This window comes from Chitinophaga horti (genome assembly GCF_022867795.2).
Classification (GTDB): Bacteria; Bacteroidota; Bacteroidia; order Chitinophagales; family Chitinophagaceae; genus Chitinophaga; species Chitinophaga horti.
In genome coordinates, this window is sequence record NZ_CP107006.1 from 4,324,560 (window position 1) to 4,382,230 (window position 57,671).

The 57,671-nt window shown below is 50.9% G+C and carries 40 protein-coding genes and 1 pseudogene (2 of these 41 cut by a window edge); 15 read left to right on the plus strand and 26 right to left on the minus strand.

Features of this window, described 5'->3' with window-relative positions; genetic code table 11:
• A protein-coding gene (locus MKQ68_RS17400) for an amidohydrolase family protein (protein WP_264280227.1) crosses the window boundary here: on the minus strand, positions 1–405 show its 5' portion. It extends 900 nt beyond the left edge of the window; only the first 405 of its 1,305 coding nucleotides appear in the window; the start codon lies at positions 403–405; its stop codon lies beyond the left edge, outside the window.
• Positions 406–423: 18 nt separating this feature from the next.
• The gene (locus MKQ68_RS17405) at positions 424–3,489 is read right to left on the minus strand and encodes an amidohydrolase family protein (RefSeq protein ID WP_264280228.1); all 3,066 of its coding nucleotides are present in this window, start codon (positions 3,487–3,489) and stop codon (positions 424–426) included.
• Between the two features lie 148 nt (positions 3,490–3,637).
• Here MKQ68_RS17405 and MKQ68_RS17410 point away from each other — a divergent pair, with 148 nt between their 5' ends.
• The 5 genes from MKQ68_RS17410 (at position 3,638) to uxuA (ending at position 11,469) form a co-directional block, all read left to right on the plus strand.
• Entirely contained in the window at positions 3,638–4,060 is a 423-nt protein-coding gene (locus tag MKQ68_RS17410; protein ID WP_264280229.1) for a DUF4890 domain-containing protein, read from the plus strand.
• 157 nt (positions 4,061–4,217) lie between these two features.
• Complete coding sequence (locus tag MKQ68_RS17415) at positions 4,218–5,486, plus strand: Gfo/Idh/MocA family oxidoreductase (protein WP_264280230.1); 1,269 nt, start codon at positions 4,218–4,220, stop codon at positions 5,484–5,486.
• Positions 5,487–5,519: 33 nt separating this feature from the next.
• Positions 5,520–8,858: a 3-keto-alpha-glucoside-1,2-lyase-like domain-containing protein gene (locus tag MKQ68_RS17420; protein WP_264280231.1), complete on the plus strand. Its 3,339-nt coding sequence runs from the start codon at positions 5,520–5,522 to the stop codon at positions 8,856–8,858.
• Between the two features lie 97 nt (positions 8,859–8,955).
• Complete coding sequence (locus MKQ68_RS17425; protein ID WP_264280232.1) at positions 8,956–10,197, plus strand: glycerate kinase type-2 family protein; 1,242 nt, start codon at positions 8,956–8,958, stop codon at positions 10,195–10,197.
• Positions 10,198–10,296: 99 nt separating this feature from the next.
• Positions 10,297–11,469 carry a mannonate dehydratase gene (gene uxuA, locus MKQ68_RS17430; protein WP_264280233.1) on the plus strand — a complete coding sequence of 391 codons (1,173 nt, stop codon included), beginning with the start codon at positions 10,297–10,299 and terminating at the stop codon, positions 11,467–11,469.
• Positions 11,470–11,583: 114 nt separating this feature from the next.
• Here the strand turns inward: uxuA and MKQ68_RS17435 are convergent, their stop codons facing one another.
• From MKQ68_RS17435 to MKQ68_RS17445, 3 genes are read right to left on the minus strand one after another with little or no spacing between them, the layout of a single operon-like run.
• Positions 11,584–12,873, minus strand: a complete 1,290-nt coding sequence (locus tag MKQ68_RS17435) for a TolC family protein (RefSeq protein ID WP_264280234.1) — start codon at positions 12,871–12,873, stop codon at positions 11,584–11,586.
• A gap of 37 nt (positions 12,874–12,910) precedes the next feature.
• Positions 12,911–14,491: a DHA2 family efflux MFS transporter permease subunit gene (locus MKQ68_RS17440; RefSeq protein ID WP_264280235.1), complete on the minus strand. Its 1,581-nt coding sequence runs from the start codon at positions 14,489–14,491 to the stop codon at positions 12,911–12,913.
• A gap of 4 nt (positions 14,492–14,495) precedes the next feature.
• Positions 14,496–15,536 carry an HlyD family secretion protein gene (locus MKQ68_RS17445; RefSeq protein ID WP_264280236.1) on the minus strand — a complete coding sequence of 347 codons (1,041 nt, stop codon included), beginning with the start codon at positions 15,534–15,536 and terminating at the stop codon, positions 14,496–14,498.
• Positions 15,537–15,703: 167 nt separating this feature from the next.
• Here MKQ68_RS17445 and MKQ68_RS17450 point away from each other — a divergent pair, with 167 nt between their 5' ends.
• Positions 15,704–16,174, plus strand: coding sequence for a MarR family winged helix-turn-helix transcriptional regulator (locus tag MKQ68_RS17450; protein WP_264280237.1), 471 nt, complete (start codon positions 15,704–15,706; stop codon positions 16,172–16,174).
• A gap of 6 nt (positions 16,175–16,180) precedes the next feature.
• Here the strand turns inward: MKQ68_RS17450 and MKQ68_RS17455 are convergent, their stop codons facing one another.
• Together MKQ68_RS17455 and MKQ68_RS17460 are read right to left on the minus strand one after the other, a co-directional pair.
• Positions 16,181–18,817: a CHAT domain-containing protein gene (locus tag MKQ68_RS17455; protein ID WP_264280238.1), complete on the minus strand. Its 2,637-nt coding sequence runs from the start codon at positions 18,815–18,817 to the stop codon at positions 16,181–16,183.
• A 74-nt stretch (positions 18,818–18,891) separates the two neighbouring features.
• Positions 18,892–20,883, minus strand: a complete 1,992-nt coding sequence (locus MKQ68_RS17460) for a PKD domain-containing protein (RefSeq protein WP_244842852.1) — start codon at positions 20,881–20,883, stop codon at positions 18,892–18,894.
• 299 nt (positions 20,884–21,182) lie between these two features.
• Here MKQ68_RS17460 and MKQ68_RS17465 point away from each other — a divergent pair, with 299 nt between their 5' ends.
• Together MKQ68_RS17465 and MKQ68_RS17470 are read left to right on the plus strand one after the other, a co-directional pair.
• Positions 21,183–21,764, plus strand: coding sequence for an RNA polymerase sigma factor (locus MKQ68_RS17465; RefSeq protein ID WP_264280239.1), 582 nt, complete (start codon positions 21,183–21,185; stop codon positions 21,762–21,764).
• Positions 21,761–22,489 (plus strand): tetratricopeptide repeat protein, encoded by a 729-nt coding sequence (locus MKQ68_RS17470; RefSeq protein WP_244842850.1) that lies wholly within the window; start codon positions 21,761–21,763, stop codon positions 22,487–22,489. Before MKQ68_RS17465 ends, MKQ68_RS17470 begins: the two co-directional genes overlap by 4 nt.
• On the opposite strand, the gene MKQ68_RS17475 is transcribed toward MKQ68_RS17470, so the two are convergent.
• The 5 genes from MKQ68_RS17475 to MKQ68_RS17495 form a co-directional block, all read right to left on the minus strand.
• Complete coding sequence (locus MKQ68_RS17475) at positions 22,476–23,777, minus strand: glucoamylase family protein (protein WP_264280240.1); 1,302 nt, start codon at positions 23,775–23,777, stop codon at positions 22,476–22,478. The two genes, MKQ68_RS17470 and MKQ68_RS17475, sit on opposite strands and share 14 nt — an antisense overlap.
• 60 nt (positions 23,778–23,837) lie before the next feature.
• Positions 23,838–25,343 (minus strand): RagB/SusD family nutrient uptake outer membrane protein, encoded by a 1,506-nt coding sequence (locus MKQ68_RS17480; RefSeq protein ID WP_264280241.1) that lies wholly within the window; start codon positions 25,341–25,343, stop codon positions 23,838–23,840.
• An 11-nt stretch (positions 25,344–25,354) separates the two neighbouring features.
• Positions 25,355–28,381 (minus strand): SusC/RagA family TonB-linked outer membrane protein, encoded by a 3,027-nt coding sequence (locus tag MKQ68_RS17485; protein WP_264280242.1) that lies wholly within the window; start codon positions 28,379–28,381, stop codon positions 25,355–25,357.
• Positions 28,382–28,706: 325 nt separating this feature from the next.
• Entirely contained in the window at positions 28,707–30,977 is a 2,271-nt protein-coding gene (locus MKQ68_RS17490; RefSeq protein ID WP_264280243.1) for a family 20 glycosylhydrolase, read from the minus strand.
• A gap of 267 nt (positions 30,978–31,244) precedes the next feature.
• On the minus strand, positions 31,245–34,205 hold the full coding sequence (locus tag MKQ68_RS17495; RefSeq protein ID WP_264280244.1) for a glycosyl hydrolase 2 galactose-binding domain-containing protein: 2,961 nt from the start codon (positions 34,203–34,205) through the stop codon (positions 31,245–31,247).
• Positions 34,206–34,709: 504 nt separating this feature from the next.
• Between MKQ68_RS17495 and MKQ68_RS17500 the strand changes: the two genes are divergently transcribed.
• The 4 genes from MKQ68_RS17500 (at position 34,710) to MKQ68_RS17515 (ending at position 38,248) form a co-directional block, all read left to right on the plus strand.
• Entirely contained in the window at positions 34,710–35,726 is a 1,017-nt protein-coding gene (locus MKQ68_RS17500) for a LacI family DNA-binding transcriptional regulator (protein ID WP_264280245.1), read from the plus strand.
• A gap of 616 nt (positions 35,727–36,342) precedes the next feature.
• Positions 36,343–36,702: a GIY-YIG nuclease family protein gene (locus tag MKQ68_RS17505; protein ID WP_244842827.1), complete on the plus strand. Its 360-nt coding sequence runs from the start codon at positions 36,343–36,345 to the stop codon at positions 36,700–36,702.
• A 662-nt stretch (positions 36,703–37,364) separates the two neighbouring features.
• On the plus strand, positions 37,365–37,619 hold the full coding sequence (locus MKQ68_RS17510; RefSeq protein WP_244842825.1) for an HTH domain-containing protein: 255 nt from the start codon (positions 37,365–37,367) through the stop codon (positions 37,617–37,619).
• Positions 37,620–38,023: 404 nt separating this feature from the next.
• Positions 38,024–38,248 carry a hypothetical protein gene (locus MKQ68_RS17515; protein ID WP_244842823.1) on the plus strand — a complete coding sequence of 75 codons (225 nt, stop codon included), beginning with the start codon at positions 38,024–38,026 and terminating at the stop codon, positions 38,246–38,248.
• 51 nt (positions 38,249–38,299) lie between these two features.
• Here the strand turns inward: MKQ68_RS17515 and MKQ68_RS17520 are convergent, their stop codons facing one another.
• The 5 genes from MKQ68_RS17520 to MKQ68_RS17540 form a co-directional block, all read right to left on the minus strand.
• Positions 38,300–38,533, minus strand: a complete 234-nt coding sequence (locus MKQ68_RS17520) for a hypothetical protein (RefSeq protein ID WP_264280246.1) — start codon at positions 38,531–38,533, stop codon at positions 38,300–38,302.
• 184 nt (positions 38,534–38,717) lie between these two features.
• Entirely contained in the window at positions 38,718–39,254 is a 537-nt protein-coding gene (locus MKQ68_RS17525; RefSeq protein ID WP_264280247.1) for a c-type cytochrome, read from the minus strand.
• Positions 39,244–39,846, minus strand: a complete 603-nt coding sequence (locus tag MKQ68_RS17530; RefSeq protein ID WP_264280248.1) for an SCO family protein — start codon at positions 39,844–39,846, stop codon at positions 39,244–39,246. The genes MKQ68_RS17525 and MKQ68_RS17530 overlap by 11 nt, the downstream gene beginning before the upstream one ends.
• Before the next feature lie 23 nt (positions 39,847–39,869).
• Positions 39,870–41,540 (minus strand): cbb3-type cytochrome c oxidase subunit I, encoded by a 1,671-nt coding sequence (locus tag MKQ68_RS17535; protein WP_264280249.1) that lies wholly within the window; start codon positions 41,538–41,540, stop codon positions 39,870–39,872.
• 4 nt (positions 41,541–41,544) lie between these two features.
• The gene (locus MKQ68_RS17540; protein WP_264280250.1) at positions 41,545–41,997 is read right to left on the minus strand and encodes a cupredoxin domain-containing protein; all 453 of its coding nucleotides are present in this window, start codon (positions 41,995–41,997) and stop codon (positions 41,545–41,547) included.
• 313 nt (positions 41,998–42,310) lie between these two features.
• On the opposite strand from MKQ68_RS17540, the gene MKQ68_RS17545 reads away from it, so the two are divergent.
• Both MKQ68_RS17545 and MKQ68_RS17550 read left to right on the plus strand, forming a co-directional pair.
• Positions 42,311–43,840, plus strand: coding sequence for a sensor histidine kinase (locus MKQ68_RS17545; RefSeq protein ID WP_264280251.1), 1,530 nt, complete (start codon positions 42,311–42,313; stop codon positions 43,838–43,840).
• 5 nt (positions 43,841–43,845) lie between these two features.
• Positions 43,846–44,907 (plus strand): response regulator, encoded by a 1,062-nt coding sequence (locus tag MKQ68_RS17550; protein ID WP_264280252.1) that lies wholly within the window; start codon positions 43,846–43,848, stop codon positions 44,905–44,907.
• Between the two features lie 46 nt (positions 44,908–44,953).
• Here the strand turns inward: MKQ68_RS17550 and MKQ68_RS17555 are convergent, their stop codons facing one another.
• From MKQ68_RS17555 to MKQ68_RS17580, 6 genes and pseudogenes are all read right to left on the minus strand, one after another.
• Positions 44,954–46,417, minus strand: coding sequence for a SusD/RagB family nutrient-binding outer membrane lipoprotein (locus tag MKQ68_RS17555; RefSeq protein ID WP_264280253.1), 1,464 nt, complete (start codon positions 46,415–46,417; stop codon positions 44,954–44,956).
• Between the two features lie 2 nt (positions 46,418–46,419).
• A complete protein-coding gene (locus tag MKQ68_RS17560) occupies positions 46,420–49,695 on the minus strand; it encodes a SusC/RagA family TonB-linked outer membrane protein (protein ID WP_264280254.1) in 3,276 nt (1,091 codons plus the stop codon).
• A 99-nt stretch (positions 49,696–49,794) separates the two neighbouring features.
• Positions 49,795–50,769: a FecR family protein gene (locus MKQ68_RS17565; protein ID WP_244842799.1), complete on the minus strand. Its 975-nt coding sequence runs from the start codon at positions 50,767–50,769 to the stop codon at positions 49,795–49,797.
• Positions 50,770–50,796: 27 nt separating this feature from the next.
• Positions 50,797–51,426, minus strand: a complete 630-nt coding sequence (locus MKQ68_RS17570; protein ID WP_264280255.1) for an RNA polymerase sigma factor — start codon at positions 51,424–51,426, stop codon at positions 50,797–50,799.
• A gap of 326 nt (positions 51,427–51,752) precedes the next feature.
• On the minus strand, positions 51,753–52,910 hold the full coding sequence (locus MKQ68_RS17575) for a glycoside hydrolase family 3 C-terminal domain-containing protein (protein ID WP_349773825.1): 1,158 nt from the start codon (positions 52,908–52,910) through the stop codon (positions 51,753–51,755).
• A gap of 132 nt (positions 52,911–53,042) precedes the next feature.
• Positions 53,043–54,040, minus strand: a pseudogene (locus MKQ68_RS17580) (glycoside hydrolase family 3 N-terminal domain-containing protein); the annotation flags it as partial.
• A gap of 107 nt (positions 54,041–54,147) precedes the next feature.
• Here MKQ68_RS17580 and MKQ68_RS17585 point away from each other — a divergent pair.
• Positions 54,148–55,050 (plus strand): bestrophin family protein, encoded by a 903-nt coding sequence (locus MKQ68_RS17585; protein WP_244842794.1) that lies wholly within the window; start codon positions 54,148–54,150, stop codon positions 55,048–55,050.
• 5 nt (positions 55,051–55,055) lie between these two features.
• Here the strand turns inward: MKQ68_RS17585 and MKQ68_RS17590 are convergent, their stop codons facing one another.
• From MKQ68_RS17590 to MKQ68_RS17600, 3 genes are all read right to left on the minus strand, one after another.
• Positions 55,056–56,450 (minus strand): sialate O-acetylesterase, encoded by a 1,395-nt coding sequence (locus MKQ68_RS17590; protein ID WP_264280256.1) that lies wholly within the window; start codon positions 56,448–56,450, stop codon positions 55,056–55,058.
• Positions 56,451–56,653: 203 nt separating this feature from the next.
• On the minus strand, positions 56,654–57,511 hold the full coding sequence (locus MKQ68_RS17595) for an alpha/beta hydrolase (protein WP_264280257.1): 858 nt from the start codon (positions 57,509–57,511) through the stop codon (positions 56,654–56,656).
• Positions 57,512–57,609: 98 nt separating this feature from the next.
• Positions 57,610–57,671, minus strand: partial view of a n-acyl-d-glucosamine 2-epimerase gene (locus MKQ68_RS17600; protein ID WP_264280258.1) — the end only. The gene runs 1,123 nt beyond the window's last position; 62 of the gene's 1,185 nt are visible here — the last part of the coding sequence; its start codon lies off the right edge, out of view; it ends in the stop codon at positions 57,610–57,612.

The window sequence follows — 57,671 nt, forward strand, 5'->3', positions numbered from 1 at the left end:
CGTATTGATCACTTTGGAGTCGGTGTTGTAAGATATCAGCGAACGGATCGAAGGATTGATCACGCCTACCTCGTCGTAGTCGTTGGTAGAACGAACTGCTTCCACCTCGGTAAGTCCCAGGTTACTGTCTGGCACGATCACGCCGGGAAAAATGTGCTGACCTTTAACGTCGAACACCTTTACATCTCCTTGCGGGATAGGCACATTCGCGCCCACGGCAATGATTTTCCCGTTTTCAAAAGCGATGGTGCCATCCTGTACTACCTGGCCGTTGCCCACGTGAATGGTGGCATGCGTAAGGTAGATGCGGCCTTTCTGGGCCGGGGCTGGGTATACCGTTTCCTGCGCTTTCAGTTGGCCGGCAGCAAGGGTAAGCCCCATGATATATATAAATACTTTTTTCATTGGTCTTGTTTTTTGCGTTTACAATTCGGCGTGACTATCGCTCAGGATGTGGTGTACGTGGCCGGCCTGGAGGTCTTCGCAATGATAGATCTCTTCGCGGGTAGGCACCGGGCGCGTAGTGGGCGCACCTTTCTTTTTATCGCCGAGCATTTTACCGATCAGGCGGGCGCGCTCTTCCGCAATACGTTTGCGGAGTTCCAGGTCTTGCTCGCGATCGAAGTATACAATACCGTCCACAATGGTTTTCTCTGCCTTCGCGTACACGCTCAGCGGATGCTCATTCCAAAGTACAAGGTCTGCATCTTTACCTGCTTTAATGCTACCAGTTTTGTCGGCCACATGCAGCAGTTTAGCCGGATTGAGCGTTACCATTTTCAGCGCGTCCTGCTCGTCCATATCGCCGTAAGTAATACTTTTTGCAGCTTCGTGGTTCAGGCGGCGGGCCATTTCGGCATCGTCGGAGTTGATGGCAGTAAGTACGCCTACACGCTGCATGATGTTCGCATTGTAAGGGATCGCATCCTGCACTTCCATTTTATACGCCCACCAATCGGCGAACGTAGAACCACCGGCACCATGCTCCTTCATTTTGTCGGCTACCTTATAACCTTCGAGAATGTGGGTAAAAGTATTCACTTTAAAACCGAAGCGGTCCGCTGTTTTGAGCAGCATGTTTATTTCACTCTGTACGTAAGAGTGACAGGTGATGAAACGTTTTTTATTGAGGATTTCCACCAGCGCATCCAGCTCCAGGTCGCGACGTTTGCCTGCGCCCTCTTTCTCATAATCTTTCGCACGGGTAAACGCATCTGCCAATACCTGCTCCACGCCCATACGGGTTTGCGGGAAACGGGTACGTTGGTTCTCGCCCCAGTTGGCTTGCTTTACGTTCTCACCTAAAGCAAATTTGATGAACTGATCCGATCCTGCGAATTTGAGGTCTTCTGCATTGGCACCCCAGCGCAGTTTGATCAGCTGTGACTGTCCGCCGATGGTATTGGCAGAACCGTGCAACAGGTGGGACGATGTTACGCCACCGCTCAGCTGCCTGTAAATATTCACATCATCCGGGTTCACCACATCGGCTATACGTACTTCCGCCGTAACAGATTGCGTGCCCTCATTCACCCCGCGGGAAATCGCGATATGCGAGTGTTCGTCGATGATGCCGGCAGTCAGGTGTTTGCCCGTACCGTCGATCACCCTCGCGCCTGCGGCGCTCAGGCCTTTACCCACTTGTGCAATCTTACCGCCGCGTACCAGCACGTCCGCATTTTCCAGTTTACCCTCTTTCTCGTTCGTCCAAACAGTGGCGTTTTTGATCAGGATCACTTCCTGCTTAGGTGCGGTTTCCCAACCATACCCCACAAACGGGTAATATACATTACCCAGTTGCGGCGCATCTTTCTTCTTCACCGAATCGCTTTTCACCTCGAATGGTTTGGAAAGAGCGGCCGTCCAGGTGATAGCGTTGCTGTTCGTATCCAGACCGGTACCGCTCCAGCCAGACTGACCGACGATACCACTCAGGCGCAGTTGCTGTGAGTCGCCTTTCTTCAGCGGCAACGTCAGTTTTACCAGCTGACCGGTTACACTAATTTTTCCGCTGAGCGTATCTTTCTGTAATACAGACACCGCAGGAGCAGTAGCTGTTCCTTTGATGTCGATGTTCAGGCGCTGACCATTGGTGAGCGTGAGGGCGTAAGTACCGCGGATGTCGGCCCAGCCTTCCGCTTTCACTTCATATTTAGCGCCTTGTACCCAGTTCTGATAAATCACCGTATTCTCTGCGAAGATCGGACCCGAGGTTACCAGGAAGTTCGCGAGCTTGCCAGCTTCTAAGCTGCCCACTTTATCACCGATCTTCAACAGGGAAGCAGGTGTTTGCGTGAGTGCTTCCAGGGCGCGCTTTTCGGACAGGCCATACTCTATCGCCTTACGAACGCTGCTGAGGAACGTTTTCACATCCCGCAGGTCAGCTGCCGTTAACGCAAAAGTGATATTGGCTTTTTCGAATGCCGCCGGTTCGGTCGGCGCCAGCTCCCAATGTTTCATATCCGCCAATGCTACAAAACGCGCGTCGTTCGGATCTTCCATGTCCATAGCAGCCGGGTAGTTCAGCGACAGGATGAAGGCAGCTTTGGTGGCAGCGATTTCTTTCATACGCTGGTATTCGTTGTTGCCGGATTTAATGATGTACTGCACCCCAAATTCATCGCCTATCTTGTCGGCGCGCAACACGTTCCATTTATCGTTGGCTTCAAATATCTGCGGATACTGCTGGTTGTCGTTCCAGGCTTTCAGGCTCAGGTTAAGGCCTTCTTTCGCAGGGGCTGATTTATACCATTGTCCGTCCAGGTAAGACTGGCGCAGCAATGATATGACGCCCATCAGGGAAGATGGATAATCCTGTGTAGAGGAGCCTTTATCAAAAGAAAAGTGGTTAGAAGCTTTTTCGCGGATGATCACTTTGTTTTCGCGATCGTTTGCCAGTGTTGCTATTACGCCTGTTCCGCGGGCAATGCCGTCGGCCTGGTGACTCAACACCGTACCGAAGCCTTGTTCACGCAGGCCTTTCGCCTTTTCTTCGTTCACCGTAAATAAGGCAACCGCGTCTACTTCACTTTTGATCGCCTGGTTCCAGCCGAAAGCACCTTTCGTGTTGGTTACGAACTGCGGTCCGCCATCACGGCCACGGAAACCACCTGTGCGGGCGGGCGTGCTCAAACCGTAATCGCTGTACATATCGATAAAAGACGGGTAGATGAATTTACCTTTACAGTCGATTACCACTGCATCTTTCGGGATGGCAGCGCCGGCGCCGGCAGCTACGATCTTGCCATCACGGATCACGAGGGTGGCGTTTTTCAGGGTCGTTTGTGCGTCTTTAACCAGGGTCGCTTGCGTAAACGCGTAACAGCCTTCGCGTGGTTCCGATATCCCGTTAATAGGATACGTTACCTGCGCCCGGGCAGACACAGCCGCTAACAGGCCGCATAGCCCCAGGGCCAGCCTGGCAAGAGAACGCTGCCCACCTGTCACTGTCAGGCGGCTCTTCTCATAAAATAAAGGTCCAGATTTCATGCAGTTATGATTGTTTATTTAGATTTTGATGGATAAGTCGGCGGCAAACAGGATAAAGTCTTAAATTTAGTAAAACATTAAGCGTATCACACAACGTTTAAGTATAAATTTTACGAATGGTATTAAAGTTGGACCTAATCCTGGTTTTATGAAAAGAACAAGCTATCCCGGACTCCTTGCCACTTTGTTGTTACTGTTATCCTTTGCTGCCACCCATGCACAGGACACCGCCCGATCCGATGGCCGCTGGAATGCCAGTGCCAAGGCCGACAAGCTGAGTGATAAGATCGACAAGGAATTGAATCTTACTAAAGAACAAGCCGCGCAAATTCACACGATCAATACAGACATCAGTCACCGCCGCGATGCGATCAAACGCGATACCACCATCGCAAAAAAACAGCAGTTGCTGCAGGTAAGAGCGCTGGATGCCGAGCGCAGCCAACGTTTCAAGACCGTGCTTACCCCCGTCCAGTATAAAAAGTGGAACGATTGGGAGATGAAGAAGAAAGAGCGGCTGGAAGCTAAAATGGACAAAAAGCAGGATAAAAAGCTGGCCAAACAGCATTAAATAGATGAACGCCGCCTTAACGGGCGGCGTTTTCGTTCCCAGGTAAAAATCAATGATAAAGGGCTAACAGCCGCTGAAAGATAGTTGTATCTTGTCGGCCAGGGTAACCATTCCCGCTATTGTGTAATCTATTTCCTTATTCATTTCCCAAGAAAAAATGGAAACTAAAACCAATTATTCCAGGAGGTCCTTCCTGAGAAACTCGCTGGGAACAGTCGCGGCATTCACCATTGTGCCCAGGCATGTGTTAGGACGCGGCTTTATTGCACCCAGCGACCAGCTAACAAAAGGCATCATCGGCACCGGCTCGATGGGCCGCGGTCACATTAAGTATGCAGGCACCCGCGTGGTGGCGCTCTGCGACGTAGACAAAGGGCACCTGAAAACCGCGGTAGGCATGGTGGAGAAAGGCGTTAAAACCTTTTCCGACTATCGCGAACTGATCCAGCTGCCGGAAGTCGACATCGTACACATCGCCACACCACCGCACTGGCACGGCATTATGGCTGCGGATGCGGCACGGGCAGGCAAAGACATCTGGTGCGAAAAACCGATGACCCGCACGATCGGCGAAGGCAAACGTGTGATGGAAGCAGTGCAGCAACACGGCCGCATCTTCCGCCTCAACACCTGGTTCCGCTTCGAAGACCGTTTTTACGGGATGGGCACCACGGTAAAGCCTATCCGCAAACTGGTAGAAAGCGGCCTGTTAGGCTGGCCCCTGAAAGTAACGGTAGGCAAACACACCGGCTTCGACTGGAAATTTTACTGGGTAGGTAAAACCAATCTGCCGACACAAAGTGTGCCCGCCGACCTGGATTACGAAATGTGGTTAGGCCCTGCTCCTTTCCGCCCTTACACCTCTCACCGCGTGCACCAAACCTTCCGCGGCTATTGGGATTACGATGGCGGCGGCCTGGGCGATATGGGACAACACTACCTCGATCCCGTGCAGTACATTTTAGGCAAGGATAACGAAAGTCCTGTTTCCGTAGAAGTAGATGCGCCGCAGCAACACACCGACGCTGTAGGCACCTGGCGGAGAATAACGTACACATATGCAGACGGCTGCCAGATCATTCTCGACGGCGAGGGTAAAGACGAAAAAGCCGCTTACATTGCAGGTCCGAATGGCAACCTGTATCCCGGCTTTAAATCCAACATTCCAGACCTGGAAAAGAAGCTGTCCGCCTTTCCTGATCCCCAGCCGCAATTGACAGACTTCGTAGCCGCCGTAAAAGATCGCCGCAAGTTTGCGTTGAATGAAGAAAACGGGCATCGTTCGGCCACGATCGTGAACATGGGTAAGATCGCCCTGCAGCTTAACCGTTCCCTCAAATTCGATCCTGTTAAGCAGGAGTTTATCAACGACGAAGGCGCCAATCGCCTGATCGACCAGCCTATGCGCGGTCCATGGAGTATTTAACAAACAGCATCTACGTACATAGCACTCATCTACATGAAGAAGATATTTAACTATATCATTGCCGCCTGTCTCATCACCAGTAGCCTGCACGCCCAGGCACCGGCCGACCAGCGCGCGCTTACCACGCGTATTGCGGACCTGTTGCAGCAAATGCCTGCAACCGGCAGCAATAAGCAAAACAGCTACATGAAAGAAGTAAGTTCGCTTGGCGAGCAGGGACTTACAGACATGATCACCATGCTCGCACCTGAAGGCAAAGGCGATAATACCACGCTGCAATACGCTATTGGCGGTTATGCCGCTTATGTAATGCAACCCGGCCAGGAGCAGGCGCGCAACACCGCTTGTCGCGCGTTCGCCGCCGCCCTGCCCAAACTGGCAAAAGACGAACTCCGTGATTTCCTGATCGGCCAGTTCCAGTTGATCGCCAACAACGAATCGGTGCCCGCCCTTCAACCTTACCTGAATAACGAACGCCTCTGCGATCCCGCGGCGAGGGCGCTAGCGGTGATCAACACCCCGGATGCACAAAAGAGCCTGCTGAATGCACTGGCATCCGCATCTGGCAAGAGAAAAATTTATCTCATCTCGGCACTTGGCGACACCCGCAGCAAAGCGGCTGTAAATGCAATTACCGCGCATGCTACTTCGGAAGATGCGGCACTTCGTAAGATCAGCCTCTATGCATTGGCCAGGATCGGCGATCGCCAGTCGGCAAAGTTGTTGGAAGAACAGGCGGCGAAAAGCGGTTACACTTTTGACGTGACGAATGCTACCTCATCTTATCTGTTGTACCTGCAGCAGTCGGGGCATACGGAGCTGGCTACCGCTTTATCAAAAAAGCAATTACCGGTACATACCCGCACCGTGGTGCTGAAACTATTATCAGACCTTCAGGCCGATAAGCGAATTGCTTTACTCACCGCTGCGATGACCGATAAGGATGCGGAATACCGTACCGCTGCGCTGAAGTACGCCGCATTACAACCATCAGATGAAGCCGTTGCCGCATGGACTAAAACCTATGCGAAGGCAAACGCCGCCAGTAAAGCAGGCATCCTGTCCTTACTCGGCGCATCCGGCAGCAAGCAGGCATTGCCGGTAATACAGGCCGCGTTGAAAGACGAAAAAGTAAAACTCGCTGCGATACAGGCGGCTGGGCGTACAGGCGACGCCTCCCTCGTACCGGCATTATTAAATACATTGAAGGCGAGCGACTCCGCCACCGTGCAAGCGGTGAAACAAGCGTTGTTAACGATTAAAAGTGAGCAACTCACCAGCCAGGTAGCGGCATATCTTCCTAACGCAAATCCCCTTGCACAACAGGCGTTACTGGACGTACTGGCTGCCCGTAAGGCAAATGGCCAGTCCGCCGCAGTATGGGCTGCCCTGAAAAGCAACAACGAAGCCGTGAGTAAAGCCGCCTACCAGGCATTACCTGCCGTAGCCGATGCGAGCCAGCTGCAACAATTATTTGACCTGCTGCCGACGACTAAAACCGCTGCGCAAACAAGTCAGACCCAGGCGGCCATCGTAGTCGCACTGGCAGGAACGTCGGAAGCAGATGCAGTGGCACGCGTAGCCGCCGAAATGAAGAAGGCACCTGAACGTTACCTGAACATGCTGGCCGGTATTGGCGGCAAACAGGCGATGGACATGGTGCTGAATGCGTATCGCGACGGTAACGAAGCTACCAGACAGGCGGCGCTTAAATCTTTACTTTCCTGGAAAGACGCCTCCGCCGCTCGTCCGTTGCTGGCGACGGCAAAACAACATCCGGCGGCTTTACAAGGCGTTATCGACCTGGTAAGCCGCTCCGGCTGGACGCCCGACCAGAAATTTCTCGTGCTGCGTGAAGCCATGGAAGTTGCAGGCACATCTGCCCAAAAAGCAAAACTGCTGAAGGAAATTGAGAAGTGTAAAACCTTCCCGGCATTGATGTTTGCAGCAAAATACATCGGCGATGCCACCGTACAGCAGGAAGCAGCAAGTGCGTTTGCTGTGATCGCGCTCTCTAATAAAACATTTAACGGACCAGCCGTACGTGCATTGCTGGAAAAATCGATTGGTCTTATTAAAGGGGCGGACAGCGATTATCAGAAGGAAGCCATTCGCAAACACATTGCAGACATGCCTGCCGGGGAAGGCCTCTCGCCTATCTTCAACGGCAACGACCTCAGCGGATGGAAAGGCCTTGTAGGCAATCCGATTTCCCGGGCGAAGATGAATGATAAACAGCTGGCAGCCGCGCAAAAGAAAGCAGATAGCGCAATGCTTGCCGGTTGGAGTGTGAAGGATGGCTTACTGGTATTTAATGGCCATGGCGACAACCTATGCACCGTTAAGAAGTACGGCGATTTTGAAATGTATGTCGACTGGAAAATCACCGCTGAAGGGGATGCAGGCATCTATTTACGCGGCACACCGCAAGTGCAGATATGGGATACTTCCCGCAGAAGCGTAGGTGCGCAGGTAGGCTCCGGCGGCTTGTACAACAACCAGAAGAATCCGTCCAAACCGTTGGCCGTAGCCGATAACGCAGTTGGTGAATGGAACAACTTCCATATCATCATGAAAGGCGATCGCGTTACCGTATACCTTAACGGCGTGCTGGTAACAGATAACGTGATGCTCGAAAACTACTGGGACCGCAACCTGCCCATCTTCGTTGAAGAACAGCTGGAATTACAGGCACATGGCACCTACGTTGCCTACCGCGACATTTACGTTCGCGAGATCCCCCGCACGCAGGCATTTGCGCTGAGCGAGCAGGAAAAGAAAGAAGGCTACCGCGTACTGTTCGACGGAACGAATATGCATCAATGGACAGGCAACACCACCGACTATGTAATGGAGAATGGTGAAATGGTGATTTACCCCGCTAACGGCGGAAAAGGTAATCTCTATACTAAAGATCAATTCTCCGATTTCGTATATCGTTTCGAGTTCCAGTTAACACCTGGCGCTAATAACGGACTGGGTATCCGCACGCCGATGGAAGGTGATGCTGCCTACCAGGGCATGGAACTCCAGATCCTCGACAACGAGGCCGACATCTACAAAAACCTGAAGCCTTACCAGTATCATGGTTCTGTGTACGGCGTTATCCCATCCAAACGCGGTTACCTGAAACCGATGGGTGAATGGAACTACCAGGAGGTTGTGGCGCAAGGCAATCGCATCAAGATTACTTTGAACGGCACCGTTATTCTCGATGGTGATATTGCCGAAGCGAGCAAAAACAATACGGAAACCGCCGACCACAGGCCGCACCCCGGCTTACTTAATAAGACCGGCCATATCGGCTTTTTAGGTCATGGTGCAATTGTGCGTTTTAAGAATATCAGGGTGAAGGAATTGAAATCAAAATAATCATCTTACATTAGCAGGAACGGGATCGCTTTTTTTGCGGTCCCGTTTTTTTTTAGAACGGTGTATACATAGCTTCCCCTATTTCTTACCTTTAAATATGCACCCTGCTGTCTCTATCTTCCACGCTGCCATCCGCGCTGTACAGCCTTCGCAGATCATACCGCCCTGTGTACGCTGGCAAGACGGATTATATATCAACGATCAGCCGGTACCGTTAAACGGCCGCCTGTTCCTCATAGCCGCCGGCAAAGCGGCAGCCGCCATGGCGTTGGAAACCGAGAAGATCATCGGGCCGCAATTAACAGCGGGATTAGTCATCACGAAACACGAACACGGCCTGCCCTTACAATACTGCCGGCTCATCGAAGCGGGGCATCCGCTGCCGGATGAACATAGCATACAGGCTGGCGAAGCAGTAAAAACCATGCTCACCGGCCTCACTGCAAATGATGTGGTCATCCTGCTCCTTTCTGGCGGCGCATCCTCGCTGTTAGCTGATCTGCCTGAAGGAATGACACTGCAACAATTACAGGCCGTGTTCGATCAACTGATTAAAAGCGGCGCAGGTATACATGAAATCAACACGATACGTAAACACCTCTCGCACCTCAAAGGAGGCGGACTGGCAAACATGACGCACCCCGCACAACTGTACGTACTGGCACTCTCCGACGTGGTAGGCGACCAGCCGGATGTGATTGGGTCGGGGCCGGCGTCGCCGGATACGAGCAGCCTGGAAGATGCGCAGGAGATCGCACATCGTTACGAACTAAAAGACTTACCCCTGCATGAAACGCCTAAACCGGGCGATGCGATCTTTCAGAACATACATTACCACCTGGCAGGCAATAATCGCATGGCTTTAAATGCCGCTAAACAACAGGCGGAGCAATCAGGTTATCATACGAGCATCCTAACGGATACGGCTACGGGAGTGGTAGAAGACCTCTGCCAGCAAATATTGCAGGCCGCGCATCAATATAAAGGCCCATTGCCCGCCTGCCTGCTGATGGGCGGAGAAAGTACCGTCATCGTTACCGGCAACGGCAAAGGTGGCAGAAATCAGCAACTGGCGCTGCTCGCCGGACAAGCGTTGCCAGCCCACCTCACTATCCTGTGCGGCGGTACGGATGGTACAGACGGCCCTACCGATGCCGCCGGTGCCATGGTGAATGCGGACATCATGAAAGCTGCTACCGCCCTGGGCCGCGACGCACAAGTTTACCTCGCCAACAACGACGCTTATCACTTTTTTGAGCAAACGGAGGGACTAATACATACCGGCCCTACGCAGACGAACGTAATGGACATTATCATCATATTAATCGAAAGACACTGACCGTTCGTCGCTTTTTCCTGTTTCATACTTGGTATTATCAGTTTTGATCCTATTTTTGAGGTTTCAAGCCTTTATTAAAGCGTTAAACTGTTTTTTAGCATGTTGAGAATGGAACAAACCTGGCGCTGGTTCGGTCCCAATGACCCTGTCAGCCTTTCAGATATAAAGCAGGCAGGTGCTACCGGCATTGTGACCGCACTGCACCACATTCCTAACGGAACTGTATGGACGAAAGAAGAAATCACCAAACGCAAACAGGAAATCGAAGCAGCCGGCCTTACCTGGTCGGTGGTGGAAAGCATCCCGGTGCACGAAGAGATCAAAACCCAGACTGGCAGGTTTAAAGACCATATCAAAAGCTATCAGCAAAGCATCCGCAATCTCGCGGCCTGCGGCATCCATGTCGTTACGTATAACTTTATGCCTGTGCTGGACTGGACGCGTACCGACCTCGCATTTACGGTAGAAGATGGCTCTAAAGCGCTCCGCTTCGATAAAGCTGCCTTTATGGCCTTCGACCTGTTCTTGCTGCAACGCCCGGGCGCCGAAAACGATTATCCGGAAGAAGAGATATCCCGCGCCAAAGAGCTGTTCGACAGTATGACGAACGAGGACAAACACAAACTGCAACGTAACATCATCGCCGGTTTACCAGGTTCCGAAGAAAGCTTCAGCCTGCAGGAATTTCAGGCGGCGCTGGATAAATACAAAGACATTGATGCGATCAAACTGAAACTGCATCTCTTCTACTTCCTGCAACAAATCGTTCCGGTAGCAGAAGAAGTGGGCGTTAAACTGGCCATCCATCCGGATGATCCTCCATTCCCGATCCTGGGTCTGCCACGGGTAGTGAGTACCGAACAGGATGCACGCGAACTGCTGGCCACCGCACAATCGCCAGCTAATGGACTTTGCTTCTGTACAGGGTCTTATGGCGTAAGGCCGGATAACGATCTGCCAGGCATGGTAGAACGCCTGGGCGATCATATCCACTTCATTCACCTCCGTTCTACTAAAAGGGATGCACTGGGCAACTTCTACGAAGCCAACCACCTCGAAGGCGATGTAGACATGTACGCGGTCATCAAAGCCATTGTACAAACCATGAACCGCCGCCAGGTATCTATCCCTATGCGCCCGGACCACGGCCACCAGATGCTCGACGATCTTAAAAAGAAAACCAATCCTGGCTACAGCGCTATCGGCCGCCTGCGCGGACTGGCAGAGCTACGCGGACTGGAGCTTGGCATTGTGCGTAACTTAACGAAGTAAATCATCCACATAAAAGCAAAAGGCTCGTGATCAATCACGGGCCTTTTGCATAAAAGAGAAGCCCCGGCTATAAAAGCCAGGGCCATAAAACACACTACGAAAACAAAACAAATCCTATCTCCAGAACTGATTGCCGTTCAGATGTAATAATTCCAGGCTGGAAATCGACAGCTGATATTGATATTGAATTTTTGATAACTGAGCTTCTAGTAAAGACGTTTGCGCGTTCTGCAGATCGAGATAAGTGATCACCCCATTTTTATAACGCGACTGCGCCAACTGCACCGCCCTGTCGGCCTGGCGGAGTAATACATCCGCCGTTTTGAGCCTTTCACGGTTCGATTGGATATCGGAGTTTTGCTGCGCGATCTCTTTTACCACATTATCTTTCACACCGGCAGTATTCCATTTGGCAGCTTCCACCTGTTTGGCGGCAATACTTTCCTGGAGTTTGTTGCGTTTACCATTATAGATCGGGATGGCAAGGCTTACACCGGCGTTGTAGTTCCATTTCGGCGTATTCACATCCGGGAGATAACCGTTTTTAACGCCCGTGCCAGCATCCAGGTAGAGAGAAGGAGTGAAATCACGTTTAACAGATTTCAATTCCATTTCGGCTACCCTTTCTTTTTCAAGCGATGTTTTGATCGCGGCGTTTTCTGCCAGTGCCGCCGTATCCACCAACATTTGCTGTGGCGCAGCAGGCCAGCTAAAATCGGCCCTAATGCCACTTTGGTCAGGCGAGCCGGTGAGGTATTGCATGTTCGCTACCTGTTTTTCCAACTGATTGCGATACTCGATTTTGCGGTTGCGGTAATTTTCAAGCTTTACTTGTGTATTCAGCAGCTCCAGGTCGATCGCGTCACCATTTTTTAAACGTTGCTGTACGATCTTTTCGGTTTCTTCCAGCAGTTTGATGTTGGCATCCTGCACATCAATGTTATTACGCAGGTAAGCGATGTTCAGGTATACAGCAGCCACCTGGAAGGCCAACTGTTCTTTCGCTTCGTCCGTTTGCATGCTCAGCAGGTTTTGCTGCGCCTGTGACCTGGCGATCGCGCTGCCACTCTTGCCAAAGTCGAGCAATAACTGGCGGCCACTTACGCCCACATTTACATTTTCGGAAGGGAACGGCTGAAACGCAGCACCTCCAAAATCCAGTTTAGGGGCGGGATACAGGTGCATGTACGACACATCACCATGTACCTGCGGCATACGTTGCGTTTTAGTAAGATCGGTTTGATCGGCCGCAATACGTTGCTGTGTTTGCAGCGCCTTGATCTGTTTGTAGTGCTCGAACGACTGGTTCACCAGCTGCTGCAGATCTGTAGGCGCCTGTTGCGCGTGCAGTGCGGCAAAGCCTGGCCCGGTAAGTAAGAGTATAGCAAGAAATATCTTTTTCATGTTGTTGTTTGTTTTCGCCCGAAGGCTTTTTATTCGGTTAGTGCGCATGTTCGGCGGCTTCCTTCATCGCGGCTGCGCTTACGCTTTTCTTTTTCACGAAGAACATAATGGGCAGGATGCAGACAAAAAAGAAACCAACGATCCGGAACGCATCAAGGTAAGTGAGAATGTAGGCGTGTTTCTCCACCGTATTGTTCACCATGCCCCAGGCAGCTTTCATCGCATCGATCGCATTAATGCCTTTTGCCATTAAGGCATTGGCGTATTGATTGACGCGCTCCATCGCCATGGGATTGTCCGCATTTACATAAGTGCGTAACTGATCACGGTGGATGGCAAAGTTGTTAGCCACATACGTGTTCATAAACGCGATACCAAATGCACCACCCAACTGCCGAAGCATATTGTTGATCGCGATACCATGCGGCATTTCATGCGGTTTAAGTCCGGACACTGCCTGGTTGGTCAGCGGCACGCTCAGCGTCGCAGAGCCAAGTCCTCTCAGCATCAACGGCCAGAAGAAGAAGGCTACACCCGCTTCGGAGCTGGCAGACGACATCCAGAAACAGAAAACTGCAAACATGATGAAACCCGCAGTGATCAAATACTTCGGCGGTACGCCCCGCTGTATCTGTTTACCGACGATCGGCATCGTTACAGCTGCCAGCAAAGCGCCGGGCAACAACGATTCACCGGTCAATACGGCCGTAAAGCCCATCACACGCTGCATCCACACCGGGTACACGAACATCGAACAATAGATACCCATACCCATCACAAACGTAAGTAAGGTGGTAATGGCCAACGTTCGGTTCTTCAGTACTTTCAGGTGAATGGCCGGATGATCGGTGGTAAGCTCCCACCAGAGAAAGGTGATAAACGCCACCACGGTAATGATCGCCAGCACCACAATATGTTTGGCTGCAAACCAGTCTTCCGACTGCCCTTTTTCAAGTATGTACTGCAAACAGCCCACCCAGGTCATGAGTGTGAGGATACCGATATAGTCTATCTTGATGGCCTTGCGATCGATGTTGTATTCATGCTCCTGCTTATCGATATAATTAAATACCAGGAAGGCAGCAATGATGCCCACGGGTACGTTGATGTCGAAGATCAATGACCAGTGAAAGTTTTCAACGATATAACCACCGAGCGTCGGACCGATGGTAGGGCCGATGATCACACCCATCCCGAAGATGGCCGAAGCCGTAGGTCTTTCACTTACTTCGAACGTATCGAACAGGATCGACTGGGAGGTGGAAAGCAGGGCGCCACCGCCTATCCCCTGTATGAACCGGTAGGCGACCAATTCCCATAAGGAGTGGGCGTTTCCGCACATGAAAGAGGATAAGGTGAATATAATGATGGAGAAAAAGTAATAGTTCTTTCGGCCGAAATAACTGGCCAGAAAGCCTGTCATCGGGATAACGATCACGTTTGCAATAGCGTACGCGGTCACAATCCAGGAAGCATCTTCAATGGTAGCCCCAAGGTTACCACTGATCTGCGAAAGGGCCACGTTTACAATCGTCGTGTCTATCAGCTCCAGCATGGTAGCCGATATCACCGTTGCAACGATGATCCATTTTTTGAAACCTTTGGGTTTAAGTGACATACCATTAATATTTTATAGCAACTTCAACACTGAGACCGGCGCGGAGCTTGTCTGCATACTTATCTGCATTATCAAGCAGGATCTTTACAGGTACGCGCTGTACGATCTTTACGAAGTTACCGGTAGCGTTGTCGGGCGGCAGCAGGGAGAATTTCGCACCCGTGGCCTGGGAGATTTCCACCACTTTGCCAGTCAGCTTGTCGGCATAACCGTCAATTTCTATTTCAGCTTCCTGACCCAGTTTGATGTTCGGCAGTTGTGTTTCTTTAAAGTTGGCCACTACGTAAAAGCCAGTACCATCGATCACCGTAAACAGGTTTTGACCCTGTTGTACAAACTGTCCGGCTTCAATCGGTTTTCTGCCGATCTTACCATTTGCCGGCGCGATAATATGGGTGTAAGTGAGTTTAAGGGTCGCCTGATCTACCAAAGCCTTTTTGCTGGCCACGATCGCTTCCGCCTGTTTGATTTTACTGGCGGCAACGGTAATACCTGCTTTCGACAGTTCAATCTGGTCCAGGGCAGCCTGGTACGTTTTATCGTTGGCCAGGGAGTTGGCTTTCGTATCGTCGAGCTGGCGGTTCGTGATCGCCTGGTCGTTGAACAGGTTTTGGTCACGGCGGAGGTCGGCGGTAGATTTATCTTTCTTTACTAAGGCCACTTGCGCGTTGGTCTGCGACATTTTAAGGGTGGCACCCGCATTGGTCATTGAGGCCTTGGCGGTTTCGAGGTCGGCCAGCGCCTGGGCGTAATCCGCTTGGGCCTGCTGCAGGGCAATTTTATACTCTTCGTCGTCAATTACCACTAGGGTATCACCTTTCTTAACGGCCCCATAGTCCTGAATATCAAGGCTTTTCACATAACCTGCCACGCGGGCGATTACCGGGGCTGCATGGCCCTCGATCTGGGCGTTGTCGGTAGTTTCGTGACTCCTGGCGTACATCCAGGTTTTAATGCCGTATGCTGCACCTGCGATCAAAATCGCGATAAATACGATGCGCATCACTAATTTCCCTTTGCGGGGATTTGCATTTGCTGTTTCCATTGTGCTTGAATTATGCTTATGTGTGTGTTTGATAACACAAAAGTAAACCTAGTTTACCAAATAGTCGCTTTAGTTGACTATTTTTAATCTAATTTTAATTTTGTACGGTAGCGCTATGAATTGTATGTTGCGCACCCAATCGACAAAAACACGTTAAAAGACAGCATATGGCACCAACTCGTGACGAAAAATTACAGGCAATCATCTCCCAACGCAGCAGGTCGCTGATAAAGCTGGTAAGCCTTGTGAAGAAAGACATAGAGACCAAACTGATGGACCGCCTCCATTCTATGGGGTACGAAAACTTCAAGATGGGCGACATGGTTTGCCTGGCGAACGTGCAATTAGACGGTACGATCAATAATGAACTGGCCAAAAAGGCGAAAATCACCAAACAGGCGATGAGTAAGGTGGTGAAAAGCCTGGAAACAGAGGGCTACATCTATACGCGCAAGCACGAAACGGATAATCGCGCGTCAGTCATCTATCTCACCGACCGGGGCAAAGACCTGGCGATTACGGCATTTGAGTGTGTCAGGGAAATACAAGCCGACTATGTAAGCATCATCGGGGAAGATGATTCGGAGAAGCTGCGCGAGATACTGACGAAGCTGTTAACTAAACTGGATATGTTATAAGCATCCTTAATTGTCCGCATACCGCTGCCGGTAAAATACATACCACCACGTCAGCCCACCCGCCAACAGCGATAACAACAGGGCCTCCAGCCAGTACATCCATTTTGAATTATTTTTTGCAACGATGATCGCCACGGGATGATGGTGGCCTGCATAGGTTAGCGAAGCCCAGTAGTACGGCAGCTTTAACAACTGATTATCGTGTGCAGATCGCAACCAGTCTTTCTTTGCATCATGTAACGCAGCCAACGGACTTTCCGCATGTTGCAGGTGGCGATAAAATGTACCGGTAATACCCGCTGCAGCTGCATCATGTACATTCCATAAACCGGCCACGATACCACCCGCACCGGATGCTGCGAATTCTCTCGCCAGACTGATAATCCCCTCCCCTTCCGCCAGCATCCCGTCGCCTGTCCGGCACGCACTCAATACAACCAGGCGGGGATGAAACTGTAATCCATACAACTCGAATAGGAAAAACTGTCCGTCCGCCAACTCCAGCAACGGTAAATCCTGTTTACCCTGCAACGCTGCGTGCGTTCCCAAATGTAATACTGCCGCCGATGCAAAAGCCTTGCGCAAGTTAGCCAGCGACGCTTCCTTTTCACGGAAGAACTGTCCGCCGACGGCCGCACTTACCGCCTCATATTCCTTTTGCACGGCCGGAATAGGCGGCCGCCCGGCTGTGCCCTGGGCGATAAAAAAGCCTGTCAGGTTAGCCTGTTGGGGCGCTGGCTGTTGTTGCTGCTGCAACCAGGTTTCCAGGGAGTATGCCAGGCCAATAGGCGCGTGGTGCAGCAGGTAGGGCCAGCGTGCAATGTTGGGCGAATAGATGGAATCGGTTACCAGCGCATCGAAAGGTAAATAACCTAACCATCCGTCCGGCACTACGAGACAGCGTTTGCCTGTTACGGGCCGCTGCCAGAGTTGCTGATACAAACGCCATGCAGCCTGATAATAATCCGATGGCACATTGATCATTGCCTGCGGGCCATTTCGGAAATAAGTGGACACGAAATCCTTTACCTGTCGCTGTATTACCGCCCCACTATCCAGCCGCTGCACGCGATGTATTCCTTTGCGATCAAGATCAATGATAAAAATATAGCGCTCGCCGGCAAAGAACGACTTCACGGCGGTTCCTTCCGGCAGTTGTGAAAACACATCCTGCCTGGACCGCTGGTAAAGCATCGGGTATTTCACTTTCAGCTTTTCCTGTAGCAGGGACAACTCGTACGCCACTTCTTTCGCTTCCGATTTGGCCGCCTGCCCCGCCAACGCCGCCTCGCGCTCGTAATACGCCATTGCCTGCATCAAACGCCGCTGCCGCGCGAGCAATGAGTCGCTTGATTGTAACCGGCTATATTGGAGGTTCGTCCACAATTCCTCCATCAGGGTTTGCGACTTGCTCATTTCTGAAATGTCGAGCAGCGTATGCGCGTATTGGTTGTTGCCGGTACTGTTGTACAAGTCGTACGCCAGCTCCATCGCCGTTTCGGCCAGTATACGGCTTTGCTGCTGATGCAACATACGGGTGCTACGACTGAAGAACTCGCGGCGCAGTTTACGTTCCACCGCAAACGTAAGCAGCAGGTATTGCAACGCCTGTTGTTTATCGCCTTGTTCTACCAGTGCCCGGGCTTTTCCCTCCAGCGCATCTATCAACATAAATTCACCATACAGGCTGGATGAATCGGGCAGCTGACTGTTTTTATAACCCGGCAGCATTAAGCCCAACGCCTGCTCAAACTGGCGCACAGCCACGGCCGGCTGCTTCATCTGTAAATAAATATTCCCGGCTTTTACCAGCAACCTGGCGCGCTCCCGTTTGCGACCGGCATCCAACACATACAGCGCCTGGCGATAAGCGCGTAAGGCCTCCTGTGGTCGCTGATCGGTGGCAGCTACATTGCCTGCCACCTGGCTGGCGGAACTGAGCCAGTAATGCGTGTTCTCTTCTTTACGGGCGTTGCTTAATATGCTGATGGCTTTCTTTACATGATAACGGGCACTGTCCTGCTGTTTGGTTTCGTGGTATACATCGGCCAGCGTTGCGTGTAGAAGACCGGCAATGCTGCTGCCGGGCGGCGCGCTTTGCAATCCCGACCATGCATATCGTTTCGCCTCGTCAAATTGTTCCAGCATTTGCGCAGCAACGGCCAGGTTACTACAGGCACCGGCAATGGCACGGGCATCATTCCGTTCGCGAGCAATACGTAAACTCTTGTCATGAATAAACTGCGCACGTTCATAATCACCCAGTCGGGTGTAATTATTACCGAGCGGCATCAGTACAAACTCCAACACATCGGTGTCAGGCACCGGATCATCATAATAGTAACGGTACGCAGCTTCGTAAGCCTGTATAGAAGGGATGATGTGACCTGTGTACAATTGATAATAGCCCTGGTAAGTGTGCAAGTCCAGCCAGGCGAGGCGTTCGTGGTTGTTGCGGGGGAATCGCCAGGCGGCTGACTGCGTTGCCATCAGGAAAGTAAGACGATGCGCGGGATCTTCTGCGGCATAATCCATGCGGGCATAGAGCCACTCCTCGAGGTTATCGGCCTGTTGCAGTTTACGCAGAACAGAAGTATCCTGCGCAAATAACGCATTCGCGTATACGCAGCACAGCCAGGTCATAACGTACCGTAAACAGGGATGGATATGCATTTATTGATCTTTAACCCGCCGGACAGGCACCAGGTTAAAGATAACTAAAATCTCCAGGTTGCATAGAGGAACAGGTACTTGCTTGACCCTTCCAGGTAATGATAGTAACGTACTCCCAACGCCGGGCCTACGCGGGCCATGCCTAAGTTAACATCTGCGAACAACGCACTGTTAAAGGCCTCGAACCGTTGTTTGGTAGCGGGTTTCTCACTTTCCAGTGTAACTTTCCTGGGATCGGCCGTGCCTAACTCTGCGAGTTCGATCTCGTCACGATCATAGGTTTTACCAAAGGCGGTGATGCTGCACGAGGCACCTGCGCCCACACCAATGAAACGATTCACGTTGTAACGCAGATGCACCGGCACCACGTCCAGCAACAAAGCCGAGCTAACGGCATAGGTACTGCGCGAGGTAATGAGATAACGTGTTTGACCGATGGAGGTATCGCGTTGCAGGTCCGATCTGCGGGTAAGCGTTTCAGACCGTTGGCGGACATTAAAATAGATTTCCGGTTGCAGGTAAAACCGCCAGGGGGAATAGGTAGATAAGGCTGCACCCAACACCAGGTCCCTCGTATTGGCAGCGGCCGAATCTTTTGGATATCCGATACGATAACCGGCAATACCGATCGCGGACAGGCCCGGCTGCCAGCGACCGACAGACTTATTGGTGATAACAGGTTCGTTCTTGTCAAACACGATACTGGCCTGGCTTTTAAACGGCAGCTTCTGTATGTCCTTCAGAAAACGGATGCGATATTTTACAAAGCCTTTCGTACTATCGTCTTCATTCACGCCCTCCTGTTGCATGCCCGGCAGGTAGATATTCCGGAACACAAAGAATACGCTGTCGCGACGAATGATGGTGTCCAGGCAACTCTGTCCCGCATACGCACTGTCACACATCACACATTTTGGCGAAAAGTCGGTTACTTCCAGCGTAGCAGCATCCAGCCGCGAAGGGATGGTGACGCCGATCTTTACCATACTGGCCGGACCTTTACCCGTGTTCTGAAACTCCACATGGTAATTGAGTTGCTTACTCTTTTTCACGAAACGGTAATTCAGCAACTTGTTGCGCAAACGCATGCGGTTAGGGTCATGAGAGGCGACGATCTGCATTTCCATATCGAACTTTTCCAGCGGCAGGGCGATGTCATCAGGTACAAAGATGGCGCTGATCGTTACTGTCGCATTGGTGTCCTTAATCATTTCGGGTGTGGTGCGCAAGGTGAGGAAGAGGAATTGTTCCTGCTCACTTTGAAGATCGTCGAACCGCCACGCTGCCTGTTCGCGAAACAGCGACTGCGTTTCGGCCAGCAGGGTCGTGAAAGCGGTCTTCCGGCTGGGATCTATGTACACAGCAGGCGATGGACCACGCGTCGCGTACACCTCCTGCTGCTCCAGCTCCTGCGCCGGCAGCATGGTCAGCATTTCATCGATGGTGGTCCTCTTTTCCCGGTGATAGGTACGCGCATCTTCCAGTTTAAAATTATCTTTCTTAAACTGCTTCTCATTATAAAACACCAGCAAAGAGCCGCTGGCTTTGGTGGCACCCGGATTACGATAACCGAGTACCGCCACCATATCCTCACCCGGCCGGGGCATACGATTGATTTTCATGTCCAGCACGCCACCGTTTTTAAAGAACCCCGATCCGCGCCACGCATCTGCCGTTACGGCTTTTGTTTTCACTTTTACGCGGCGCGGCTTACTGGTAGGCGGCCTGCCATCGTCATAATTATTCGTGGCCCACAGGCGCAGGTCATAGTCGCCGGTGTCTTTATAAATATGTACCGGGTCTTTTTCAAAGCTGAAAGTTCCATCCCCAAATTCCCAGAAGTAAGTATAGAACGGATCCGGTGCACCCGCTATCTTCCTGAGCGGACGCAATTCTGCACGCAGGCTGGTTTTATTGCCGGACTGGTCAACGTGAACAGTAGCAGGCAGGGTGTCACTTGCCAATTGTGCAAATGCTGCCTGGTAAAGGCCACAGGATATGAGGAGGGATAAAACTGCAAAGAAGCGGTATGACATACTGCCAGGGATTTGAAGTAAAATAATACATTTCCGGCACTCACCCTTTTTTCAAAACAGGAAATACCGGCCATAAGCCGGTGCTCCTGTCGGTATAACGGTTAATAAAAGTCAGTTGCTCACTTTACGCCGAATGATGTTCAACGCCAGCAACAACAGGATACAACTCATGAAAGTAAAGCCAATCAGTTCCATATCCGAAAATGTTTGTTACCTGGTTATATCAACGGACGCCGGCAAATGTTACCCTCACTTTTATAAAAAAGGTTTTAATATCTTTATCGGATAGCTATCTGCCGATGTCAGTACCCAAACATATTCATGAAGACCAGCGTTACCTGCAGGCGCTCATCGACAATGACACGCAGGTGATTGGTGAAATATACCGGCGTTTCTCTCACCGGGTTAAACAGTTTATCTTACAAAACAACGGCTCGGCCGACGATGCGGCCGACATCTTCCAGGAAGCGCTGGTAGACGTCTACAACCAGGCGCGGTTTAAAGGCCTGCAGCTTACATGCCCTTTTGAACCTTTTCTATTATTGATCTGTAAAAGAAAATGGCTTAATGAGCTGAAGAAAAACGGGCGTAAGGGGGTAACAATTGATATTGACGAGCGATTTAATATCGGTGAAGATACTTTCCGGCAGGCCGAACTTTCCTGGGCAGAAGGCGAAAAGGCGAAGCTGTTCCGCACGATGTTTGCTAAGTTGGGTAAACGTTGCCAGGAGATAATTCGCTCGTCGCTGGACAATAAACCGCAGGAGGAAGTGGCTACCGCATTAGGCGTTACTTATGGCTACCTGCGCAAAAAGAAGTCGGAAATGGCGATGCTTATCGCTTCCATCAATGATAATCTTTCTAAATGGGGATTGAAATGAATGCTTTTGATCATGAACTGATAGACCGCTACCTGCGCGGTGAGCTTACCGGAGAGGTGCTGCGCGAGTTTAAGCAAAGATTGGCGACTGACGCCAACCTTCGCAGGGCGATGGATACACAACAACAGGTGGAAGCATCACTTCGTTATGAACTGCATCCCGATCAGCAGCAACGTGCCTTTCAGCAAACGCTGGAAGAAAACCGCAGTCACATCACCACCCCGATGAGGAAGCACTCCCGCAGTGTACCGAAGTTTGTCATTGCTGCCGCAGCCATTGCGGCAATGGTTGCGGGCACTTTGTTCCTCGCTCCATGGGAAAAGGATCTCTATCGTCAGTACTCCGGCATTACGATGACCTCCCCAGCTGAACGCGGACAAAACGACCAGGCCGACTTGGTACAGGCCGCCGACCTATTCAACGATAAATCCTACCCCGCCGCTATTACGATCTTAGGCAAAGCGCTCGTCAGCGATTCTGCCAACGCGTACGCCCGCTTTTATCGTGGTGTGGCCTTGCTCGAAAGCGGCCAGCTACCCGAAGCCCGCACGGACTTGCAAAAGATTTACGAAGGCAATTCCCTCTTTAAATACGACGCCGCCTTTTACCTGGCACTCACGTACCTGAAGGATGATCAACCGGAGCTTTGCCGCCAATGGCTGCAAAAGATACCGGAGGATGCAGCCAATTATGAAAAGGCGCAACATCTGCTTAAAGATTTGTAGGGAGCGCGGGAGAAGTAAAGCCTAACCGCTTCAGGCCGCGTTGCACATCAGGCGTGGCCATGAACAACTTCCATAACAACCCGCTGCGATAATTTTCGATCATGACAACGATCGGCCCCTGGTCGATGGCGAGGTATTGTGTATCGTACCAGTTGTGCGTTTCCGAAAAGGCGTCGTAGAAACCATATGGCCCCCATATCTTATCGCCCAGTTTATGGTAGAAGTGTTTTAACGCCTGCATCGAATACTCGGGTGTATATGGAAAAGCAGAAAGTGCAGCCGTTGGCGTGATAACACCCAGATCATTCGTCGGCGAATGTGCATTGTAGAACTCATGGTTATCACTGGCCGTCAGCCCCCAGCAATCGGCGCCGTAGCCTTTAAACTTCTTTGGATTTTCTACGCAATACTGCCGGTTAATCAATGTATGATTCCGGTTCTGCTCCCAGTAATCCGCATATTGATCTTTTAACCCACGCGGATCAAGCCCGAGAAAGGAATAATGCGTAAAAAATAACGGTCCGCCGTAATCGAAGCCCAGCGGCAGTTTGATGCCGTAGAAAGACTTTCCGTTGTAAAAGAAATTACTCATTGCCCAGCCACGATGATACGCATTTGGCGAGATGGAAAAATTAGGAGAAGATGCCGCGAGTACATAAGCGATCAGGCACTCGTTATAACCTTTGATCTGGTGGTTCATGGCCCAGCCGTTGTTAGGCGACCAATGCCAGTACAGCACATCCTGACCGTCGCGGGTATACCAGTTCCATTCGGCATCGTTCCACAACCAGGTAATACGGCTGCGCAGCTCTTCTTCTTTCGGCGTCTTACGGTCGAAATACTGCCTTACGGTTAACAGCCCCTGGAACATGAACGCGGACTCCACCACATCGCCGCCGTCGTCTTTGCGGCCAAAAGGCACGGTTTGACCGGTAGCACCATTCAACCAATGCGGCCAGATGCCGTGGTAATGATTTGCTTTTTCCAGGAACTTCACAATTTTCAGCAGTCTGTCCAGCCCCTGCTCACGGGTGATGAACTTACGCTCTATGCCTACAAGGATGGCCATCACCCCAAAGCCGGAACCACCGATGGTCACCACTTCGGGCGTAACGGTACGCTCCGGTGCCAGCCCGGATACGGGATGCGCAAACTTCCAGAAGTAATCGAACGTACGTTGCTGCACCAGTGTTAGTAAAGCGGAATCGCTCAGGTTCGTGGGGCGCTTTTGCGAAAAAGTAGTGACCGTGCCGAGCAGCAATAAAGCCGTCAAAATATATCTGATCATATTGTATCGTCAAAAAAAGTAAAAAAGGCAGCCCGGCAACTACCTGGCTGCCACTAAAAATTAATTATATCCCTGGTTCTGTCCCAGCCTGTTCCCACTTAAATCGCGCTGGTCCTGCGGAATGGGGAACAATTCATGTTTGTTGTCCTGGAAGGCCTTGCCGTGTGCACGCATGATCTGTCCCGCGCGGCCCTGGCGCACAATGTCGAAGAAGCGATCAAACTCCATGGCCAACTCCACCCTCCGCTCGTCCCATATCTTCAGACGCATGGCCGCCTGGTCGCCAGAAAAGTTCGGTAGACCGGCGCGACGGCGTACCATGTTCAGCTTTGCTGTGGCCTCACCCATGTTACTTAACTCGTTCGCGGCTTCCGCATAAATGAGCAGCACATCCGCATACCGCAATACCCGGTGATTTTTAGGCATCCTGTCCGGCACACCGCAATAAGGCTCCTGGGTGCGGCTGTGATAAGCTTTGTAGTTATACCGGTCGTTCTCCACCGAATCGCGGCCCGGTATGCGAAAACCGTCCCATAACACCGTACCGCCCGCAGCAACATTGATGACAGTAGCGGGCAGCCGCCGGTCGCCGGGTTCGTAGGCGTTTACCAGGCTTTGGGTCGGGTTATTAAAGCCGAACCCGAGGTCTGTCCAACCACGTTTGCCACCGGCACGCGGGCCCTGGCTAACGGAGTAGATATTGATCGCAGCGTTACAGGCGGCATTAGTACCCGTCTGCACTTCAAATAATGACTCGGAAGAATTAGCGCCTGCTACCCGCCAGATGTTGGCGTAGTTGGGCAGCGTATCGTACAGGCCGGAATTGATCACGGCCTGCGCCATATCAAACGCCATTTGCCAGTTACGGCGATACAGGTATACTTTCGCCAGTAATCCCTGTGCCGCGCCCTTGGTAGCCCGGCCTACATCCGTAGCGCCTTTCAGCTCGAGGTTATTGGCAGCGAACGTGAGGTCGTCGATGATCAGCTGGTAAATCGTATCCACCGAAGCCCTTGTCTGGAACTGGTCGGAGTTCACCTCGGAAGCAGCCGGCACGCGATCTATTTTAGGCACGCCTCCAAACAGGCGCACGAGGTTGAAGTAGAAGTGCGCGCGAAGAAACCGTACTTCGCCCAGTAAGGCGTTTTTATCCGCAGCGGGCAACGGACTTAAAGGTATCTTCTCCAAGGCCTGGTTGGCGCGTGCGATGCCCTGATAATGACCTTTCCACACGTTGCTGACGATGCCGTTGCGGGCATCCAGGGTAAAATTATCTACCTCGGCCGCAGCGGGATAGTCTGTGGGCGTACTGCCTTTGTCTGCATTATCGGAGGCGATCTCCGTCAATACAATGAACTGCAGACTATTGATATCAGGCTCAAAGCCACCTATCCACATGATGTTATATACCCCATTCACGAGGTCTTGCGCCGCGCGGGGATTGTTACGGATCTCCTCTTCTGTAATTGCACCCTGCGGCGCGATATTGAGGAATTTATCACCACAGCCGGCAAATAGTACCAGCGCAGCAGTCGTATATAATGTAAGTCGAAAGTTCCTTTTCATGATCATGGGTTTTAGAATGTAGCATTCACGCCAAACGCGTAAGTCCTGTTCGTGGGGTAAGCACTTAATTCAATACCGGCTTCGAGCGGACCACCCGGTAGCTCCGGGCTGAAGCCGCTGAACCGTTTTAGGGTGAACAGGTTTTGCGAGGTCAGGAAAAAGCGCAGGGTGGTAATATTTAACCGATCCAATGCCGTTTTGGGCAAGGTATAACCCAGCGTCACGTTGTTCAGCCTGAAGAAGGTGCCCGATTCCACGAAGTAATCAGAGGCGGGTGTATTTGCCTCCAGCACACGCGGATCTTTATTGGACGGCCGGTCGGCCCGCCAGCGGTTATTCGCATAATCGGCTTCGATGTTATCCGTCGCCTGGTAGCGGAATGCCTTTTTACCGTTATACACTTTGTTGCCTGCATTACCGTAAAAGTCGGCGGAGAAGTCGAGGCTCTTATAATTCAGTCCTGCATTTATACCGTAATACATTTTCGGTTGATACGATCCCACGAAGTAGCGGTCCTGCGCAGTAATGCTGCCATCTCCGTCTTTATCGAGATACTTGAGATCGCCCGGCTGTGCGTTTGGCTGAATCACTACGCCATCCTTGTTCTGGTAATTATCGATTTCCTCCTGCGTCTGGAAAATACCATCCGTGCGGTACACGTAGAAACTACCGATCGGCTGGCCGTTAGCCGTAAGTGTGGTGGAGCCTTGCTGCCCAACACCTCCACGCGGCAAGGGCTGGCCGGCATTCAATCCCACCACTTTATTTTTATTAAAGGTGATGTTACCGCCGATGCTGTAGTTGAAGTCTTCTGTAATATCATCTTTCCAGCCTGCCGTAAACTCCCAGCCTTTATTTGTAAATGATCCTGCGTTCGTTACAAACTCATTGTCAGGATCACCCAGTATACCCGGCAACCGAACGATTACCAGCGCATCGATCGTGCGTTTATCGTAGTAGTTGATTTCACCGGTCAGGCGACGGTTGAGGGTCGAAAACTCCAGTCCGAAATCATACTCCTCGGTGGTTTCCCAAACGAGGTTAGCGTTCTTGATATCGCTGATAGCCGAACCGAGGGTGATATTGCCATTGAACACATACGGCACGCCCAGGTTAGCCGTTACGATATATTGGTTGGAGGCGATGTTATCGTTGCCGATACGTCCCCAGCTGGCACGCAGTTTCAGGAAGTCGAGCACATCCTGCTGGTCCTTCAGGAATCCCTCTTCAGATAACACCCAGGCTACACCCGCCGCCGGGAACCAGCCTACCCGATTCGCTTCGGGAAAACGGGAAGATGCATCGCGGCGAAGGGAGCCGGATAGCAGGTATTTATCAGCATAAGCATAATTGATACGACCCAACACCGACGCGCGGGTATATTTGTCGCCGCCGCCGTTATTGGTAGAAGTGTTGGGATCACCGGTAGCGAGGTACCATTGGTCCCGCGTTGGTGGCACGCCCCTGCGCACACCTTCAATAAAGTCACTGCTGAACTTTTGGGACGTGAAACCCGCGAGTACGGAGACCCGGTGTTTACCAAACAGCTCTTCGTACGTAGCAGTGTTGTCCCACAACCAGTTCGTGGCGTTCTCCTTTCTTCCCGTTAAAGTACTCAGCTCATTCCGCTGGTTACCGCCGGTTTCCAGGAACGTGACTTCATCATTCAGGTACGCGTAATTGTATACGCGCCGGTTGTAAAAGCTTTGGTCCACACTAAAAGCCGAGCGCAGTTTCAGGGATTTAATTGGTGAATATTCAAGGTAGCCCGTTCCCTGTAAACGTGTTTCTGCCCCGCGGTTATTTACTTTATCAATATTGAGGATGGGGTTGCCCACGTTACCAAAAGCCGACGTGTTGCCATACCGGCCTCCCTGCTTGGAGGCGACTACGGGCGCAGCACGATAGGCATTATTAAAGATCGCACTGTTATCAATCGTATCCGAATTGGCACGCATGAAAGACAACTGCGTACCAAACTTCAGTTGTTTGGTGAGGTTGAACTCATTGTTTGAGCGGATCGTAAAACGATCGTACTTATTGCCGATCACAATACCTTCATCCGATAAATAACCTAAGTTGAAGTAATAAGTTGCTTTTTCGCTTCCGCCGGATACGCTTACGTTATGATTATGTTGCAGCGCATTTCGCAGTACATCGTCGAACCAGTCTGTATCTGCATTGCCCGTCGGTATGGTGGTACCGGGCGCCACATCCTGCAGAAAGGCGGTATACTCACCCCGGTTTGCCATCTTCACCAGGTTGGAGGCCTGTCTGAAACCAACGTTGCCTGAATAGCTCACCTCCATTTTACCGGAGCGTCCTTTTTTTGTTGTGATGATGATGACCCCGTTAGCCGCCCGCACACCATAGATCGCCGCAGCCGCTGCATCTTTCAGTACGTCCATCGACACGATATCATTTGTGCTGATGTTACGGATGTCATTGGTAAACACGCCATCTACTACATATAAAGGTTCGGAACCTGCCAGCATACTGCCCGTACCACGAATGCGCACCAGCGGTTGCGAACCCGGAGCGCCGTTGGCGATGATCTGCACGCCCGCCACTTTACCCTGTACGCCCTGGGTAGCCGTGAGTACCGGCTGTTTAGCCAATTCCCTGCCCTGTACATTTGCCACAGAACCAGTAAGATCCCGTTTACGCTGGGTGCCATATCCGACCACCACTACTTGCTCCAGCTGGCTCGAGGAAGGCTGCAGTGTTACGTTCAGCTCTGTTTTGCCCGCCAGTGGTATTTCCTGTGGGTTATAACCCAGATAGGTGATCGACAGGGTCGCGTTAGCATCCGGTACATTCAGCGTAAAAGTACCATCAGCGCCGGTTACCGTGCCCGTGCTTGCATCCTTCACACGAACAGTAACACCCACCAATGGGGTGCCATCCACATCAATAATACGCCCCTTTACCGGAACGGCCTGCCGTAAAGCGCTTTGCCCTGCATAACCGGTAAAATGAAACAATAGAAAAAATAAAAGGGTACAAACGACCTGTTTTGTTGTAACGTTTAAGTGCATAACGCTCGATTTATCGCGATGAATAATAAACTGCTGCCTTTGGGGGTATGGGAAAAACAAGACCAAGGAAGCATGCGGGAACGGATGTGCTGCAGTGTTCTATTGCAAAAAATATTTGGGTAAATTGGAGTTAAACCCTGCCGTTTTTCGTTCCGTGGTTGTTTGGTTTAATTACTGGTTTCCTGTTAATGGAAGATACGAAATTATCAGTGAATGGCGAAAACAAAACGAGGGTTCCTACGCTTAAACAAGTAAGATATCCAACCTAAAAAAAGAAAGCCGGAACGCTTGATCGCCCCGGCTTTTCAGCTTATTAAAAAATATATTATCTAAATAAAACTTCGTTGGGAATAGCCTGCTTCGTGATACCCGGCCCCTCGTACAACACCTTCAGGTACTCCGCCTGGTAGGTATCATAGTAGTAAACGCTGAAGGGATGATAACCGGCTTTCAAGGCTACTTGTCCATAGCCTTCCTGCTGCGGATGAGTGCCCTCATTATCCACGATTTGTTTGTCACCGATAAACATCGCACTGCCGTCGCTCGATTGTAAGAAGAAAGTATACACGCCGTCTTTCGGCACATAAATATTGCCTTCGAAGCTTACGCCAAAACCATTGTCAGTAAACAGTTCCGGCAGTTCGAAATGTGTTACCCAACCCTGCTTCACGGCCGGGGAGGCCTTCAGATTCTTCACGCTGCCTGTAGCCTCATAATACTTGTAAAACATTCCCTGCGCCAATACTTCGGGCTTTACCGAGGGCAACAACGCCTGTTTCGTAAAACGTAATACTTTCACCTGGCTCAACCGACCGTCGGGCAATATCTCGCGTGCGTTCACCACGGCATCCTTTTTAATGATAAAAGCGTTGGTATAAAGCGGTGAACGTTTATCCGGCTCCGTAAGATCTGTGGTGTAGCGGATCTCTCCATCTTTATGCGGTGCCTGTAACGTTACTTTCATCGAATCGGTAAATACATAATTGGCGTACCTGCTCACCACATCGGGCTTACGGTAGTTGATGCCATTCTTATCGAGCCAGGGATAATACGCGGCCATACGGGTAGTAAAGTCGTTAAAGTCCTTCTGCTCCGGCGCCGACCAGGCATTTTCCGCCAGCGCGAACAGGCGCGGAAAGGTGCGGTATTCGATATCGGACAGCGTTTGCGTTTGCTCCGTCCACAGGTTCGCCTGCAAGCCCAGTACCATTGATTTTAGGGTATCGGAAAAGTCGGGCAGACTATTATCGAAGTTGTACAGGTCTTCCAGATAAAGACGGGTGCCAAAGCCGGTAGGCTCATAACCTTTGCCTTGCGGGTAATCGAAGTAAGACAAGTGTTTAGGGGTAATGATGACCTTATGGCCTTCTGCCGCCGATTGCAACGCAGGCTTTATACCGCGCCAGGCCATTACTGTAGCGTCCGGGCTCAGACCGCCTTCGCGGATCTCATCCCAGCCGATCAGCTTTTTACCTTTGGCCTGCAACATTTTTTCTACCCTTTTGATAAAGTAAGATTGCAGCTCGTGTTCGTTATGTAAACCCTCATCTTTAATACGCTGCTGGCACTTCGGGCATACCGCCCACTTTTCTTTGGGGGCTTCGTCGCCGCCAATGTGAATGTAACCCGCCGGGAACAGCGCTGCCAATTCGGTGAGCACATCATCTATAAACTGGAAGCTTTGCTCATTGCCCGCACAGTAAATGTACTCGCGAAACTTAGGTCCACCACCGGATGGCAACACCTTAGGGAACCCGTCGAAACAGGCCAGCTGCGGATAAGGCACCATGGCCGACAACGCATGTGCCGGCATCTCTATTTCCGGGATCACCGTAATATAACGCTCCGCTGCATAGGCTACGATTTCCCTGATATCTGCCTGGGTATAAAAGCCGCCGTACTTAGCCGCCTCCCCTTCTGCAGATGGCGCCTGGCTGCGCCAATCCGTGCCCAGCCTGTCCGGACGATAAGCGCCTACAGCCGTAAGTTTCGGGTATTTCTTTATTTCGATCCTCCAGCCCTCATCATCAACAAGGTGCCAGTGGAACGTATTCATTTTCAGCAACGCCAAGTGGTCTATATACCGCTTCACCACCTCTTTTGGAAAGTAATGCCGCGACACATCCAGCATAAACCCACGCCACCCGAATTGCGGGCGATCGTAAACCGCTACACTGCGCAGACTATTACCCTCTGCGATCGCCAGTTGCCGGACCGATTGTATGCCGTGAAAGAGCCCGGCCGGCGTAGCAGCCACGAGTTTCATACCTTCCGGCTGTATGTTCAGCGTATACCCTTCTTCCCCTAATGAATCGATCGCCTTTAACTCCAGCGTAATGCCTCCTTTCGCAGGTGCTACGTCCTTCACCGGCAGGCTTTTACCACTCTCCTGCTTCAGCACATCGGCCATGTAAGCCGAAAGCCGCTTTACATCCGCCGTAGCGGTGGGCGGAACAACGATCGCGGCAGCGGCCAGGTTAAAATTGCCGGCGGACTGCTTTATCTGCAAGGGTTTCGGGATAATGGACTGGGCAGATGCCGCCTGTGTGGCACCGGCAGCTACCAGCAATCCCAGTAGTGTATTAGTCAGCTTCATACAGCTAATGTATAAAATATTTTTATCATATAGAATAAAATACAATATTACATGGGAAGTGGGTGCTAAGTAGGTAGTGAGGCTTGCCGGGCGCGGGTTTCAGCAAATTTGCACATACCCTGGATATACACAGGATACACGAAGCATAAAGAAGCATACAGCTCATCCATGCGAGCCAGCCACCAGCAAAGAAAGTTGTTTATACACCTTCCAAAAAAAACGGGATCGCAAAAAAAAGCGATCCCGTTAGATATGAATGTAAGATTATTATTTCGATTTGAAGGAAGGCAGGGTATAAATTTCTGCCTCAATAATACTCAACGTCCCCTTGGCAGCGGCATCGTTACGGGCCACACCGTCATCCAGCTTTTTACCGGTTACTTCGGTCATTTGCGCCTCCGCCTCCGCGCGGGTACTACCTACCAGTTGAATGCGCACCTTACGGCCTTTTTGCGGCTTGCAGGGCAGGGTAACGTAGCCGAGTGAGCGGGCGGTGGTACCATTAAAAGCCTCCCGTCCGTCGACGGTAATACGTAAAGGGTAATTGCGGGATTTGAAGTTGTTCAGTTTCAGCGTTACTTCGGTCACGAGCGACTCCTTTTCCAATTCGTATTCGATCCAGGCGGTACCCAGCTGGCCGTCATTTACCCAGTCGGACAGCTCATTGTCGTCGTAACTGCGGCGGGCAGAGTCGTTGTTAGCACCGGCAGTGGTGCCGATGATGTTTAATGCCGTACGTAACTCCGTGTAAGAAGGCGTCGCCGGTGTCGGGCCTTTGTCGAGCTGACCAGGCAGGCCGTCGGACGGCAGCTTTGTGCCGAGACCGTTAACGGTGGCGACAGGCAGGGTATTAAGGCGCAAGGTGGCGGGTTTAAGACCGTCTGCGCTAACCGTGAGCGTAACGTTGCCTGGACGGACAGCAGACCGTATTAAAGCCCGGTTTACACCGCCTTCCACGGGGAACTCGTTCGTAAGGGTATAGTTATCTGGCCCCATCGCCATACCACCAATGAAGGTAGCCGGCCCGGTGCAGGCATAACGGATCGTATGTAATGCATCGGGTACACGATTACCCTGCGCGTCTACCACTTCCACCTGCACAAGCGCCAGGTCATGACCATCGGCTTGCCAGCCGCGGGGATTAGGAATGTTCGTGAGTTTTAATGCCGCGGGAGCGCCGGTGGTAGATTTTGTCGTGCTGCATAGCTGCTTGCCGGTGCTGTCAAATCCAACCGCGGTGATGCTACCGGCGGACCAGGCGACTGCCGGAAAGGTGAACAGGAAGCCGTCACTTTTTGCACCGAAACCGAGGGATTGTCCATTTACTTTCAACTCCACTTTATCGGCGCTGGATATTACATACATCGCTTTCGTTACACCTGGTTGGTAGTTCCAGTGGCCGATAATATGAATGCCTGGTTTTTCGGGCGATACCCAGCCGTTCCAGATTACCTGGTGTGCGTAAAAGTTTTCTTTCGGGATGCGGAGCGCATCTACTTCGCCGCTGCGACGGTAGTTTTCGGCACCGCGATGATGTGTATTCGTTTCTGAAAAAACGATGTTAACACCGCCTGCGCTTACGCGTTTGCCAGTGCCGGGGCGCTCGAGCCAGAACTCGTACCAGCGCTTCACGTTCTCGATGGCGTGGCTTTCCATATTGCGGTTGTACACGGCGGCGCTTTGTCCCTTGTGTTGCGGGCCATCGCCGTCTTTATGGTATGGCGGCGTGTAGTCGTCCCAGTATTTACGGGAACCTTCATCGCGGGAGTATTCCATCGCCCATAAAGGGATGCCGGCGCTTTTGTTGGTATACAACATTTCACCACCATATTCGGCTACCTTGCTGTTCAGCATTTCGCGGGAGCCAATGGCACGGCCGCCGTGCGGATCGTAACGGTCGCGGATCGCCTTCATTTCGGTCATATGTTCTTCACTCACACTTTCATTGCCCGACTCATAAAACACGATGCTTGGATTATTACGATTGTAAATGATTGCGTCGCGCATGACCGCTTTACGTTGCTCCCAGCGCGTACCCTTTACATCCGCCTCCGCATCGCCCGCGGGCATCGCCTGCAGCAGGCCAACGCGGTCGCAGCTTTCAATGTCTTGCTTCCAGGGCGTGATGTGCATCCAGCGCACGAGATTACCATTACTTTTCACCATCAACCCGTTACTGTAATCGCTTAACCAGGCAGGCACAGACAAACCGACAGACGGCCACTCGTTGGAGGTACGCTGTGCGTAGCCATGTACCATCATCACCCGGTCGTTCAGGTAAATCATACCGTTTTTGAAATCCGTTTTACGAAAGCCGGTACGGGTAGTTACCATATCTACGGGTTTGCCATTTATCTTTAATACAGATGTTACCTGGTACAGGTAACCGTATCCCCAGCTCCAGAAATGTAAGTTCTCTACTTGCGCGGAAGCCTGTAACATGGCGGTCTCGCCGGCTTTTACAGTTACGGTTTTGCCACTGAATGTTTTAACAGGTTTGTTAGACGCATCTGTCACCTGTACTTCCATAGTTACTTCTTGTGCGCGGCCGCTTTCGTTTTTTACTTCTGATTCAACGTGCAGTAATGCCTTACGGGCGGCCACGTCATAGTCGGTCGCATACACATAAGTGCCCGTTGTTTGCAGCGGTGTAAAGAGCGGTAGGGTTTGATACACCTTGCCGGTGAGATGCAGGTATACGTTCTTATTAATACCACCATAGTTGGCGTTGAAATTTTTATCTTCCCACTGATACTTTTGATTAGTGGCCTTTTCGCGGTAATCCCAGGCATTATCGATACGTACAGCGATGACGTTATCTCCCTTTACAATCTTATCGGTTACATCGAACCCAAAAGCGGTAACACCATTTTCGTGCAGACCAATATGCTGGCCGTTCAAATAAAAATCACCGGCCTGGCGAATGCCTTCAAACTCGATGAACACCTTTTGTCCGGCTGCGGTGGCGGGCAGTGTGAAGCGTTTGCGGTACCAGGCAATGCCAGTAGAAAGTTCTGTGATGTCTTTACGAAAAGCTTCCGCTTCGTTCCAGGCATACGGAAGTGTTACCGGCTTCCAGGCAGCGTCGTTAAAAGAGGGCGCTGCTGCGCCGGATGTGTCTCCGACATATACTTTCCAACCGGAATTAAAATTAAACTTTGCGCGTTGCGCATGTGTGGTGATGCCGAAAAGGATCGTGAGCAACAGCAGGGTGATTCTCTTAGTCATGTTATCAACGGGAATTTTAGCGATCGGGGGGAACGGCCACCTGATGCGATCTGTAAAATATCCGATTAAAGGGGATGGGGCAACCTGTGCTATCCTGCATAAGGTGTAGTAAAAAAGCCACCGCCTGGACAAGCAGCTGCGATTGATGTGACTACTCTTATGTGAACATTCTTCAAATAACGTATGCCCATTACGGCTATACGCTATCAATATTTTTATCTGCCTGCAATATAATAGTGTTTACGACAACAAGTGAGCTGCCGGGCAAAAAATCAGCAGAAAAGTTTGCAGGACGCGCAACACTATATCGTTACACCAACTTCAGCCAGCAAGGACGCTCATGTTAAAAAAGCATCAATGCCGGTTAATTTAAAATAGTACCACGTGAAGACTGCATCCCGCCAGGGCCTTACTGCTAACGTTTTAGCGAAGCTAAAAAATAAAGTTAGGAACACTGCATAATTGATACTATTTTTAAGACTTACGCTTATAATATTGTGATCCATGGAAAAGAAGGCACCGACCATTAAGGAGATGGCGCGCACCCTTGGCATATCCATATCTGCCGTGTCCAAGGCTTTAAACAACCATCCCAGCATTGGGCTGTATACAAAAGAGCGGGTAGCGCGGCTGGCCCAAAAACTGAATTATGTACCAAACCAGGCCGCTATTTACTTCAAGCAGAAAAAAACCTGCACTATCGGCGTTATCCTACCCCACCTTACCGATCACTTTTACACCAGTATTCTTTGTGGGGCCGAAACAGAGGCCATGCAAAACGGCTACAACCTGATTATGTGCCAGTCGTATGATAGCCTGGCGCGCGAGAAGGAGCTGGTGGCCTTTATGCAAAAGAACCGGGTGGACGGCGTATTGGTGGCTTCCAGTAAGGAAACGATCAACTATAACCACTTCCAGGCACTCGAGTCGTGGAACATCCCGGTAGTACATATGGCGCGGCAGCCTAAACAGTACGACTGCCACAGCGTGATCAGCAATGTGCGCGACGGCGCGAGGCAAGCGGTGAATTACTTTATCGAACAGGGTCACCGGCGCATCGCACATCTGAATGGCCCGGAAACGATGGCTACCAGCCGGGAGCGGCATAGTGGTTACCTGGATGCACATCGTGCGCACCAGCTACCTATCCATCCCGAGCTGGTGCAGCAAACCGATTTTAGCCGCGAGCGTAACAAACAAATCGTGGACAGCTGGATGCAGCAGGACGAGTTTCCGACGGCGATACTCGCCTTCAAAGACCTGATCGTGCTGGAAATCATGTCGCTGCTGAAACAGTACTACCCGGATAAAAAGGAACAGGTAGCGGTGATCGGCTTTGGCAATCACCAGTTGTTACAGTATATGGATCACCCTCCCTGCGCATCTATCGAGGAACAACCGGCTATGATCGGGCAGCGGGCCACGAGTTTATTATTGGAGTTGATGCAATTGCCCGGTGAGCAGCGCAGCACCAGCACCACGGCACTCGATTGTAAACTGGTGACTTATGAGCGCCCATAGGCCTTTCAATTAACAATTAATTAACAAACGCCTATTTATATTAAGATTATCTTGTGCATCTACTTTATAAATTTCACCAGTAATATAAGCGAACAGCCATCTACGCGATGGCTGTTTTTATTTCCGGTAGTCAGTAACGGTTAACGGTCCCTTAACTGCGCATCCAGCGCATTGCGATTCGTGCCGGCATTACTTTCAGAGCAGTCCCATACCTTTCCCTCCTGAAATAGGATCCGCTCAACCGATCTCTCGCTTAACATCCGATTAACAAAGTCATGCGGTAATAATCGGTAATATTGTTAACCGGTTTAGCCGGAAAAGTTCTTTCTCCAGGTTAACTATTACCATATTGCAACCGGGACATTATACGTTCGGTTGCTTTTTTTGTGGCGTTACGCTGCGATGTAATGGCATCACTGCAGGAAAGGACCTATTAACCGTTACCCGTACATACTGATATCAACCAAACGCCCTGTACCTGCTCACTATATGCATAAGAGGGCATTATGAAGTTTATTTTAACCTGGCAATTGCCAAGGGCTGCGAGACGACTGGTCACATAAAAACACGAGGGGCAGCTTTATCGGAACATTTAGCGAAGGCAAAACACATTAGCATGCAAATCAACATCCGCAAGGAATTGACCTACGGCGAAAAGGACAAGGCTATACCGGCATTTGCCCGACATTTTTATGTTTACATTATGACTGACGATGCGCACTCCCTGCTGTTTGTAGGGCTCACAAACGATTTGTTCCGTGATGTGCATATGCATCGCGATGGAAAGATGGAAGAGCTACCCCAGGGTAAACGCGTGCAGAAGCTGGTATATCTTGAATACTATGAAGGGCTTTCAGAGGGCATTGGGCGCCGGAATGAGATATTTAACGATACGCTCATCAACCAGGTAAGTCTTATTTTACAGGCTAACCCGCAATGGGAAGATCTTACCCCGGGACTGGAGACAACACTTTAGCAAAACGTTAGCAGTACTGCGGAGGTGTTGCAGCATGTTTGTGTAATTTCATCGGATGAAACCGGAGCGCAGCAACCTGCGCCCATAGCGGGATTAAAACGAGGAACGGCTGCTTGGTGGCCGCATCTATATTATAAAGCTTAAGACAAAAATCGCTCAGATAACTGTATACGTTCTGCGCTGCGTGATAGTGAATACATGAACTAACGAAAGGAACCCTTTACGTGAGCAATGTGTTTTTAAAAGTGCGAACGACATACGACTGGCCGCCTTTTATATGATGTTAGTTACCCATATTCCATTAACCGCCGGGTTGTTACAAAACAATCCCGAGCCCCCCATTTGCAAAACACTGGTCCATTATACAAGGCATTGTTTCTTTTCACCCCGTTTACCGGCCGCGCACTGCTGCGAGGTAATGGTATTCATTTTAAAAAAGACACCCATGGTACATCGACACCTTCATCCGAAATTTAACCCGGCCTACAACGGCCCCCCGTTACCGGGCAGTATGCACAGCAGAATAAACGTTCGCTGTACGATCACGACGAAAAACCAGGCGCCCGTTCAAACCCCGCAAGGCACGGCAGCTCGTTTGTTCACCCGTGATCGCAACGTTATGAAACATCAATTTTCTAATCATCCTTAACCCCCGATTGCATATGCCAAAGCGTTATTTCGAAAGACTGCAAACCATTGATTACCTGATCAGGATCAAAGGCACCGGAAAGCCTGCCCAATTGGCCAAAAGGCTCCGCATCTCGGAACGCACACTCTATGAATTTCTTAAAATGATGAGAGAACTCGGCGCTCCGATAGAGTATGACCGCTATAAGGAAAGCTATTACTATTCCGAAAAAGGCGGCTTTACTATACAATTCAACAAAACACTCGGTGCCATCGGCGCTACGCCCTAAGGTATAGCCCGTACACGCACCCATGCTGCAAAGACAGGGCATAATTCACCCTGTTTTTGCAGCATTTTTTTTACCTGACCAGGCTGTTAACAAGCCCTTAACGCTACGAACACCGGGATAATATTTATTTTACAACCGTTACGAAAGCCCCGATTTAGCTCCCTTTGAATATCCATTTAACAGGCCTTTGTGCCTGCTCATTCAAATTTAAACACTTACTCAAATACCAGGTGCACATAGCACCCGGCTTCAAAATATAATTATGACTAGCAGCATATCCACCTGGAATTACCCCCAAAAAAGCGTGTTCCGTCACTGATGAAAAAGACAGGTGATGCAGCATTACATGACCTGTCTTTTTCCACGCTTCCCGTTAACGACCAATCTCTAAAACCCATCATACTATGAAATCTGTTGAAACATCATCCAGAACAAACCTTCGCATAGCGAGTTCCAGGCAGGAACTGGCCCTTATCCTAGAACGTATGGCGGCCGAATTACAGGCCGGCAAACTCGACTTCGTTTGTTACACAGGCGAGAAAAACGGCTTCCTGCTGGAGTTAAAATGTATTCCATTCGATTTAAACGCTAATCATCTGCGCAGTAATGCTTTTCATAACGCGGGTTAGGTTTTTTATCAAACAATCTATGATGCGAATAGCAAGCGGGTTTCTTTCCAGTTACCCGCCTTTCTCATAAAGGCCGGTGTCGTTGCCGGCCGCGAAGTCCTGTGTCGCTACCGCACGAACGTGTGCTTCATTACCGGCTACGAAAGCCTGCGTCACTACCGCACGAAGGGCTGCTTCATTACCGGCTACGGAAGCGTTCGTCACTACCGCACGAAGGGCTGCTTCATTACCGGCTACGGAAGCGTGCGTCACTACCGCACGAGGGGCTGCTTCATTACCGGCCACGCCGAACAACCATCATTGCATCCACACAAAAAAAGGCGCAGGTAAATACCCGCGCCGGTTCAATTGGTCACATGTTTGACTAAAATATATACACAATGTCAGAACTTATCTTAGCAATCGGTACGGGTAGACACCCGCACCCGGATATATAGTCACCCTGAAGTGACTAACGTTTAAGCATAAACTAACTTTTCTCCTTCATCTCGCGCTCCACATCTTTCACCCGCACTGCGATCAGCATGACGAGGATGAGCAGCAATACCACGGCAACGAAACCGGTGATATAACCATAATCGGTGATCTGCAAAGGACGGTAAGCAGGCATCCGGCTTTCGGGCTTAAAGCCCCCACTGTTAGGATCTGCCGCTACTTCCTGCGATTTAATGTACGCCACAATGCTTTCTACCTGGGCAGGTGTAATATCCGGGTGGTCGGGCATGGTGGTGTTGTTAAATTCGGCGTAGATGGCTACCGCATCTTTATCGCCGCTTTTGATCAGGGACTGGGAAGATTGCACGAATTTGGTGATCCACTCCATACTACGGCGGTCGTACACCTTCGCCAACGGGGGGCCGAGCACTTTTTTATTAACGTTATGGCAGGCCGCACAGCGCGCCTTAAAAATGAGCGCTCCTTCTTCCTGTGAAGGCGGGGCGGCATATACTGTTACACCGAGGCCCAGGCACAGCAGCAGCAGAAAATACCTGATGTTATCTTTCATGTTGAAGTTGTTTAAGGTCGTGAATAAGCTCGTCTACTGCATCGGCATCGGTACCTTCATAGTACCCGCGAATGTTTCCGCGATCGTCCACCAGCACGAGCTGATCGCTGTGGATGAAATCCGTCGGGCCGCCATCGCCTTCTGTAGCAACAAGGCGAAAGGCATTACGGGCCAGTTTGTACAGTGCGGGTTTGGTACCGGTTAACAAGGTCCAGCGAATGCCATAGGTATCTGCATACCTGCTGAGCACTTCGGGACGATCGTGCGCCGGATCTACCGTAAAAGACAGCAGCTGAATATTGGGTTGACTTTCGAAAGCCTTTTGCACGCGCAGTAATTGTTTGGTCATTTTGGGACATATTACCGGGCAACTGGTAAAAAAGAAGTTAGCCACAGTAAGCTGTTTTGCATGGTTACTGAAAGTAAAAGACTGCGCGTGCTGATCGGTGAAAACGTAACTGGAATCGTATTGCACCTGGCTGAACACCGGCAGTCTGCCCAGCTCGCGCTCATAGGTGCGCACACCCAGCCAGGCACACAGCGGCAACATCAGCACCAGCATCAACCATACCCATTTGTTATTACGTTTCATGTTAGTTTCTTTTTTATTAGCTACTAGATGCCTGGCATCGGGTTATGCGGTAAGTGCGGCGGCGCACCCGGGCCACTATTGCTCAACACATCCACCAGGGCAGGCACGTAAGCGATGAGAATGATGACCACCATCACGATAATCCAGGGTTTGAAGCCGTTGAACAGTGGTACCATTTTTTCGTCATGGTAAGCTTCACTTACTGGCAGGTCAAGCCCCGCGGTTTCGGTTTTCTTTCTGAAGAAGGTGCCGAAGAACACTACGAAATACAGCATACCGGCCAGGAACATGATGAAGCCACCGCTTAACGCCAGCATCGTAGACGGCACCCATTGCGGATGATACAGTTCGTTTTGCGGGTTGAGGTAGGTCATACCAAGGTTAGTACGACGTGGCTCTCCCATCAATCCGCCCCACATCAGTCCGAAAGAGAAAATAAGCACCCCGATCATCCACAGGTAAGGCACGATCACATTCACTTTAGGCAGGAAGATCTTTCGTCCGCGCAAAGTAGCGATCAGGTGCAGGCTCATGGCGATCATGGCCAGGAACACTGGTCCCGCAACGGTCATATGGAAGTGACCAGGCAGCCAGGAAGTATTGTGCACTACGTTATTGAGTGCGTAGCTGGAGTTTACGATACCGGTAAATCCGCCGAAGATAAACAGGATGAGACCCGCGATCATGTAGCCGAACAGGTAGCGGTTGCTATCGAGGTAAGGCAGTTTGCCGAACCAGCCGAGCAGGCCTTTGGCGCCCCGCTGGCGGCCGGCATATTCTAATGAAGCAGACAAGGTAAACGCAGTAATAAAGCTGGGCACCGCTACGGCGAAAGTGAGCACGGTAGACAGCCATTTGGTAGTACTGCTGATGTTCGGATCACTGAACTGGTGGTGTACGCCAACGGGCACACTCAGTAACAGGAAGAGGAACAAGGCGATACGGCCGGCCAGGTCAGAATACAGTTTACCACCCGCTACTTTCGGTAACATCGTGTAGAACATGATGTAAGCCGGCAGCAACCAGAAGTACACCAGGGCGTGACCAAAGAACCAGAACAGCGTACGCGCCAGGGTTACGTTCACGGTGGGCGTCCAACCCATCGCCCATGGCAGCAACAGCACGAGCACTTCGTAAGCAACGGCCAGCGTACAAACAAACCAAACGATGAAGTTGACGAGCGTACCCAGTACGGCCAGCGGCACCTTTTTACCCGGGTTCTCTTTCTTCCAGCTGCGGTATAACACCAGCCAATCGAACAAGGGTATCCAGGAGCCTACGATCAGCAACGCGGTACCGAGGTAAAACAAGGGATGGCCTTTTAATGGAGGATAAAAAGTATAAAGCACAGAGGCTTTACCGGCCAGGATGGCCCAGGCAGCCATTAGGGTACCTACGACCATGAGGCCCAGGGATATCCACGATGCCTTTTTATTGGGTTCTTTTTTCAGGTAGAAAAAGATGGTAGCATGCCCAAAGGATACGGCAAAAAAGGTAGTGAGCACAATAGCATTGATCACACCATGCAGGGTAAGCCCCTGGTAATAGTCCAGCTTAACGGCTGAAGACTGGTGAATAACGCCCGCACGGTACACCACCTGCATTAAGCCGTGGTAAATACCCAATATCAGTAAGGTGATCGGAACAAATAACTCTATAATAATTACGTTCCGCAATGAACGACTAACATTCATATAATCAAGGTTTAGGATAATCAACTATTACTTCCGCCTGCATGTTCTGGTGGCCGGTGCCACAGTATTCATGACAGGTAATTTTATACACGCCCGTTTCCGGGAACTTCACCGTGGTTTTGGAAATACCACCGTAAACGGCCATCATGTTCACATTCCTCTCGGCGATGTTAAACCCATGCACCACATCTTTAGAGGTCACGAAAAAATCGACCTCAGCACCCGGCGGTATATTGATCACCGAAGGCTCGAAGGTCCACATGCCCGCCACCGCAAACACCTGGTAGGTTTTATCGTCAATTTTAGTCACACGCGGCTCCGCGTAAGCTTTGTCGTAAGGGATACATTCGGTTACGTCCACCTTTCTTTTGCCCGTTACGTACAGGATGCTAAAGAAGAAAATGATAATCAGCAACCCGGTGATCCGTAAGACCCTTATTTCGAATTTGTCCAGCATACAATTAAGTTTAAGCGCGTTCAAGCATGATATTATAGATGTACAGCCAGATGCCGGCACACAGCAGGGCTAACAGGATGAAGAAAGCCATGCTTCCCTTCGGAATAAATTTTTCAGTTTCTTGGTTCATGGTGTCAGGATTTATCACAAAACTACCCGCATGCGGCCGCAGCGCGCATGAGTGACATAACCATGACGCATGAGAGTGGTCAAAGCAGAAAATGATCTAAGTCAGGTTCCCGTTCGCGACATTTATTAACTTGCAGGCAATTATTACATTGTACACATGTTTCGTTTCGGGCAACAGCAAATAATGGCCATCGCCGTTTTCATACTGGTGATCACCACTTACCTGCTGGTATGGCGGCCAGACTATAACTTTTTTGACGGGGGGCTGATGACGGCCATCCTGCTCACTATGTTTATTAAAAAGGACGCTGCCACCCACTGGATGGGCGCCGCGTGTACAGTCATCGTGGTCGTCATCGCGTGTTTGCCTCACCGCAACCCTGATTATGCCGAGGTTTTTATCGAACACTTCTTTTCGCTGATACTGGTGGTGAGTGCTACATTGCTTACACTTTTTGTAAAACGGTTGTACCGCACGCTCGAAGCCGATGAAAATCAGCTGGACGCCCTGTTCCGCAACGCGACGGAAGGCATTATCCTTACGAACAGCAAAGGCCGTATTGTACTGGCTAACCCGGAAGTAGAGCGGCTGTTCGGGTACCCGTCTAACGAGATACTGGGTAAGGACATAGAGATCCTGATCCCTAAAAGATATTATCACTCACACGTGCACCAGCGTAACCATTATATGCACCAGCCGCTCTCCCGCCCCATGGGCCATGGGCTGAAACTATTTGGCCTGCGCAAAGACGGATCGGAGTTCCCGGTGGAAGTGAGTCTCAGTCACTTCCGGCAGTCGTCAGAAGACTTTGTACTGGCATTTGTGATGGATATTACGACGCGCCGCCAGGCAGAGAACGAGCAGCTGGAGCAAAAGAAACAACTGGAACAGATGGCCGGCGAAATGCAGCAACTGAACCAGGAGCTGGAACGCAAAGTGGAATCGCGCACGAACAACCTGCACGAAGCCATGAAGCAACTGGAACTATCGCAAACAGAGCTGCGCGATGCATTGGACAAGGAGAAAGAACTGGGCGAGATCAAATCGCGGTTCGTATCTATGGCCTCGCACGAGTTCCGTACGCCACTGAGCGCGATACTTTCCTCCGCAGCGCTGATCGGGAAGTATACGACTACAGGCGACCAGGAGAAACGGGAGAAACACGTGCACAAGATCCGGGAAGCTGTAAAACACCTGAACGAACTGCTCGAAGACTTCCTGTCACTTGGCCGCATCGAAGAAGGAAAGATACAGACCACGACCGCTTACCTCGACCTGCAATCTTTTATTTCAGATACGGCAGAAGAGGTACAGGGGCTGCTAAAACCCGGTCAGGTACTACATCGCTCGCTGCGCGGCACTACAGGCTTTATTACCGATAAACGATTATTGAAACATATTTTCGTGAACCTGCTCACCAACGCCTCCAAGTTTTCACCGGCGGATTCGCCGATAGACTGGCAGATATGGCTGCAGGACGATCGTATATACGCCACGGTTACCGACCGCGGCATGGGCATCCCGGATGAAGATAAGCCCTACCTGTTCAGTAGCTTCTTCAGGGCACGTAATGTGACTAACATCCAGGGGACCGGGCTTGGCCTGCATATTGTGAAACGTTATGTGGATATGTTGCAGGGCAGCATTGAAGTTGACAGCGAACACGGCGAAGGCACCACGATCAGACTTAGTTTTCCAAATCATACAACCTAAAAGCAATGGCCACCATCTTAGTAGTAGACGATCACCAGGACATACGTGAAAATGTAGCAGAAATACTTTCCCTCGCGGGATACGAGGCACTGGAAGCCGAAAACGGCAAACGTGCGCTGGAGATTGCCCGGCAGCAAAAGCCCGACCTGGTCGTATGCGATATCATGATGCCCGAGCTGGACGGTTACGGTGTATTACACCTGATGCGGAAAAATCCGGATACCGAACATATTCCCTTCATCTTCCTCACCGCCAAAACGGAGCGCAGCGACTTTCGCAAAGGCATGGAGATGGGCGCGGACGATTATATTACCAAACCTTTTGAAGATGTGGAACTGCTGACCGCCGTAGAAATCCGGCTAAAAAAACAGCAGCTTTTACAGGATAAACTAAACGCCGCCGAGAAACAATCTGTTACCGCCATCTTGCAGGAATGGCAGCAGTCGGGCTTGTTGCAGCTGGATATGGACCATTACCATATTGCCGCGCTCACCAAAAAGCAGCCCGTGTACCGCGAAGGCAAATATCCGCAGTACCTCTATTTTGTAAAGAGCGGTAAGGTGAAGACCTATCGGCAGAACGACGATGGCAAAGAATACATCACTAACCTTTACAGCGCCGGCGATTATTTCGGTTACGTAGCGCTTATCGAAGATCATGTGTACGATGAAAATGCAGAAGCGCTGGAAAATTCAGAGATCATACAAATCCCGAAAGACATCTTCCTGCAACAATTACTCAACGACATCCGCGCGGCAAGGGTATTTATCCGCCACATTGCGCTGGACGTAAAAGAGAAAGAAGACCGCCTGTTACAACTTGCCTACGACTCCCTTCGCAAACGAGTTGCCAGCGGATTGGTAGCCATCCACGACAAACTGCATAAAGAGCAGGGGCCGGATGCGCTCATCGAGTTGTCCCGCGACGATATTGCTCACTATGTAGGCACGGCGACGGAATCGCTCATCCGCACCCTCAGCGATTTTAAATCGGAGAAGTTGATAGAAATGCAGGGAACACGCATCCGCATTTTGCAGGCGGAGCAACTGAGAAGGCTGTTGTACTAACATCCACCTGAAAGGCTTCTGCCATTAGGGCCTGGTCCATCCAGGTCTATTTGATCAGCCACATACGCGTTGTCTGTTCATCGCCACCCATCTGCTTTTTAGCACGATCATATTCCACAGGGTTATTTAATATTTCGGTGAGTGGATACATGTATCGTAATGGAATGTTGCGCTGGGCAGCCAACGGACCGGGCACGAACACCGGGAAGCCCGTACGGCGATGTTCCAGCCAACCTTCTGCGCCTACATTTAATTGCGACAACCACTTTTGGTGCATGAGCTGGCGGAGCGAGCCATTGTATTTTACGAGGGGCTGTGCGGTATAACTCGTGTAAGGCACCCCGGCACCATAATACTCCATCGACTGTTTAATACCCTGGTAGTACATCGATTGGCCCGTGCAGCCCGCCATGGTAATACGGCCTGACTGCAAAGCTTCTGACAGTATAAAAGATACTTCCCAGCAGCCAATGAGAATGGCATTAAACCTGGGATCTGCGGCTTTATTCATGGCAGGTGCGAAGTTGGAAATACAGTTATTTCCGCCGTTGTATTGCGCAGGTTGTGAGATGGCGTTAGGCACGCCTACGTATTCATTTTTATCGATGGTTGCACTGGCCACGTCCACCACTTTATCTATCCAGATGCGGATGCGTGGATCATTGTAAGTGAGCAGCATATCCACCAGCTCTTTGGACGGTTTACGTTTATCGAACTCATTATAACCATTAGCGACATCGCTGCCTGGCCAGCTGTTTTCCGCGTTCGTACCGATATAACGCAGCACAGCATTGTAAGCCTGGTCGTTTACAAGCGGATACAACTGCGGATCGTTTACCATGAGCTGCATTTCCGCCCACGCATTGGGATAATTTTTCGCACAGCGCAACAACATACGTAAACGCAGACTATTAGCGAAACGACGCCACTTCTCCACATCGCCTTTAAACAACACATCATATTCCGCGTCAATAGCGGGTAATGGTTGCCTCAGCGCTTCGTTGCATGCTTTCAACTCATACAGGAGATCAATATAGATAGTTTCCTGTTTATCGTATGCGGGATGTATATTGTCTTTCTCCCGCGCGAGCAACGCTTTAGAGTAAGGCGCATCCCCCCATAGGTCAGTAATGTAAGCAAAGTTAAACGCGCGCAGAATGCGACTGAGTACTACGTATTGCGGCTGATGGTGTTTTTCCGCCTGGGTTTGTAGTTGTTTGATGGTCATCAGCCTGGTATAGACAGGCGTCCAGTCACGCGGTCCCCAGGAGAACTTATCCATATTTTCATTACGCACCAACGTCACGTAACGACCTGCCGATGCGGGATGGCGGTAATATGCTTCATCCTGGTAGGAATAAGCTGTTTTGGTAATCGCAGTAGAGAGCAGGTATACGGCATCTACATCATTTACCACGTTAGGGTCGGTGTTGATCTCATCGAAACCCGCATCGCAGCACGTGAACAACATGGCCGCCAGTAAACAGTATATGAGTGGTTTTAAATGCATCATTAAAAGTTTACGTCCAGCTTTAATCCATACGACCGGATGGCTGGCAAGGTCCAGGTATTGATACCGAGGTTGTACCGGCCGCCGGATATTTTATTCGACGTTTCAGGATCATAACCATTCCTGGCGGCCGTCCAGCTGAACAGGTTACGTGCCGTTAAAGTGATCCCGATCTTCTCCACAAAACGAAACGGCTGATGGAACGTATAACCGCATGCCAGTTCCCGCAGCTTTACGTACGTGGCGCTGTAGGAGTTACGTGCCGGATAATCCCAATAGTAGTTCGGGTAATACGATTCCGGCCCTATCACCACGTCGTTTGGCCGAAAGCTGCCATCCGCGTTCTGAATGAAACCTGCGAGCAACATGCCATCGTGGCGCTGCCGGCCCTGGTCGTCGGTCCAGGCGATGCCGCCGTTCTCTGCTCCCCTGCCCGGCAAAGTGATCACCACCCGGCCATCGGATTGCAGGTTGTTGGCAGTGTAGGAGTAAAACACGCCGCCCTGGCGATAATCCAGCAGGAAGTTCAGGTTAAAGTTGCCCCAGTTAAAGTTGTTGGAAAAGCCGACCATAAAGTCGGGATTGTAGTTGCCATAGTACTGGAAGTTATCGCCGAGCAACATGTATTCACCATTATCCGACAGCCAGGGTTGTCCTTTATTGGGCCCATCAGGGATGACGCGATAGATTTCCCCGTACATATCGCCCATGCGGCCGCCGGGGCGCGCTAATATCTTCGTCCACTCCCCACCCGATAAATAAATTTCCCCATCGATCAGTTCCGGTGCGAGCGCGATTACCTTTTCCCGACTACGTGTATAGTTCACCGTTGTATGCCAGGTAAGCGGCCCTTTTACCGGCGTACCGGTCAGCTGCACTTCTATTCCACTCGTGCGGATGTTGCCTGCATTAATGATCTTCTCCGTCACGCCCGATGAACTGGCCGTTGGTATCGGGATGATCTGGTTACGGTTGCCGTTGCGGTAGTAGCTCACATCCACCCCCAACCTGTTCTGGAAGAAACGCAGGTCTGCACCCACCTCCAGCGACGTATTGATCTCGGGTTTCAGTTTATTGTTCTTCATCAACGTTTCCATTTCCGCCCGTTTAAGGTCACCCCAGTCAGTGATGAAACTGAAAGTATTGTACAAATTATATGGGTCCGTATCCTTACCCACCTGCGCAACGTTGGCCCGCAGCTTGGCGAAACTGAGTACACCATCAGGCTCCAGGTGCAACAATTCTGAAACGATTGCTGACACTGACAATGCCGGGTACAGGAAGGCGTTGTGTCGCGAAGGCAGGGTGCTCGACCAGTCGTTGCGGGCCGACAGATCTACGAAGAACGAGCGGCCGTATGCCAGCTGCCCGGTAATATACAGGCTATTGATCCGCTTGCGAAAGAAGAAAGGATCATATTGCACACTACCAGATGCGCCGTTCGTTACGGTATACAGCTCCGGCACCACGAGTTTGGATGCAGTAACGGTATTACCACTGTGGCGGCGGTCCATGCGGTTGCCGCCTGCGGAAACAGACATCGACCAGTTGCGGCGAAGTGTTTTATCGAAGGTGAGTAAGAAGTCTGTATTCAGTTCTCTAAAGAAAATATCTGTGCTGCTGTAATAACCTTCGGGATAGTTAACCGTACTAAAAGGCTTGCGGCTCCAGCGGCTTTCCACGTACTGATCTACACCAGTACGTAACATCAGTTTAAAATGCCGGCCCATGCGATAGTTCAGTTGCCCCATCCCATTTAAACGATTACGCTCAAAGGCATTTGTTTGCTCGTAAGCGATGAAGTACGGATTATCCACCAACGCCTTTCCGCTGGCTATATCGCGCAAATGGGTGAGCTGCTCGCGGCCTTCGCGGCCCGGCTTCCAGTAGTTACGCAGCTGCTGTACATCTACGTTAGGAGAGGTTGTATAAAGCGTATTGATCACCCCGTTGCGGTCGCCACTAAAGCGGTTGTCGCTGCCGGATGAATTATACATCATGCTAACATTCACGTTCACATCGCGCGTAACATGATATCCGGCGGATATGTTTACGGAGGTTTTATGCATTTCCGTATTGGGAATCACACCCAGGTTGTGAATATCAGTATAGGATAACCGGAAGTTCCCTCTTGCTCCCGGCCCACTTTCTACAGCAATGTTGTTGGTATACGTCTGCCCCGTGCGAAAGAAATCGCGCACCCGGTTAGGATAGGCCACCCAATCCGTGGGTATAAAATTGCCATTTTCATCGACAGGACTGTTCCACTGCACCCGTTTGGAACCATCATTCAGTTTGGCGCCCCATGCTGCTTCGCCCCAGGTATCCGTCGCGTACAAGTCACTGCCCGCACCGTAGGCGTTCTGGAACTGCGGGAACTGCCAGGCGCGGTCGAACATGGCAGCAGAACTTACACTAACGCCAAGTCCGTTCTTAGACCCGCTGCCACTTTTCGTGGTAATGAGTATTACCCCGTTGCCTGCCCGCGATCCGTACAGGGCAGCGGCACCGGCACCTTTCAGCACCGTTACTTCCGCGATGTCATCTGTATTGATATCAGAAATAATATTACCATAATCCACGTTACCGCCAATGCTGGCACCAGCCTGTACCGGTATGCCATCGATCACGAACAGCGGCTGACTGTTACCAGCGAGCGACGACTCTCCACGAATGACAATGAACGCAGAAGATGCAGGGTCCGGGCTCATACTGCGGATCTGTACGCCGGGCACTTTGGCGGTAAGCGCGTTGATCAGGTTAGGCGTTTTGACGGTATTTACATCTGCGTTCGATAACGTGGTGACCGCATACCCTACAGAACGCTGGGCACGGCTGAGTCCCAATGCCGTTACGACCACCGGGCCGAGTTGCAGCGTATCGACATGCATATGTTGGGCGGGCAGGCTGTTTAAGGACTGGGCGCTAAGCGCCTTCCGGTAAACGATCACCTGTTTGCCTTCTTGTTTAAAAGCGAAAGGCTTATCGGTAAACAAGTCGGTAAGCACGGCGTATACCGGCATATTTTTATAATTACGTGGCCCCACTTTATACTTGCCCAGTTCTGCGGCGTCATATACAAAAGCAATCCCGGAGGCTCTTTCGAGCCTCAACATCGCGACATCCAGATTTTCCCGGCCTATAACGAGTGTTATGGCGGGTTGTTGCGACTGCGCGAACGTAGCGCAGGGCAACAGCATCCCCAAAAAGAGGAGCGTTACAATGCATACCGCCGCGCATCTCTGCTTACGCGACTGGCTGCGTTGGTGTACGGGCATAGGTATCCCTGTTTAATAAGGTTTAATTTGTCAAAAGCAAAACCGGGGTAAAGGCGTGACCCCTCCCTGAACTAAATCACAAAAACAAAAAACGTGGTCCTACTCGGATATGGTGTAATTATTACCAGCCTGTTCTAATACATTTCCATTCACCAGGCATAACGAGCGAAGAATTTCATCGGGCGACTGAAAGTAGCTAAACCTGCCCGTGAGTCGAAGCTTCGCCGTTTGCTCACTTCTAAAATTTACTTTGATGGCGTAATAGTCTTCCAGCTCGGCCGCAATATCTGAGAACTGCTGCTGGCGAAAAACCATCTGACCATTCTTCCAGGCCCCGCGCATAGCTGCAGGCGGAATATCTTTCACAACGTAATTACCTGCATTTATTTTCACCATCTCGCTGCCGGCCGTCAATACGCGTCGCGTACCCGATGGCGTAGCTACCTGCACCTTGCCTGTGATCACACTCACTGACAAATCCTGCCGTTCCTGGTAACGCCTCACGTTAAAAGAGGTGCCCAGTACACGCGTTACACATTCGCCGGACGTGAGGGTGAAAGGTCGTTTATCATCCTTTGCCACTTCCAGGAAGGCCTCGCCGTTCAACAGCGCCACTGTTCTTTCATTCGCCGCAAACTTTTGCGGATAGCTGAGCGTACTGCCGGCTTTCAGCCAGACATTCGTGCCATCGTCCAGCGTGAGGTGCAATATTTTGCCTGCTTTGGCCGATACGGTATCCCAATGTTCCGCGACCATGGCCTTTTGCGGGCTGCGATGCGCATGGTGTTCCCACCAGTGTATAGACATGACCACGATGCCGAAAATCGCTGCGGCAACAGCCGCCTGCCATCCGAAGCGCCGTAATACCGAACGGCGGCCGGTTGGCAGCATGCCTTGCGACACACCTTCCCATACCTCCGCCTTCACCGCGGCGCGGTCTTCTTCGCTGATCAACGATTCGTCGGGCACGTCAACTTCAAGTTGATCGTACCATTCGTCAACTAATTTACGCTCCTCTTCAGTGCAGGTATTTTTCAGATATCTGTCCAGTATGTGTCTATCTGGTATTCCCACAATCACATGTTTATACTAGTGTCTCGGTCAAATACTTATCATTATCAATGGAGCCACCAACATCAATGGCGCCAAAGCATCTTCATAATGTGCTACTGCTTGTCGTAAACGTTTAAGCGCCGACGTGAGCTGGTTCTTTACCGTTTGCTCACTCAGGCTAAGCGTTCCTGCAATGTCTTGTACACTCAGGAACTGCTGCCGGCTCATCCTGTATATTTGCTGCATACGGCCAGGCATACGTTGTACTTCTGCTTCTAACAACCATGCAACCTCTTTCGCCTGCATCTTGTGCAAACCGCCAATGTGTTCCGCCTGCCGGGGTCTGTACGACCGCGAGCCCGCTATCCTCGAAACAGAAGCCCTAAAGTGGCTGATGATCCGGATCTTTAGCGTGGAGTAAAGAAAGGTGCTGAAACAACCGTTCACCTGTAACAGGTGCCGCTGGTTCCATAACCTGATGAATAACTCCTGGGTGCAATCCATCGCGTCTGCATCATTCCCGGTTTTACGGATGGCCTCCTGCAAAGCAGCCTGCCAATAACGACCAAACAATTCGGCAAACGCCTGTTCGTCGTTGCCGGTTACACGGCTCCATAAAACTTCATCCGGGATATGGTACAGGTCTGACATAAGAAAAGGCTGCAAAATGACGTTCACGTTAGGTATAGGTTTTGCTGCGGAAAGGTGTATCGGTATAGCTATCGTGTTTCTTAATGGTTTTTTCTCTCCTGCTGCCTACTTCGCGTGAACGGTCAAGGTGCGTAAAATTAATAAAAGACGCGGAAACTCAAAGGGTTAAACGAAGTTTTACCGCTGCAGATGCAAACATCAATTTAATACAAATATGTATCGGGTGGTTACCCAGTTAGAAAACAGGCGTTACTGCCACCTTATTTTTTTGTTATTTGACCAGCAGTCAATCGCCGGTCAGCCGCCGTTGTGTCACTCCCTTCATCGGCATTGCATCTTTCCTCTTCTCCTTTTTATAACACCAGCTTAAAACGCCCCTCCTGCACATCACGACTGTTACCGCCTACGAACAGTTGGTACTCCCCTGCCTCCGGACGCTTCTTCAGGTCACTGTGATAAAACGCCAGGTCTGCCGCCTTCAGCTGAAACTGTACGGTTTCACTCGCCCCCTTTTTCAGCAGGATCTTTTTAAACGCGATCAGCTCTTTTACCGGCCGCGTAACGCTGCCCACCAGGTCGCGGGCGTAAAGTTGCACGACTTCCTCACCATCGTAATTGCCGGTATTGGTAACGGTGACGCTTACGTTCAACGTGCCGGTACCTGTAAGTTGAGCGCTACCCACCTGCAAAGGGCCGTAACTAAAAGTCGTGTAACTGAGGCCATAACCGAACGGGTACAGCGGCGTGTTTGGCACATCGAGGTATTTAGTGGTGTATTTATTATTGAGATCGAGCGGGCGGCCGGTGTTTTTGTTGTTGTAGTAAATGGGTACCTGGCCTACGTTTCGGGGAAACGACATGGTGAGTTTACCGGCGGGATTATAATCACCGAACAGCACGTCCGCTATTGCCGGCCCCGCCTGGGTGCCGAGAAACCAGGTTTCGAGGATGGCGGGTACGTTCGCATCTTCCCACTCCAGCGTTAGAGGTCGACCGTTCATCAATACCAGTACTACCCGTTTGCCGGTCGACAATATGGCGGCCAGCAATTCGCGCTGGTTTTGCGGAATGTTAAGATCAGTGCGGCTGGCTGCCTCGCCACTCATGCCCTGCGCCTCGCCCAGCGCCATTACCACTATGTCTGCATTACGTGCGAGCGTTACGGCTTCTTCCTGCAGCCGCATCGGGTTCAACGTATCGGCCGGTTGCAGCGCGCGATAATTCAGTAACTTCTTTAGCATGGCAGTATCATCCGTAATGTAGGCACCCTGTGCATAGGCCACCTGCGCTTTATCTCCCACTTTGTCTTTTAACGCCTGGTACAAACTTACCGCCTTTTGATAGTCGCCGGCGGCCGACCAGTTACCAATAATATCCCGCTGATTATCGGCCAGCGGCCCTATTACCGCAATACGGCCACGTTGTTTAAGCGGCAACAGCTTATCGTTTTTCAGCAACACAATGCTGCGCATCGCGATATCTTTTGCGGCCTGCAAATGTTCCGGGTTCATGATCACCTGCTGCGCCCTAACGGAATCGCAGTACAGGTAAGGATCTTTAAACAATCCCAAATCATATTTCGCTTCCAGCACGCGGTATACCGCCTCGTCCACCGCCTTCTGCGACACCTTCTTATCCTTCAGCGATTGGACCAGGTGGCTGGCAAATACACTGCCCTGCAAATCCATATCTACGCCTGCATTCAGCGCCAGCGCACCCGCTTCGCTTTCATCTTTCACCACACCATGGTTTACCATTTCATTGATCGAGGTATAATCGGTAACCACAAAGCCTTTGAAGCCCCACGCCCGCGCAGCAGGTCCGTCAGCAACCATCTATTACCTGTGGCCGGAATACCATCCACCTCGTTAAAAGAAGTCATCACCGTCGCCGCGCCGGCATCTATAGCGGCTTTGTAGGGCGGCAGGTAAGTTTCGAACATACGGATGCGGCTCATATCGACCGTATTGTAATCGCGGCCACCTTCGATGGCGCCGTATAAGGCAAAGTGTTTAACGCAGGCCAGCACTACCTCCGGCGAAGGGGCATATGTTTTCTTACGATAGTCACGATCCTGCTGGTAACCGGTCACTTTTGCCCGTGCCACCCATTCACCAAAGCGTGTATCTTCCCCCACGCCTTCGGCTACACGTCCCCAACGGGGATCGCGGGCTACGTCCACCATGGGTGAGTAAGTCCAGTGCAGGCCGTCCGCGGCGGCTTCCAGGGCGGCAATGCGGGCGCTCTTCTTCATCAGGCCCATATCCCAGGTACAGGCTTCGCCCAGTGGAATGGGGAAGATGGTCTTATGACCGTGGATTACGTCGTAACCGAATAACAACGGGATCTTCAGGCGGGTTTTCATCGCTATGTCCTGCAGCTTGCGGGTAAACTGGGGCGTATACGCGTTGAAGATGTTGCCGCACAAGCCTTTTTGTATATCGCTGATGTAATCTTCCTTCATGAAAGGGCCGGTTTGGTCCATGAAACTGGTGAGCAGGTTAAGCTGCCCCACCTTCTCTTCCGGCGTCATTTTGGCGATCAGTCCGTTGAGGAAACGTGCTTTTTCGGATTGGGCCTGCGTATGCCCGAACAGGCAGCCGGCAACCATGGTCAACAACCATTGCTTCAGGATCTTCATTTGTTAAATTTTGTGTTGGATCGATTTTGGGGATAAACGGGCCGTATATAAAGTTACGCAATTTTGAACCCTCGGGCGCGAACGTTGTTTATATTTAAATTGACCATATGCTGCTGAAACAAAATCTGAGTCTTTACCGCATATTAAAGATCACCTGGCAGATTGACCTGGCCATGCTCGCCTCCTGCACTGCCGCCTATTACCTGGACACCCTCGTTTTTAAAGGCTGGGCGCTGCCAGGCACCTTTCCGGCACTGATGGGTACCGCCATCGCCTTTTTTATCGGTTTCAGCAATAACGAAGCCTATAGCCGCTGGTGGGAGGCCCGCATCATATGGGGCGCCCTTGTGAACGACTCCCGCTCCTGGGCCAGAAACCTTATGGCGTACAGTCACCCCGCCGACTATAAAGGCATCAGCCGGCAGGAAGAAAAAATGATCAAACGCCACCTGGCCTTTCTTTATGCGCTGAAGGCCAGTCTCCGCAGAAAACCCGACGGCCTCTACGAAAAATACCTCTGCGAGGAAGATCGTAACCATGTGAAAGGATTCACCAACATACCCAACGCCATCCTGGACATACAGGCCCGGGAGCTGCAGATATTGCAGGACATGAATTATATCGACGGATTTAAGTTTATGATGATGAACAATTTGCTGCAGAACTTTACAGACGGGATGGGCAAATCGGAACGGATCAACAATACAGTATTTCCAACAACGTATGTGTACTTCACAAAACTGTTCATCTGGCTCGTTGTCGTGCTTGTAACCATGGCCGTATCCAGCCTGGGGCCTTCCTCTATCTTCCTGGGGTGGGTTATCGGGTTTGTGTTTCATACCACACATATCAACGGCATGAGCCTGATGAACCCTTTCGAACTAACACCTTCCAGTATTCCGCTGGATAGCATTACCCGTACTATCGAGATCAACTTACTGGAAGGGCTGGGAGAAAAATACATCCCAGCCCCTATTGCCCCCGAGCGTGGAGGTGAGTTTATCTTATAATAAGTCTACCAGCTATCGGTGCGGAAAGGCACTACCGGCAAACCTTCTTTGCTGAATATATTGCCGATGCCTGCATTGGTAAACCCGAAGCGCACTGCCACCGGCTCCTTCACCTGCGGGTTGGAGGCCGTGATGGTATTGCCTTTCATTTTCACCTCGGTAGCCTTTACAAAGTTTTTATCAGCGCCTGCGATGAACACTTCTTCTGCCTTCGCACCTTTGACAATAAGGCCTGCTTCTGCATCTTTTAAAGTCACTATCGCTTTGCCCTTCACCACTTCCAGCTTATCGAAAGTGGGGTATTTATAAGGAAGTCCGGGTTTGCCATACGTGTTGGCCAATGCCAGTGCAGCGAGGCGGTTACCTACATCCAGCTTATTAACAGGATGAATGTCTTTGATATTATCTACCAGGTCCGACACTACAACCATACCCGTTTTAGGCGACAGGGCCAGCGTTTGGCGTTGTGCATCGCGCAGCAGGGCGCTATTATAGTTATCGGTACCGTAACCAGCGTACGGCGCGATCTGTACAAAATAGAAGGGAAACTGCTGGTTAAAAGCCTTGCGCCACTCAGCGATCATTGTAGAGAACAGCTGTGCGTAAGTGCCATTCGTACCTACGTTCGATTCGCCCTGGTACCAGATAGCGCCGGAGATGTCGAAGTTGGCAATTGGTGCGATCATCGCATTGAACAGGCGGCCCGGTTCAACAGGCCAGCTTTTATTCGGTGTTAGTTTTGCGGCGGCGGCGGCCAGGGCTGCATCTGCCTGCACTACCGGTGCGGGCGTCCAGGCTTCGGCAGGGGTGCCTCCCCAGGCGGAGTTAATGAGTCCTACCGGGATATTCATGGTTTTATGCAATGTTTTACCGAAGAAGTAACCCACTGCACTGAAGGATTGCAGCGATTTGGCGTCACATTCCAGCCATTGCGCTTTTACATCGGTCTGTACGGTGGCAGCCGTAGTTCTGGGAATATAGAACAACCGGATCTTACTATTAGCAGCAGTCGGCATCTCGTCCTTTATCTGCTTCAGGTTATTGTCGGCACTCCACTCCATGTTAGACTGGCCGGAGCATACCCACACCTCGCCGATCAGCACATCTTCTACCTTCAGGGTGTTACGACCTTTGAAAGTAATGCTGTGCGGACCGCCGGCGGCGGGCGTTTTTACATTCACCGACCATTCGGCGTATTGGTTAGCGACGGCCGTATCTGCAGTGTTGTTCCAGGAACAGTTGATCACGATCTTCTCGTTGGGATTGGCCCAGCCCCATAATTTGGCGGTGCTGTTTTGTTTCAGCACCATTTTATTGGAGATGATGGCCGGCAGACGTACATCGGCATGCGCTGCACTAAAAACACAGATCAACAAAACGAAAGGGAGTAATTTCTTCATTTTCAGGTGGAATTTTTAGATTGATGAACAAGATATAGTTTTTCGGGGCGAGATGCAATGCCGGTCTGCGTCGAGGGGTCGCACGAACTATGGGTTAGCCGTGAGGTAATAAATAAGAAGGAAATTCGGGTAGAGAAAATGTCGTACAAGTGAGTGACACAACGGCGGCTGAAAAGTGGTATGCCGCCGGCGCACAAAAGCATTTATTGTTGGATCCACTCCGGCTGCAAAGGCTTGCCGCTGTTCACTTTCGCGGTAAAGGCTTCAATTTCATCGTAGTGACTCATATTATACCACGATATTTCATGCCCTTTGCCTTTGAACGAATAAAACACAGCAGGTGCACCGAGCGACTTGGCTTTTTCGTATATCGACCGCGAGCCGTTAAACATCAGCCAGCCGGGTTGTTGTGCGTTACAAAAACGATGCGGCGCCGTGCCGAAGGGTACCAGCTGATCATTATCGCCGTGCAACAAAAGTAACGGCGTAAAACGATCCGCTTTAATCGTATTCAGATCGATGTGCGCACCGGCAAATGACATAGCGCCGGCAAACTTAAAGTGTTCGTAAAAAGCAAAACGTTTCGGATCGGCTTTGGTAAAGGGATTGAACACCAGGTGCAGAATGGCTTCGGCGCCGGCGCTGCTGCCTGCAATATAAAGTTTCGTCGTATCCACCCCTAATTCCTTCGCATGCTCCACGATGTACTGACCGGCATCGGCAGCGTCTTCCACGCCTATGCGGATGGCCTTCAGCTTTTCAGGAGTCGGCACATCGCAACCGAAACCGACACCTTTCAGGTACAGGCGGTACGACATCACAAATACTTTATACCCTTTCTTCGCAAGCCCTTCACCGAAAGGCTTCTGGTTCTTCGGGTGACCGTTCTCGAACGCGCCGCCATGCATGAACAGGATGCTCATACCGTTGGGTTGCGGGGGTTCGTAAATGTCCAGGTATTGAACGGTGTCCTTCACGGCGTAAGTCACTTGTTTTACCTGGATTTGGGCACAGGCGAAAAGAGTATGCAGTAAAAGGGAGAGGATTAAGTATTTGCGCATCATTCTCAAATTTAATCAAATGCCCGGGAAAGTCGAGTTCCCCGGGCTTCTCCATTTTAAAATCAACATTTGCTCAAAGTAAGCAGAAGAAAAAACGCTTACAGGGCGGGTTGCGCGACAGGCACCACCACTGGTGTTTCTAATGTTTTCCATACCTGGA

Bases quoted from the DNA above. Each gene is read 5' to 3' on its own strand.
- MKQ68_RS17405 (WP_264280228.1), bottom strand. From the start codon at position 3,489: ATGAAATCTGGACCTTTATTTTATGAGAAGAGCCGCCTGACAGTGACA.
- MKQ68_RS17410 (WP_264280229.1), top strand. From the start codon at position 3,638: ATGAAAAGAACAAGCTATCCCGGACTCCTTGCCACTTTGTTGTTACTG.
- MKQ68_RS17415 (WP_264280230.1), top strand. From the start codon at position 4,218: ATGGAAACTAAAACCAATTATTCCAGGAGGTCCTTCCTGAGAAACTCG.
- MKQ68_RS17420 (WP_264280231.1), top strand. From the start codon at position 5,520: ATGAAGAAGATATTTAACTATATCATTGCCGCCTGTCTCATCACCAGT.
- MKQ68_RS17425 (WP_264280232.1), top strand. From the start codon at position 8,956: ATGCACCCTGCTGTCTCTATCTTCCACGCTGCCATCCGCGCTGTACAG.
- uxuA (WP_264280233.1), top strand. From the start codon at position 10,297: ATGTTGAGAATGGAACAAACCTGGCGCTGGTTCGGTCCCAATGACCCT.
- MKQ68_RS17435 (WP_264280234.1), bottom strand. From the start codon at position 12,873: ATGAAAAAGATATTTCTTGCTATACTCTTACTTACCGGGCCAGGCTTT.
- MKQ68_RS17440 (WP_264280235.1), bottom strand. From the start codon at position 14,491: ATGTCACTTAAACCCAAAGGTTTCAAAAAATGGATCATCGTTGCAACG.
- MKQ68_RS17445 (WP_264280236.1), bottom strand. From the start codon at position 15,536: ATGGAAACAGCAAATGCAAATCCCCGCAAAGGGAAATTAGTGATGCGC.
- MKQ68_RS17450 (WP_264280237.1), top strand. From the start codon at position 15,704: ATGGCACCAACTCGTGACGAAAAATTACAGGCAATCATCTCCCAACGC.
- MKQ68_RS17455 (WP_264280238.1), bottom strand. From the start codon at position 18,817: ATGACCTGGCTGTGCTGCGTATACGCGAATGCGTTATTTGCGCAGGAT.
- MKQ68_RS17460 (WP_244842852.1), bottom strand. From the start codon at position 20,883: ATGTCATACCGCTTCTTTGCAGTTTTATCCCTCCTCATATCCTGTGGC.
- MKQ68_RS17465 (WP_264280239.1), top strand. From the start codon at position 21,183: ATGTCAGTACCCAAACATATTCATGAAGACCAGCGTTACCTGCAGGCG.
- MKQ68_RS17470 (WP_244842850.1), top strand. From the start codon at position 21,761: ATGAATGCTTTTGATCATGAACTGATAGACCGCTACCTGCGCGGTGAG.
- MKQ68_RS17475 (WP_264280240.1), bottom strand. From the start codon at position 23,777: ATGATCAGATATATTTTGACGGCTTTATTGCTGCTCGGCACGGTCACT.
- MKQ68_RS17480 (WP_264280241.1), bottom strand. From the start codon at position 25,343: ATGAAAAGGAACTTTCGACTTACATTATATACGACTGCTGCGCTGGTA.
- MKQ68_RS17485 (WP_264280242.1), bottom strand. From the start codon at position 28,381: ATGCACTTAAACGTTACAACAAAACAGGTCGTTTGTACCCTTTTATTT.
- MKQ68_RS17490 (WP_264280243.1), bottom strand. From the start codon at position 30,977: ATGAAGCTGACTAATACACTACTGGGATTGCTGGTAGCTGCCGGTGCC.
- MKQ68_RS17495 (WP_264280244.1), bottom strand. From the start codon at position 34,205: ATGACTAAGAGAATCACCCTGCTGTTGCTCACGATCCTTTTCGGCATC.
- MKQ68_RS17500 (WP_264280245.1), top strand. From the start codon at position 34,710: ATGGAAAAGAAGGCACCGACCATTAAGGAGATGGCGCGCACCCTTGGC.
- MKQ68_RS17505 (WP_244842827.1), top strand. From the start codon at position 36,343: ATGCAAATCAACATCCGCAAGGAATTGACCTACGGCGAAAAGGACAAG.
- MKQ68_RS17510 (WP_244842825.1), top strand. From the start codon at position 37,365: ATGCCAAAGCGTTATTTCGAAAGACTGCAAACCATTGATTACCTGATC.
- MKQ68_RS17515 (WP_244842823.1), top strand. From the start codon at position 38,024: ATGAAATCTGTTGAAACATCATCCAGAACAAACCTTCGCATAGCGAGT.
- MKQ68_RS17525 (WP_264280247.1), bottom strand. From the start codon at position 39,254: ATGAAAGATAACATCAGGTATTTTCTGCTGCTGCTGTGCCTGGGCCTC.
- MKQ68_RS17530 (WP_264280248.1), bottom strand. From the start codon at position 39,846: ATGAAACGTAATAACAAATGGGTATGGTTGATGCTGGTGCTGATGTTG.
- MKQ68_RS17535 (WP_264280249.1), bottom strand. From the start codon at position 41,540: ATGAATGTTAGTCGTTCATTGCGGAACGTAATTATTATAGAGTTATTT.
- MKQ68_RS17540 (WP_264280250.1), bottom strand. From the start codon at position 41,997: ATGCTGGACAAATTCGAAATAAGGGTCTTACGGATCACCGGGTTGCTG.
- MKQ68_RS17545 (WP_264280251.1), top strand. From the start codon at position 42,311: ATGGCCATCGCCGTTTTCATACTGGTGATCACCACTTACCTGCTGGTA.
- MKQ68_RS17550 (WP_264280252.1), top strand. From the start codon at position 43,846: ATGGCCACCATCTTAGTAGTAGACGATCACCAGGACATACGTGAAAAT.
- MKQ68_RS17555 (WP_264280253.1), bottom strand. From the start codon at position 46,417: ATGCATTTAAAACCACTCATATACTGTTTACTGGCGGCCATGTTGTTC.
- MKQ68_RS17560 (WP_264280254.1), bottom strand. From the start codon at position 49,695: ATGCCCGTACACCAACGCAGCCAGTCGCGTAAGCAGAGATGCGCGGCG.
- MKQ68_RS17575 (WP_349773825.1), bottom strand. From the start codon at position 52,910: ATGAACCCGGAACATTTGCAGGCCGCAAAAGATATCGCGATGCGCAGC.
- MKQ68_RS17585 (WP_244842794.1), top strand. From the start codon at position 54,148: ATGCTGCTGAAACAAAATCTGAGTCTTTACCGCATATTAAAGATCACC.
- MKQ68_RS17590 (WP_264280256.1), bottom strand. From the start codon at position 56,450: ATGAAGAAATTACTCCCTTTCGTTTTGTTGATCTGTGTTTTTAGTGCA.
- MKQ68_RS17595 (WP_264280257.1), bottom strand. From the start codon at position 57,511: ATGCGCAAATACTTAATCCTCTCCCTTTTACTGCATACTCTTTTCGCC.